The sequence below is a fragment of the Streptomyces sp. NPDC050264 genome (genome assembly GCF_040655895.1).
Lineage (GTDB): Bacteria > Actinomycetota > Actinomycetes > Streptomycetales > Streptomycetaceae > Streptomyces.
This window is the reverse complement of record NZ_JBFAKV010000002.1, coordinates 172,588-230,258: the sequence shown is the minus strand read 5'-3', so window position 1 is coordinate 230,258 and position 57,671 is coordinate 172,588. Positions and strand designations below refer to the sequence as shown.

The window sequence follows — 57,671 nt, the reverse complement described above, 5'->3', positions numbered from 1 at the left end:
TCTCTTTCGACGCTCTCCGCTTCTCTTCGGACCGCCACTGCCCGTGCGAGCAGGGCGGAACCGGAACCCTCGACCGGACGGAGCCCGCCAGTGAAAGTCGCAGTCCTCGGCGCCGGAGCGATCGGCGCCTATGTCGGAGCCGCCCTGCACCGCGCGGGCGCCGATGTCCATCTCGTCGCCCGTGGACCGCACCTGGCGGCCATGAGGCGCAGCGGTGTCCAGGTCATCAGCCCGCGCGGGGACTTCACCGCGCGGGCCCACGCCACCGACGACCCGGCCGAGATCGGGCCCGTCGACTATGTGTTCCTGGGCCTGAAGGCCAACTCGTACGCGGCGTGCGGGCCGCTGATCGAGCCGCTGCTGCACGACCGTACGGCGGTGGTCGCGGCGCAGAACGGCATTCCCTGGTGGTACTTCCACGGGCACGGCGGGCCACACGACGGCCGGCGGCTCGAAAGCGTCGACCCGGACGGCGCCGTGAGCGCGGTGCTCGCGCCCGAGCGGGCCGTCGGATGTGTCGTCTACGCCGCAACAGAGCTCGCCGCGCCGGGAGTTGTCCGTCATCTGGAGGGGACGCGGTTCTCCGTCGGGGAGCCGGACCGTTCGGTGTCGGCGCGCTGTGTCGCGTTCGGTGACGCCCTGCGGACCGGTGGCCTGAAGTGTCCCGTCGAGCCGGACCTGCGCTCCGACATCTGGATCAAGCTGCTCGGCAACATCTCCTTCAACCCGATCAGCGCCCTGGTGCGCGCCACGATGCGGCAGATGTGTCTGCACGGCGGCACGCGCCGGGTCATCGAGATCATGATGACCGAGACGCTCGCCGTCGCCGCCGCCCTCGGCTGCACCCCCGCCATCTCCGTGGAACGCCGCCTGGCCGGTGCCGAGCGGGTCGGCGACCACCGCACCTCCACGCTCCAGGACCTGGAACGCGGAAAGCCCCTTGAGCTGGACGTGCTACTTGCCGCGGTCGTGGAGCTGGCGGACATCACCGGCGTCGAGGTGCCCACGCTGCGCACCGTGCACGCCCTCTCGGACCTGCTCGCCCACGGCATGAGGAGGGACGCCGCATGAAGCAGAAGCGGCGCGACCGCACCCCGAAGACCTACACCCGGCTCACCCACCCGCTGGTGCGCGAGACACCGGGCGACCGTAACTCGCCGTTCCGGCAGACCACTTGGGACGAGGCCCTGACCCTCGCGGCCGACGGGTTCCGGCGCACCCGCGAGGAACACGGCCCGGACGCCTTCGCGATGCTGTCCTGCGCGCGTGCCACCAATGAAATGAACTTCGTGGCACAGAAGTTCACCCGTGTCGTCATGGGGACGAACAACGTCGACTCCTGCAACCGTACGTGTCATGCGCCGAGCGTCGCCGGGCTGTCGGCGGTGTTCGGCTCGGGCGGTGGCACCTCCTCGTACGAGGAGGTCGAGCACACGGACCTCATCGTGATGTGGGGCTCCAACGCCCGCTTCGCGCACCCCATCTTCTTCCAGCACGTCCTGAAGGGGATCCGCAACGGAGCCCGGATGTACGCCGTCGACCCACGCCGCACGTCGACCGCCGAGTGGGCGGAGAGCTGGCTCGGGCTCAACGTCGGCACCGACATCCCGCTGGCGCATGCCGTCGCCCGGGAGATCATCGCCGCCGACCTGTACAACAAGGCGTTCGTGGAGCGGGCGACGACCGGCTTCGCTGAGTTCAAGGCGCTCGTCGAGCCGTGGACACTCTCCCTGGCGGAGAAGGTGACCGGTGTCCCGGCGGCCGCCGTCCGGGATCTCGCGCACGCGCTGGCGCGGGCCGAACGCGCCCAGCTGTGCTGGACGTTGGGGATCACCGAGCACCACAACGGCACCGACAACGTCCGCGCGCTGATCAACCTGTCGCTGCTGACCGGTCACGTCGGGCGGTACGGCGCCGGGGTGCAGCCGCTGCGCGGGCAGAACAACGTGCAGGGCGGCGGCGACATGGGCGCCATCCCCAACCGGCTGCCCGGCTTCCAGGACCTCCTCGACGACAACCACCGCATGAAGTTCGAGCGGGCCTGGGACACGGTGATCCCGCCGCGTTACGGAATGACCCTGACGGACATGTTCGAGGCCATGGAGCACGGGCGGCTGCACGCCGTCTACTGCATCGGCGAGAACCCCGCGCAGTCGGAGGCCGACAGCGAGCAGGCCGCGCGCAGGCTGGCCGCCCTCGACCACTTGGTGGTGCAGGACATCTTCCTGACCAGGACCGCCGAGATGGCCGACGTGGTGCTGCCCGCGACGGCCGCGTGGGCGGAGACCGACGGCACGACGACCAACAGTGAGCGCCGGGTCCAGCGGGTGCGGGCCGCGCTCACCCCGCCCGGCGAGGCCCGCGAGGACATCGACATCATCTGTGACGTCGCCGCACGGCTGGGCCACGACTGGAAGTACGCGGACTCCGAAGCCGTCTGGAACGAGCTGCGGGCCCTGTCACCGGACCACTTCGGGATGACGTACGACCGCCTCGAAGAGCTTCAGGGCCTGCAGTGGCCCTGCCCCGACGTGGACGAGCTGCCCTCGTCGTATCTGCACGGGCGGTTGTGGGACGCGGATCCGGCGCGGCGCGGGCGGCTCGCTCCGTTCGGGCTCGTCGAGCACGATCCGCCGGTGGACCTGACCGACGAGGCGTACCCGATCCGGCTGACCACCGGGCGCCGGCTCGACTCGTACAACACCGGTGTGCAGAGCGGGGGTTTCGCGTCCCCGCTGCGCCGCGGCGAGTACGTCGAGCTGTGCCCGGAGGACGCCGAGCGGTACGGGGTCGTGGCCGGCGAGGAGGTGCGGGTGTCGTCGCGGCGCGGCGTCGTGACCGCGCCCGTCTGGGTCGATACGGGGCTCCGTCCCGGGCTCGCCTTCATGACCATGCACTTTCCCGACGAGGTGGACACCAACGCGCTGACGATCGAGGCGAACTGCCCGATCGCCGGGACGGCCGAGTTCAAGGCGTCGGCGATACGTATCGAGAAGCTGACCGCTCAAGCAGTGAGGGGTTGATCAACGGTGGATCTGCGCTTCGGTGACAGCAAGCCGACGGACGAGGAGCGGGAGGCGGTCGACGCGCTGCTCGGGCCGCCGGAGTCCGCGTGGGAGGGGGCCGACGACCGCTCCGACGCCGATCTCCGGTGGGCCCGGGGTGGGCGGGCCGCCCGTGAGCGGCGGGACTTGTTGTTGCCGGGGCTGCACGCGGTCAACGACCGGGTGGGGTGGATCAGTTCCGGTGCGCTGGACTATCTGTGCCGGCGGCTGACGGTGCCTCCGGCGGAGGCGTATGGGGTGGCCACGTTCTACTCCATGTTCTCGGTGCGGGCTCGTCCCGCGTCTGTGCTGCATGTTTGTACGGATCTGGCGTGTGCCCGGGCCGGGGGTGCCGAGTTGTGTGACTCTGCGCGGGGGCGGTCCGGGCCTGATGCGCATGTTTCGGAGTCGCCGTGTCTGGGGCTTTGTGAGCGGGCGCCTGCTGCTCTGCTTGTGCGGGCCGGGTCTCCTGTGTCGGCCGTGCCGGTCGCGCCGTTTCGGGGCTCTGCCCCGGACCCGGCTGCCTCTCGTCCCACAGCGGGGCTGGATCTGCCCCAGGCCGGTGACCCGAACCTCGTTCTCCTCAAGCGCGTCGGCGTCATAGACCCCGCCTCCCTCGACGGCTACCGGGCCGCGGGCGGCTACGTCGCTCTGCGGCGGGCCTTCGCCATCGGGGCCGCCGGTGTCATCCGGGAAGTCACGGACGCGGGGCTCGTGGGGCGCGGTGGGGCCGCGTTTCCTACGGGGCGGAAGTGGCAGGCGACCGCTGCGCAAGCCGACGGGCCGCATTACCTCGTCTGCAATGCCGACGAGTCCGAGCCCGGCACCTTCAAGGACCGGGTGGTGATGGAGGGCGACCCGTACGCGCTCGTCGAGGCGATGACGATCGCGGCGTACGCGACGGGTGCGCATCACGGGTATCTCTATCTGCGCGGCGAGTACCCGATCGCCCTCGCCCGGATGAGCCATGCCGTCGAACAGGCGCGGGCGCGCGGGCTGTTGGGCGAGGACATCCTCGGGCAGGGGTTCTCCTTCGACATCGAGATCCGGCGCGGCGCGGGTGCCTACATATGCGGCGAGGAGACCGCTCTCTTCAACTCCATCGAGGGGTACCGGGGCGAGCCGCGCTCCAAGCCGCCGTTCCCCGTCGAGAAGGGGCTGTTCGGCAAGCCGACCGCTGCCAACAACGTCGAGACCCTGGTCAACGTACTGCCGATCCTGACCATGGGGGCACAGGCGTACGCGGCCATCGGCACCGGGCAGTCGACCGGGCCGAAGCTGTTCTGCGTCTCCGGCGCCGTCGACCGGCCCGGCGTCTACGAGCTCCCCTTCGGGGCGACCCTGGGCGACCTGCTCGCCCTCGCCGGCACTCCGGACCCGCTGCGGGCGATCCTGCTCGGCGGCGCCGCGGGCGGTTTCGTACGCCCGGATGAACTGGACATCCCGCTCACCTTCGAGGGCACGCGCGCCGCGGGCACCACGCTCGGCTCCGGGGTGGTCATGGCCTTCGACGACGCGCTGCCGCTGCCGCGCGTCCTGCTGCGCATCGCCCAGTTCTTCCGCGAGGAGTCCTGTGGGCAGTGCGTGCCGTGCCGGGTCGGAACCGTGCGGCAGGAGGAGGCGCTGCACCGGATCGCCGAGAAGCAGGGCATCGAGGCCGATGACGACATCGCTCTGCTGCGCGAGGTGGGGCGCGCCATGAAGGACGCCTCGATCTGCGGTCTCGGCCAGACCGCCTGGAACGCCATCGAGTCCGCCATCGACCGCCTGGGGGCGTACGCGTCATGACCTCTGTCGAGCTGGGGATACCCCGTCGTCTGCTGGAGTTCACGATCGACGGGGAGCCGGTGCGCGCGCCGGAGGGGACGACGGTCCTCGACGCCTGTCGCGCGGCCGGGAAGGACGTCCCGACCTTGTGCCAGGGCGACACGCTCACCCCGAAGAACGCCTGCCGGGTGTGTGTCGTGGAGGTGGAGGGGGCACGGACGCTCGTGCCCGCGTGTTCGCGCAAGGCCGAGCCCGGCATGGAGGTGCGCACGGACACCGAGCGGGCCCGGCACAGCCGCAAGGTCGTCCTGGAACTGCTGGCGTCGTCGGTCGACATGTCGACCACCCCGCAGGTCGCTTCGTGGATCAAGGAGTACGAGGCGAAGCCGGACCGTTTCGGCCCGGACGCCGCCCGCCTTGCCGAGGAACCGAGGGTCGACAACGACCTCTACGTACGCGACTACGACAAGTGCATCCTCTGCTACAAGTGCGTCGACGCTTGCGGCGACCAGTGGCAGAACACCTTCGCGATCTCGGTCGCCGGGCGCGGTTTCGACGCCCGGATCGCGGTCGAGCAGGACGCGCCGCTGACCGACTCGGCGTGCGTGTACTGCGGCAACTGCATCGAGGTGTGTCCGACGGGCGCGCTGTCGTTCAAGTCGGAGTTCGACATGCGGGCCGCGGGTACCTGGGACGAGTCGGCGCAGTCGGAGACGACGACGGTGTGCGCGTACTGCGGAGTCGGCTGCAACCTCACGCTCCATGTGCAGGACAATGAGATCGTGAAGGTGACGTCACCGCACGACAACCCGGTGACCCACGGGAACCTCTGCATCAAGGGCCGCTTCGGCTACCAGCACGTACAGAACCGGGACTGATCAAGACATGGGACGAGTCACGGAACGACGCAAGGTGATCCGGATCAGGGACGGGCACGTCTCGACCCGGCCCGACACCCTGGTCGCCGAGGAACCCCTGGAGATCCGGCTGAACGGCAAGCCGCTCGCCATCACCATGCGCACTCCGGGCGACGACTTCGCGCTCGCGGCGGGCTTCCTGGTGAGCGAGGGCGTGCTCGGCGGCGCCGACGATCTGCAGACGATCGTGTACTGCGCGGGCGCGACCGCGGACGGCTCCAACACATACAACGTGGTCGACGTGCGCACCACGCCGGGCGTCGTCCTGCCCGACATCACGCTGGAGCGCAACGTCTACACGACCTCGTCCTGCGGGCTGTGCGGCAAGGCGAGCCTCGACGCGGTGCGCACCACGGCCCGGTTCCCGATCGCCGACGCTCCCCCGCTCCGGCTCACACCGGAGCTGCTCTCCTCGCTCCCCGACCGGCTCCGCGAGGACCAGCGCGTCTTCGACCGGACCGGCGGTCTGCACGCGGCGGCCCTCTTCGACGAGGAGGGGCACCTCGTCGACATACGGGAGGACGTCGGCCGGCACAACGCGGTCGACAAGCTCGTCGGCCGCGCCCTGCAGAGCGGGGACCTGCCGCTGTCGCGCTCGGTCCTCATGGTGTCCGGGCGGGCCTCGTTCGAACTGGCGCAGAAGGCCGTCATGGCGGGCATCCCGGTGCTCGCCGCGGTGTCGGCGCCGTCGTCGCTCGCCGTCGACCTGGCCGCCGAGACGGGCCTGACCCTGATCGGCTTCCTGCGGGGCGCCTCCATGAACGTGTACGCGGGTGAGCACCGGGTCGCCCTGCGGGCCACGACGGCTGTGACGCAAGCCGGCTGACCCGGTCGCCGCGGCACGGCGGCGGGGGCCCGGCCCGGCGGGGAGCGCCCCCTGCGCCGGCCGGGTCCCCGCGCCGCCGTCGGCCGCACAGCCGCCGCACGTCGGACCGGCCTCAGGCGGCGTCCGGGGTGTCGCCGGGGATGCCGGAGACGCGGCGGAGCAGGTCGAGGAAGAGAGCCCGCTCGGCCGCCGAGAGCGGGGCGAGGAGTGCCTCGTTGGCGTCGCGGGCGGCGCGTGCGCACGTCCGGACGAGGCGGGTGCCCTCGCCGGTGATGGTGACCGCGTTCTTGCGCCGGTCCTTGGGGTCGGGCGTCCGCTCGACGAGACCGGCGCCCTGGAGGTCGTTCAGGACGCCGACCATGTCCTTGGGGTCGAGCTGGACGCTGCGGACGAGGTCGGCCTGGGCGACAGGTTCCATGTCGGCGACAGCGCTGAGCACCACGTGGTGCCACATTCTGAGGCCCTGTTCGGCGAGGGCGTCCGCGACGAGGGAACGGCCGCGGGCGGCGGCCCGGCCGAGGAGCCAGCTGGGCAGGTCGCGGATGGTGCTCGGGGCGCTGTGTGGCGTGCTCATCGGGGCAGCGTACCGATAATTCATTGGACCTCCCAATGACCGACTGCTTATCGTTGGGACTCCCAACAGAGTTCGTCACGAAGAGGCGGTGACGCGTATGCGCCGTGTCCGGTACACGCGAAGCGGCGGCCCGGAGGCCCTGTTCCTGGAGGACGTAGCCGTCCCTGAGCCGGGCCCGGGCGAGCTGCTCGTCCGCGCCGAGGCCGTCGGCGTCACCCTGCCCGTCGTCCGCAAGGTCCGCGAGTCCGGCGAGGCGATCGCGCTCGGCGGGGAGATCGCGGGCGAGGTGGTCGCGCTCGGCGAGGGCGTGACGACGTACGCGCCGGGCGACCGCGTCACGGGCCTGGTCTTCGGCCACGGCTACGCCGACCACGCGCTGCTGCGCGTCGCGATGGCCTCCCCCGTACCCGACGCGGCGAGCGCGGTGGACGCCGTGGCACTCGTACGCAGCGGCCTCGTCGCCCACGGGGCCCTGCGGGCGGCGCGGCCGGAGCCGGGCGAGGCGGCACTGGTGACGGCGGCGGCGAGCGGCGTGGGCCATCTGGCCGTGCAGCCGGCCCGGTCGGAGGGCGCCTCGCGGGTCGTGGCCGCCGTCTCCGACCGGCGCAAGGCGGACTTCGTGCGTGGACTCGGGGCCGATGACGTGGTGACGTACGACGAGGCGTCCTGGGGCGAGCCCGTGGACTACGTGCTCGACGCGGTCGGCGGCGAGCTGCTGCGGCCCGCGGTCGGCGCGCTGGCGCCGCACGGCCGGCTCGTGGCGTACAGCTCGGGCGGCGGGTCCGTGGCGGCGTACGACCTGCTCGTCGGCGCGAAGTCGGTCATCGGGTTCCAGATGGCGCTCATCGCGCGCGGCCGGCCCGGGACGTACGAGAAGTGGCGCGAGGAGCTGTGGCGGATGTTCCTGACGGGGGGTCTGAGAGCGGCTGTGCACGCGGAGTTCCCCCTGGAGGACGCGGCGCGGGCACACGCCGTCATCGAGGAACGGGCCAATCTCGGCAAGGTGGTCCTGATCCCCTGACGCACGGTTCTTGTGGGGTGGCGAACGGCCCCAGTAGCGTCGTGGCGCATACGTTGGACGTGGGATGTCCGGTTGTCCTTACGACCTGAAGGGCGGGTCGCGCCATGCGCCGCAGCAGCATCCACGTACGTCTGAGATCGGTGGTGGCGGCGCTGACCGTCGCCGTAGCCCTGCCCGCCCCGGTGGCCGCACGCGCCGCCACCGCCGCGGAGACCCAACTCCCCTTTGAACAGCAGGTGTTGTTCAAAGCGTCCCAGGATCCCGGGTATGCCTGCTACCGCATTCCGGCCGTCGTGAAGACGGTCAGGGGCACGCTGCTCGCCTTCGCCGAGGGCCGCACGAACGACTGCTCCGACGCCGGTGACATAGACATCGTCGTCAAGCGCTCCGAGGACGGCGGCCGTACGTGGTCGCCGCTCCGGGTCGTCAACGAGGGGGCGGGCGACACGCACGGCAACCCGGCGCCGATCGTGGACCGGCGGACCGGTCGCATCGTGCTCGCGGAGACGTACAACACGGGGCGCACCGACGGCCAGAACTGCTCCACGCCGTGCGACCGCACGCCCCACCTCCAGTACAGCGACGACGACGGCCGCTCCTGGTCCGCGCCGCGCGACCTGAGCGACGAACTGCTGCCCGCCGACTTCAACTCCTGGTACGCGACAGGGCCCGTGCACGGCATCCAGCTCACCAAGGGGCGCCACCGCGGGCGCCTCGTCTTCACGGTCAACGCCGAGACGTGGAACGGCAGCCGGATCACCGCCAACCACGCCGCCCTGATGATCAGCGACGACCACGGCGAGCACTGGCGGATCGGCGCGAAGGACTCGTGGCCGGTCGCGGACGACGGCACGTTCCGCCAGAAGCCGTCCGAGATGACGCTCGCCGAGCGTTCCGACGGCACGGTCTACGTGAGCGGGCGCGAACAGGACGGCACCGATCCCGGACATCGCACGCACGCGGTGAGCCGGGACGGCGGGGACTCGTTCGCCCGCCCCTTCGCCGCGCTCCCGGACCTGTACACGCCGCAGGTGCAGGGCGCGGTGCTGCCCGTCGGCAAGGGCGGCAGGCAGCTGCTGCTCGCCTGCCCCGGCGACCCGGACCGGCGGCGCACCATGACCGTCCGGTCCTCCTACGACGGCGGGCGCACCTGGGACAGTTTCGACCGGAGCACCGTGGTGACCGCGGACTGGTCGGGCTACTCGGACCTGGCGCAGGCCGACGCGGACCACGTGGGCCTGCTGTACGAGGGCGGCGCGGTCGACGCGCGTGACGAGATCCGGTTCGCCCGGTTCACGCTCGACTGGCTGACGGAGCGGCGCGGCGCCGATCCGACGACGGACGACCGGGCGCCGCGTGCGCGTGGCGCCGCTGTCCTCGGTGGGGCGTCGGTGACGGGCGGCTCGGTCGGCCGGGCGCTGTCGTTCGACGGGGTCGACGACGCGGTCCGGCTGCCGTACCGGCCCGAACTCGCCCTGGGTGCCCGGGACTTCACGGCATCTCTGCGGTTCCGGTACACGGCGACCAGCGGTGAGCAGCCGTTCTTGTGGATGGGCGGGATCGGGACGACACAGCCGCAGGTGTGGTTGCGGGGCGAGCCCGCCTCCAACCGGATCATCGGGCTGATCACCGTGCGGGACGGGGCGAACGCTCCGCGGTCCGTTTCGGTGCGCAGTTCCTCCGCGTACAACGACGGAGCCTGGCACGAGGTTCAACTTCGGCGTGCGGCTGGTCAGTTGACGCTGGTCATTGACGGCGCCGCGGTCGGGAGCGCGGCGGACGTTCCCGGGTCGGTGAGCCGGAACTCGCCGTTCGGGGTGCACGTGGGGCAGCGGATGGACAGCCGGGCGTTCTTCGCGGGGTCCCTTGACGAGGTGCGGGTCACTTCCGGTGAGCGGTCGGTGTTGTCGTTGCCGTTGGACCGGGTGCACGCGCGGAGTTGACGTCGCGCTTCATGAGGGGTCGGGAAGGTGCGGTGGCGTCGCGCGGCGGAGCCGTGGATCGCCGCCGCACCGCGCCCCTGATGTGGCTGATCCTCGCTGCTGTCTGCGGGCTCGTGGTGTTCGTCGCCCTCGTACGCGCTGTTCACCATGGCCGCGGGCGCCGCGGGGCCGACGACGGTGACCTCGTACTGGGTGTGCTCCCCCACCGGGCCCTGGCACGGGCCCGCGCGAGGGTTCGCGCCCCAACTGCCGGCCGGGACCGTCGCCGCGCACGACCCGCAGGCGCCCCTCAGCCGGAACGTGTCGCTGTACCGGCCTCGGTTCGTGTCTCTGCGGCTGACGCGGCCGGGGTGAGCAGCGGCTCCTCCGGGTCCTTCGCGCGGCGCTTGGCGATGACCGCGCACACCATCAGCTGCATCTGGTGGAAGAGCATCAGGGGCAGCACCGCGAGCGAGGCGTGCGCGCCGAACAGGACGCTCGCCATGGGCAGTCCGGAGGCCAGCGACTTCTTCGAGCCGGCGAACTGGACCGCGATCCGGTCCGCGCGGTCGAAGCCGAGGGCCTTGGCTCCGTACCAGGTCGCGGCCAGCATCACCGCGAGGAGCACGGCCTCGACGGCGAGCAGGCCGGCCAGCCGGACGGCGCTGACCTGGTGCCAGATGCCCTGCACCATGCCTTCGCTGAACGCCGTGTAGACGACGAGCAGGATCGAGCCGCGGTCGACGTACCCGAGGATCTTCTTGTGGCGGGCGATGAAGCCGCCGACCCAGCGGCGCAGCAACTGGCCCGCGAGGAACGGCACGAGCAACTGCAGCACGATCTTGACGAGCGAGTCGGCGGAGAAGCCCCCGCCGCTGTTGCCGAGCAGCGCCGCCGCGAGCAGGGGGGTGAGGACGATGCCGGCCAGGGAGGAGAAGGAGCCCGCGCAGATCGCCGCCGGGACGTTGCCGCGCGCCATCGACGTGAACGCGATCGACGACTGGATGGTGGAGGGGACGAGGGTGAGGAAGAGCAGGCCCTCGTAGAGGTTCTGCGGCAGCAGCACGGGGACGAGGCCGCGGGCGGCGAGGCCGAGCAGCGGGAACGCCACGAAGGTGCAGGCGAGCACCGTGACATGGAGCCGCCAGTGCCGTACGCCGTCCATCGCCTCGCGGGTCGAGAGTCTGGCCCCGTAGAGGAAGAAGAGGAAGGCGACCGCCGCGGTCGAGGCGCCGGAGGCGACGTCGGCGGCGGCACCACGGGCCGGGAGGAGTGCGGCGAGGCCCACTGTCCCGATCAACGCCAGGATGTAGGGGTCGATCGGCATCCAGGTCGGCCAGGTCAGGCGTTTCATTGGTTCCTTGCTCTCGGTTCAGGTCGTGCCCTCTTCATGGTCCTCCTCATCACCGTGATCGGGAATCCCGCATACCACTCTGACTGTGATCGTGTTCCGTGATGAGCGGGGGTAGGGTCGCGGCATGTACGACCCCGTGCAGTTGAGGACGTTTCTCGCCGTCGCTCAGACGCTGAGCTTCACGCAGGCGGCGCGCCGGCTCGGGCTGCGGCAGTCGACGGTCAGCCAGCACGTGCGGCGGCTTGAGGACGCGGCCGGGCGGACGCTGTTCACGCGGGACACGCACTCCGTGGAGCTGACGGAGGACGGGGAGGCGATGCTCGGGTTCGCGCGGCGGATCCTGGAGGTGCACGAGCAGGCGGCGGCGTTCTTCACGGGGACGCGGTTGCGCGGGCGCGTGCGGTTCGGCGCCTCGGAGGATTTCGTGCTGAGCCGGCTCACCGAGATCCTGGAGTCGTTCCGGCACGAGCATCCCGAGGTGGACCTGGAGCTGACGGTCGAGCTGTCGGGGACGCTGCACGAGCAGTTGGCCGCGGGGAAGCTGGATCTCGTCCTGGCCAAGCGGCGGCCGACGGATCCGCGCGGGGAGTCCGTGTGGCACGACCGGATGGTGTGGATCGGCTCCGAGCGGCTGCGGATCGACCCTGACCGGCCGGTGCCGCTGATCGTGTTCCCGCCGCCGGGGATCTCGCGGGCGATGGCCCTCGAAGCGTTGGAGCGGCACGGGCGGGCGTGGCGGATCGCCTGTACGAGCGGGTCGCTGAACGGGCTGATCGCGGCGGCCCGGGCGGGCCTCGGTGTGATGGCGCACTCGCGCGGGCTGATCCCGCCGGGGCTCGTACGGGTCCCCGACCGGGCCGGGCTGCCGGAGCTGGGGAAGGTCGACTTCGTGTTGCTGCACGGTGCCGCGGGGCGGGACACGGACGGTCCGGGCAGGGCCCTGGCGCAGGCGATTCTGGCGGGCTGGGACCGCCTGCACCGGGCTGCCCGGTAAACACCCGCTCGCCCCGCCCGCTCACCGGATGGGCGGTCGGTACGTCAGCTGCTTCACCCGGCGCATGAACGGGGCGGTCTCCACGTGTTCGACGCCCTCCAGGTGGCCGAGCTTTCCGCTCACGTACGCGTAGAGGTCCGCGGTGTCGCGGGCGACCACGGAGGCCACCACGTTCGAGGGGCCCGCGGTCGCGGCGGCGTAGGCGATCTCCGCGTGGTCGGCCAGGGCGCGGCCCACGGCGTCGAGATGGCGCGGTGCCGCGGTGATCCAGAGGATGGCCGCCATCCCGAAGCCGACGCGCAGCTGGTCGTACTCGAGGTCGATGTAGAGCGCGCCGGAGGCGCGGAGCTGGGCGAGACGGCGTTTGACCGCGGACTCCGACGTGCCGGTGGCGCGCTGGAGTTCGGGGTAGGTGGCGCGGCCGTGCTCTTTGAGGACGGCGAGGAGAGGGGCGTCCTCCGGGGTCGGGAGGGCCGGTTCGGCGGTGGGGACCGGCGGGCGCAGCTCCGCTCGCTGGTCCGCGGTGAGCGGGCCGTGCTTGCGCAGCCACCCCTGGGGGCCGCCGAAGAACCGGTGCAGCATCTGCAGGGCCCGGATCTCCACGATGTGCGGCGTGCGCGGCAGTTTGCCGAGCAGCAGGTCGTCGTGGTCCCCGCGGGAGCGCGGCAGCGTCGCGCAGACGACCTCCGTGCCGCCGGAGGTCAGCCCGATCCAGGCGGTGTCGGGGCGGCGGGCCAGGGCGGCCGCGATCGTCTCGGCGCCTTCCGGTGTGCAGCGCAGGCGCAGCATCCAGTTGTCCTGGCCGAGCCGCTGGCTGTCCTGAAGGCCGACGACGCGCAGCCCGCCGCCGGCGACGAGCCTGCGGTAGCGCCGGGCCACGGTCTGGTCGGAGACGCCGATGACCTCGGCGATCCGGCTGAAGGGGAGCCGCCCGTCCACCTCCAGGGCCTGGAGAATCTTGAGGTCCAGTTCATCGAAGGGCGTGGAATCCATCCCCCGAACCGCCTTTTTCTGTCGGATTCTGTCGGCACAGCATTACTGGCCATGGCGTTCCGCCGCTTCCGGCCCATCGTACGGAGGAAGCCGAGAAGACGAATGACGAACGAACGACGAGAGGCTGGAAGAGACGATGCGTACATGGGGGCCCTTGACCGCGGTCTGCCTGGGCACGTTCATGCTGTTGCTGGACGTGTCCATCGCCGTGGTCGCGCTGCCGGACATGGCCGGCGCGCTGCACGCCTCACTCAGTGATCTGCAGTGGGTGATGGACGGGTACGCGCTGGCGCTCGCCGCGCTGCTGCTCGGGACCGGCGCGGCCGCGGACATTCTCGGGCGGCGCCGGGTGCATGTGGTGGGCGTGGTGGTGTTCGCGCTCGCCTCGCTGGTGTGCGGACTCGCGAACGGGCCGGGGATGCTCGTCACCGCGCGGGTCGTGCAGGGTGTCGGCGCCGCGGCGATGTTCGCGACCACGCTGCCCATCATCGGCTCCGTCTACCAGGGGCGGCAGCGGTCCGTGGCCCTTGGTGTGTTCGGCGCGGTGAGCGGCGGCGCGGCCGCGGTCGGCCCGGTGCTCGGCGGGCTGCTGACCGAGGGGCCCGGCTGGCGGTGGATCTTCTGGGTCAATCTGCCGGTGAGCGTCGCGGCGGTGTGGCTGACGCTGCGGGCCGTGCCGGAGTCGCGCGGGCCGCGGGACCGGCGGATCGACTGGGCCGGGACCGGGACGTTCGCGGCGTTCGCCGGAGCGGCGACGTACGGCGTCATCCGGGCCGGCGAACGGGGCTGGGGCGAGCGGGGCGCGCTGCTCGCGCTGGGCGTGGCCGCCCTGGCTCTGGTGGCCTTCGTGGTCGTGGAGCGGGTCTCCGCGCACCCGATGCTCGATCTGGGGCTGCTGCGCAAGCCCGCGTTCCTGGGCGTGATGGTGGGCGCGTTCGCCTTCAACGCGGCCGCGTTCGGTGTGCTCCCCTACACCTCGCTGTGGCTGCAGACGCTGCTCGGGATGAGCCCGGTCCACGGCGGCCTGGTGTTCCTGGCGCTGTCCGGGGCGTCGATGGTGGTGGCGATCGCGGGCGGGAAGCTGCTGCACGGGGTACCCGCGCGGATCACGGTCGGCGGCGGGCTCGTGCTCATCGGGGTCGGCATGTGCTGCCAGGCCGTGCTGGACGCCGGGTCGACGTGGTCGGCGCTCGTGCCGGGCCTGCTGCTGACCGGCGTCGGCGTCGGTTTCGTCTCGCCGGGGATCGCGGGTGCCGCGCTCGCCACGGTCGAGCCGGCCCGGGCGGGGATGGCGGGCGGTTCGCTCAACACGTTCCGCCAGCTCGGGTACGCGCTCGGCATCGCGGTCTTCGGCACCGTGGTGATCTCGCGGATGCAGGACACCCTGCCGCGCGACGCCGCGCATGCCCTCGCGGGCGGCGGGGCGGGCGGCCTGCGCGGGCGGGTGCCGGAGCAGGCGCTGCACACGGCCTTCGCACAGGGTCTCAACTCGGCATCCGTGCTGGCCGGTTGCGTGGCGCTCGTCGCGGGCTGCGCCGTGCTCGTCCTGGTACGGTCCCCCAGGACGCCCGTTGCGGAACCGACCACTCCGCCCAAAACAGCGGTCGGGGCGCCTCAGTAACCTCTCCGTACAGATTCCGTGGAGACCGGTGAAGAGCGCCGGGAGATTACGCCACCGAAACTTACTGAAGCGTAAGTATTCTGTCCCGCCCCTTCCCTTGTGGCCGCATTTACCCGGCTGACCTGTGCATATTCCGCGCGCTTCCGGCGACTTGGTACCCCTCCCGCCGGGGCGCGCGGTCGGGTACCGTCACCGACGCTGTGCGGAGCGCCACAAGGAGCAACTTTGCGCGAGTTCACCAATCCCGCTCTGGCGTCGGCGCCGCCGGTGGGCGGCCTGGCCGACGCCGTTTTCGATCACGCCCTGGAGGATCCCTCACATATCGCCTTCGGTCGCAAGGACAAGCAGGGCCAGTGGCACGACGTCACGACGGCCCGGTTCCGTGACGAGGTGCTGGCCCTGGCCAAGGGCCTGCTCGCGCAGGGCATCCGATTCGGCGACCGCGTCGCGATCATGTCCCCCACGCGCTACGAGTGGACGCTGTTCGACTTCGCGCTGTGGACCGTCGGCGCCCAGGTCGTGCCCGTCTACCCCACGTCCTCGGCCGAGCAGGTCTTCTGGATGCTGTACGACGCCCAGGTGACGGCCGCGGTCGTGGAGCACGAGGACCACGCGATGACCATCGCCACGGTCATCGACCGGCTGCCGCACCTGCGCCGCCTGTGGCAGCTGGACTCGGACGCGGTCGGCGAGGTGACGGCGTCCGGCACCCACCTCGACGACGAGACGGTGCACCGGCACCGCCGCGCGGTCACCCCGGACTCGACCGCCACGATCATCTACACGTCCGGCACGACGGGCCGCCCCAAGGGATGCGTGATCTCGCACGCGAACTTCATGTTCGAGGCGGACACGATGGTGAACCGCTGGGAGCCGGTCTTCGCCTCCAAGCGGGACAACGTGGCGTCCACGCTGCTCTTCCTGCCGCTGGCGCACGTCTTCGGGCGGATGGTGCAGATCGCCGCCGTGCGCGGTGGCGTGAAGATGGGCCACCAGCCGCAGCTGAACGCGGCGGCGCTGCTCCCCGACCTCCAGGCGTTCCGGCCCACCTTCATCCTCGCGGTGCCGTACATCTTCGAGAAGGTCTTCAACGCGGCCCGTCGCAAGGCGGAGAAGGACGGCAAGTCGGGGCCGTTCGACAAGGCCGTGGAGTGCGCCGTGAAGTACGCGGACGCGCAGGAGGCGAAGGCGTTCGGCACCGGCCCCGGCCCGTCGGCCTCACTGCGCATGCAGCACTCGGTCTTCGACAAGCTGGTGTACTCCAAGGTGCGCGAGGCGATGGGCGGCCGCGTGCGGCAGGCGATGTCCGGCGGCTCGGGCATGGACCGGCGGCTCGGCCTGTTCTTCGCCGGCGCCGGCGTCGCCATCTACGAGGGCTACGGGCTGACCGAGTCGACGGCCGCGGCGGCCGCCAACCCGCCCGAGCAGACCCGCTACGGCACGGTCGGCAAGGCCATCCCGGGCACGACGATCCACATCGCGGACGACGGTGAGATCTGGCTCTACGGAGACAACATCTTCCAGGGCTACCTCAACGACCCCAAGGCGACGGACGCCTCGCTGCACGACGGCTGGCTGGCCACCGGTGACCTGGGCTCCCTCGACGAGGACGGCTATCTCACCATCACCGGCCGCAAGAAGGAGATCCTCGTGACCTCCGGCGGCAAGAGCGTCTCGCCGCAGCAACTGGAGGAGCGGGTCAGGGACCATCCGCTGATCGCGCAGTGCATCGTCGTGGGCAACGACCGCCCGTACATCGCGGCGCTCGTCACGCTCGACTCGGAAGCCGTCGAGCACTGGCTCGGCATGCGCGGCAAGCAGCTGATGACCCCCACCGACCTGGTGCGCGACGGCGACCTGGAGATGGAGGTGCGGCGCGCGGTGGTGGCCGCCAACACGCTCGTCTCGCAGGCGGAGTCGATCCGTACGTTCCGCATCCTGGCGCACCAGTTCACCGAGGAGCACGGGCTGCTGACCCCGTCGCTGAAGCTGAAGCGCAAGTCGATCGAGTCGGCGTACGCGGCGGAGGTCGACGCCCTGTACCGGGGATGATCCGGCCCCGGACCACAGGAATGCGGGTACGTCTGTGATCGTTGACCATGGGAGTACCACCAACCGACGACGTAAGGATCGACACCTCGTGAGCAAGGTCCCCCCGATCATCCTGAACAACGGCGTCGAGATGCCGCAGCTCGGCTTCGGCGTGTGGCAGGTGCCGGACGACGAGGCCGAGAAGGCCGTGGCGACGGCCCTGGAGGCCGGGTACCGCAGCATCGACACGGCGGCCGTCTACCGCAACGAGGAGGGCACGGGCAAGGCGATCGCCGCGTCCGACGTGCCCCGCGAGGACCTCTTCGTCACGACGAAGCTGTGGAACGCCGACCAGGGACACGACGCGACCCTGCGCGCCTTCGACACCTCGCTCGACAAGCTGGGCCTCGACTACGTGGACCTGTACCTGATCCACTGGCCGCTGCCGTCCAAGGACCGGTACGTGGACACGTACAAGGCGTTCGAGAAGATCTACGCGGACGGCCGCGCCAAGGCGATCGGCGTCTCGAACTTCCTGCCCGAGCACCTCGACCGGCTGATCGGCGAGACGTCCGTCATTCCGGCCGTCAACCAGATCGAGCTCCACCCGCACCTGCAGCAGCACGTCTCCCGCGAGAAGCACGCGGAGCTGGGCATCGCGACCGAGGCCTGGTCGCCGCTCGGCCAGGGCAAGGGCCTCCTGGAGGTCCCGGCGATCGTCGCGATCGCGCAGAAGCACGGCCGTACGCCCGCGCAGGTCGTGCTGCGCTGGCACGTCCAGCTGGGCAACGTGGTGATCCCCAAGTCCGTGACGCCGTCGCGGATCAAGGAGAACATCGACGTGTTCGGCTTCGAGCTGGACACCGAGGACCTGGGCGCGATCAGCGCCCTCAACGAGGACCGCCGCCTCGGCGCCGATCCGGCGAAGTTCGACGTCGTCTGAGCCTCGACCGACCCCTTCGCGCGACCGGGCCACCGGCGCGGGCACCTGTGGTGTCCGCGCCGGTGGCCCTGTGCATGCCGTGGCGTCAGGCGCGTACGGGAACCGGTGGGAAAAATGGCGGGCGCCTGGACGTCGCGGCGGGCCACGATGGGGCGTATGGACGACGATGCGTGCGATGGCCCGGCCCTGGTGTCCCGCTTCCTGCGGGAGGGCTTCGTGAAGCTGGAGGGCGCCGTGGCGCCGCGGGTCGCCGCGGACTGCGCGCGGTTGCTGTGGCGCGAGACGGAGTGTGATCCGGACGATCCCGCGACCTGGACGCAGCCGGTGCACTGGGTGCCCGGGATGGCTCAGGGGCCGTTCGCCGCCGCCCCCAACTCCCCTGCCCTGCACCGCGCTTACGATCTGCTCGTCGGCGAGGGCCGCTGGGAGCCCCGGTATTCGCTGGGCACCTTTCCGCTGCGGTTCCCGCACGAGGAGGAGCCCGCCGACGCGGGCTGGCACATCGAGGGGAGCTACCTTCCCGAGGGCGAGAGCTGGTACTTCACGAACCTCTGGTCCCGTGACCGTGCGCTGCTGATGCTGTTCCTGTTCAGCGAGGTCGGGGAGGAGGACGCGCCGACCCGGATCCGCGTCGGGTCGCATCTCGACGTGCCCAAGGTGCTGGAGCCGTACGGGGAGGCGGGGGCGAGCGGGCTGACGCTCGCACCGGATCTTGTGGCGGCCTCCGCGCACCGGCCGCTGGCGTACGCGACGGGCTCCCCCGGCGATGTCTATCTGTGCCATCCGTTTCTGGTGCACTCGGCGCAGCCGCACCACGGGACGCGGCCGCGCTTCCTCGCCCAGCCTCCGCTGCTGCCCGCCGCCCCCTTCGAGCCGGACCGGGCCGACGGGGCGTACTCCCCCGTGGAGATCGCCATCCGCCGGGGCCTGGGGCGGGACACCCCCGGCCCCGACGGAGAGCGGCGCGCCTACAGCGCGGGGTAGGCGTTCTTCATGAGCTCCTGGAACTGGGCGGAGAACCAGTGCCCGGACAGCGGCGCGTTCGGCAGCGCCCCGGACAGGTGGTTGTTGTTGCGCGGGTTGCCCGTGTACGTCGGGTCGCACATGCGGTCGAAGCCCTTGCCCTCGTCGTTGTCGACGGCGGTGCTCGAACCGTCGGACTCGCCCGGCGGCTTCATCCACACGTACGCGTCGATACCGGTGGCCGGGTTGGCCCGCGGCCGCTCACCGAGGCCGGCGCCGGACTGGTTGCACCAGTTGCCGAGGTGGATGCGGCGGTCGTAGCGCCCGCCGTCCACGTACGTGTCGACGTCGGACTTGGCGCCGGGTCCCGCGGGCCGGGCGGTGCCGCCCCAGCCGTTGCGGGAGGTGTCGATCAGCATGCCGAGGTTCTGGTCGAAGCCGAGGGAGACCAGCTTGGTGCGCATGGCCTGGGCGTACGACAGCTCATCGGTGTAGCGGTTCCAGTCGACCCACTTCGACTGGCGGACCGAGACCCCGTTCACGGAGTCGTCGATGGTGAAGTTGTTCTCCTTGAGGGCGCTGTAGTTGGCCGTGTTCACGATGAAGCCGTGGACGTCGGACAGCTGCGCGCCGTTGCTGGTGGCGACTGTCTTGAACAGGTCGGCGGAGGCCCCGAAGTTGTCGTCCCAGCCGAGCCAGCCGTGGTGGCCCGCGTCGATGTAGTTGTAGACGTTCGGGATGTCACCGAGCTTGTCGAGGGCGTAACCGACGCCCTTCTGATAGTTGCCGTTCGCCTTCATCGTGTCGCAGTTGGGCGTGGCCGTCGCGCGCGGCGTGACGTTGGTGACGAGGTTGGGCAGCGAGTCGATCTCTATCGTCGTGACGATGCGCAGGCCCGCGTACTTGGGGTCGGCGAGGATCGCGGCGATCGGGTCGATGAAGTCGCTCTTGTACCTGTCGATGTCGTTCGGGCCGAGTTCGCCGTTGGAGGCGAGGGCGGCGCAGTCGCGGCCCGGCAGGTCGTAGACGACGAGCTGGACCACTTCTTCGCCGCTGCCCTTCTGGGTGAGGGCGTCGTCGAGGTGGTCGCGCAGGCCCATACCGCCGCTCACGCCGTTGATCGCGGCGATGCGGTCGAGCCAGACACCGGTGGGCTGGTTCGAGATCTTGGTCCCGCCGGGTTCGGCGGCGGCCTTCTCGGCCCACTCCGGGTTCACGTACACCTTGGCGCCCGCGTACGGGTTGTCGACGCGGTCGGACGGATCCGTCGGGTCGGTCGGGTCCGTGGGGTCGGTCGGGTCGGTCGGGTCCGTGGCCCCGTTGCAGGTGACGCCGTTCAGCTTGAACGTGGTGGGCAGGGCGTTGCCGCCGCTGTAGGAGCCGTTGAAGCCGAAGGAGGCGGAGGACCCGGTGGCGAGGGAGCCGTTGTAGGAGGCGTTCTTGGCGGTGACGGCGGTGCCGGACTGGGTGATGTCGGCGTTCCAGCCGTTGGTGACCTTCTGGTTGCCGGCGAAGGACCAGCTGAGGTTCCAACTGCTCACTGCGGCGCCGTTGTTGGTGACGGTAACGGCGGTGGTGAAGCCGCTGTCCCACTGGTTCTGCACCTTGTAGTCGACGCTGCAGCCGGCGGCCGCGGCTCCCACGGCGACGTCGGCGGGCAGTGCGGCGGCGGTGCCCACACAGGCGGCGCCGGTGAGGGCGAGGGCGGCGAACACGGCGGTGCCGGCTCGCGATCTGATACGGCTCATGGTGTGCGGTGTCCCTTTCCTGAGGTGAGGGGGGTCTTGTAGGGAGGGGTGGTCATCCGTTGAGGGCGCGCAGGTGATCCCGCAGGCCGATCCCGAAGGCGGTGGGCGTTCCGTCGTACGAGCTGATGAGGGACGGCCCGGAGGAGCAGTCCCAGGTGTTCCAGGTCCAGCCGAGATACGACAGCTTCCGGTCGTCGAACCACTTCATGACGCGGTCGACGAATCCGTGCGAGCAGGTGTTCTCGCCGATCTCTCCTGCCACCAGCGGGACTTGTGCCGCGACGGGCGCGAGCGTGGAGTCCCAGCAGCTCTCGGTGGCGCAGGTGTTGAAGTTGTAGACGTGCCAGGCCGCGGCGAGATTGCCGGCCGGGTCGTCGGGCCGGTGGGCGAGCCACTGTCCGAGGTCGTTGGAGTAGGCGAGGCCGCCCGCGAGGATCACGTTCTTGGCGCCCGCGGCACGTACCGCGTCGACGAGGTCCTGCATGCCGGCGACTTCGTAGCCGATGCCGGGGCAGGTGCCGCCGTCCTTCCAACAGGCCCACGCGTCCGAGAGGTTCGAGGTCGCGCGGTCCGGATACGGCTCGTTGAAGAGGTCGAAGGCGACCGTCGGATCGTCCTTGAAGGTGCTCGCCACCGAGGACCAGAAACCGGGCGCGTACTGGGCGTCCGGCATCGGCTTCTGGCAGGTCGCGTGGATGTCGGAGCAGCCTGCCGAGTTGCCGGTGTACTGGCCGTACGACCAGTGCATCTCCAGGATCGGTGTCATGCCGTGTGCTTTGACCTTGCTGACCAACTCCTTGATGGCGGACTGGTAGTTGACGCCCGCGTACTCGGGTTTGATGTTGTCGAGGCCGAGCCAGCACTCCTCGTTGAGCGGGATCCGGACGGCGTTCGCCTTCCAGTCGGCGATGGCCGCGACGGACGCGTCGTCGACCGGGCCGTCGAAGATCCCGTAACCCTGGACGCACATGAACTCGGCTCCGGAGCGGTTCACACCGAGGATGCGGCGCTGGGCGCCGGAGGCGTCGACGAGCTTGTTCCCGGACACCTTCAGGGCCGGGGCGGTGCCGTCGCCACCCGGATCCGTCGGGTCGGTCGGGTCGGTCGGATCCGTCGGGTCGGTGACGTCGGTGTTGCAGGCCGTGCCGTTCAGCTTGAAGGCCGTCGGCACCGTGTTGGCGCCGGACCACGACCCGATGAACCCGGCGGAGACGCTCCCGCCGGAGGCGAGCGCGCCGTTCCAGGACTCATTGTTCGCGGTCACGGCCGTGCCGGACTGGGACCACTTCGCGGCCCAGCCCTGCGTGACCTTCTGGCCGTCGGCGAAAGCGAAGGTCAGGCTCCAACTGTCCTTCGCGGCACCGTTGTTGGTGACCTTCACGGCGGCCTGGAAGCCGCTGTCCCACTGTCCGGTGACGGAGTACTCCACCGAGCAGGCGGGGGCGGCCGCGGACGCGGCGGTGGTCAGGGGGACGAGCGCGGCCGCCGAGACGGCACACGCGAGCAGCAGTGCGGGTAACGCATGACGCGGGGGGTGTCGCATGAGCGACTCCTTGCAGCTCGGGCGCGACCGGCACAGGCCGGCGCGTCGACTGATGGAATCGCTCCCACTGGTTGCTGGTGGACTGTAGAGAAGGAACTGCCGTCAAGCAACAGACGCGTTACGAATTCCCTCTGTCGAAATAATTCGACTCTTCAAGCCTCTTGACCCTCATTTCCCTCTTCCCCATCCTTGGGAGCGCTCCCACTGGTTCACAGGTTGTGACGCCCACGTCACAGCCGCACCCCCACGCCCCCCGCTCACTGAACCGCAAGGAGGAACCCCGGCATGCCCAAAAGACCGGCCCCGCGGTTGTGGACCGCTGTCGCGGCCGCCCTGGCACTACCGCTCGCCACCCTCGCCGCACTGCCGACTGCCGCTCAGGCGGCGGGAGTTCAGTGCAACGTCGACTACAAGACCAACGACTGGGGTTCCGGCTTCACAGCCGATCTGACGATCACCAACCGCGGCAGCGAGGCGATCGACGGCTGGACCCTCACCTACAGCTACGCCGGCGACCAGAAACTCACCAATGGCTGGAACGCCACCTGGTCGCAGTCCGGAAAAACGATCACCGCGAAAAGCCTCTCGTACAACGCGAAGATCGCGGCGGGCGCCGCCACCTCGACGGGTGCCCAATTCACTTACAGTGGCGCGAATTCGGCGCCCACCGATTTCGCGATCAACGGCACGACGTGCGTGGGCGCCCATCAGCCCCCGGTCACGGTGCTCACCAGCCCGAAGGCCGGCGCGGTCTACTCGGCGGGCGACGCCGTCCCGCTCGCCGCCACCGCCGCCGCGGCCGACGGAGCGAGCGTCACCAAGGTCGAGTTCTACGACGACACGACGCTGCTCGGCACGGACACGTCCGCGCCGTACGCGCTCTCCGCGGACAGCCTGGCGGCCGGAACGCACTCCCTGTACGCGAAGGCGTACGACAGCCAGGGCGCGTCCGGCGAGTCGACGCCGGCCGGCATCACGGTCGCGGCCGGCCCCGCCGTGGTCGCGACGCCCTCCCAACTCGGGGTACAGCAAGGCAAGTCGGGCACTTTTGACGTGAAGCTGTCGACACAGCCCGCGTCGAACGTCACGGTCTCGGTGGCCCGCACGAGCGGCAACACCGGCCTGTCCGTCGCCTCCGGCGCGAGCCTGGCCTTCACGCCCTCGAACTGGAACACCGCGCAGAAGGTGACGGTCGCGGCCGACTCCTCGGGCACGGGCGCGGCCACCTTCACGGTGACGGCCCCCGGTCATGCCAAGGCCGCGGTCACGGTCACCCAGCTCGCCGCCGCCAAGACGTACGACGCCCGCTTCCTCGATCTCTACGGGAAGATCACCAACCCGGCGAACGGCTACTTCTCGCCGGAGGGCGTCCCGTACCACTCGGTCGAGACACTGATCGTCGAGGCGCCGGACCAGGGACACGAGACGACGTCGGAGGCGTACAGCTACCTCCTGTGGCTGCAGGCCATGTACGGCAAGGTCAGCGGTGACTGGTCGAAGTTCAACGGGGCGTGGGCCCTCATGGAGAAGTACATGATCCCCACGCACGCGGACCAGCCGACGAACTCCTTCTACAACGCCTCGAAGCCCGCGACGTACGCGCCCGAGCACGACCTGCCGTCCCAGTACCCGGCGAAGCTCGACCCCTCGGTCTCCGTCGGCACCGATCCGATCGCGGCGGAGCTGAAGAGCGCGTACGGCACGGACGACGTCTACGGCATGCACTGGCTGCAGGACGTCGACAACGTCTACGGCTACGGGAACGAGCCGGGCCAGTGCGAGGCGGGCCCGGCCGCCACCGGCCCTTCGTACATCAACACGTTCCAGCGCGGCGCGCAGGAGTCGGTGTGGGAGACGGTGCCGCAGCCGACCTGCGACGCCTTCAAGTACGGCGGCAAGAACGGGTACTTGGACCTGTTCACCGGCGACTCGTCGTACGCCAGGCAGTGGAAGTTCACGAATGCGCCGGACGCCGACGCCCGCGCGGTGCAGGCCGCGTACTGGGCCGACGTGTGGGCCAAGCAGCAGGGCAAGGGCTCCGACGTCTCGGCGACCGTCGGCAAGGCCGCCAAGATGGGCGACTACCTGCGGTACTCGATGTACGACAAGTACTTCAAGAAGGTCGGGAACTGCGTCGGCACGAGCACGTGCCCGGCCGGCACCGGCAAGGACGCCTCGCACTACCTGATGTCCTGGTACTACGCATGGGGCGGCGCCACCGACACCTCGGCGGGCTGGGCCTGGCGCATCGGTTCCAGCCATACGCACGGCGGCTACCAGAACCCCCTCGCGGCGTACGCGCTCTCCTCGGTCGCCGACCTGAAGCCCAAGTCGGCCACAGGGCAGGCCGATTGGGCCAAATCGCTCGACCGGCAGCTGGAGTTCTACCGCTGGCTGCAGTCGGACGAGGGCGCCATCGCCGGCGGCGCGACGAACAGCTGGGGCGGCAGCTACGGCACCCCGCCGTCCGGCACTCCGACGTTCTACGGCATGTACTACGACGAGGCACCCGTCTACCACGACCCGCCGTCGAACCAGTGGTTCGGCTTCCAGGCGTGGTCGATGGAGCGCGTCGCCGAGTACTACCAGCAGACGGGCGACGCCGACGCGAAGGCGGTCCTGGACAAGTGGGTCGACTGGGCCCTGTCCAAGACGACCATCAACCCCGACGGCACGTACCGCATCCCGTCGACGCTCCAGTGGTCGGGCAAGCCCGACACCTGGAACGCCTCAACGCCCGGCGCCAACACGTCACTTCACGTCACCGTCGCCGACTACACGGACGACGTCGGGGTCGCGGCCGCCTACGCGAAGACCCTGACGTACTACGCCGCCAAGTCCGGTGACACGCAGGCGAAGACGACGGCGAAGGCGCTGCTCGACGGCATGTGGGACCACGACCAGGACGCGCTCGGTATCGCCACGCCCGAGACACGGTCCGACTACAGCCGGTTCGACGACCCGGTCTACGTGCCCGGCGGCTGGACGGGCACGATGCCGAACGGCGACAAGATCGACTCCTCGTCGACCTTCGCGTCGCTGCGCTCCTTCTACAAGGACGACCCCAACTGGTCGAAGATCGAAGCCTACTTGGCGGGCGGCGCGGCACCGACGTTCACGTACCACCGGTTCTGGGCCCAGGCGGACATCGCGCTCGCCATGGGTTCGTACGCGGAGCTGCTCGAATAACGCCCCGCTGACGGCGGCTCCGTGCACATCGGGCCGGGCGGCTCCTCCCCAGGGGCCGCCCGGCCCTCTCCCTGGCTCCACTCCTCCCCCCTCCCATGGAGAATCCCCATGCGCAGACCCCGCTTGCCCATGGCAGGCGTACTCGCCCTCGTGGCAGGCCTGTTGACGTCCGGCGCGGCGACGGCGGCCGAGCCGCCGACCGAACCGCACAGGTCCGTGGCCGCCGACACGTACACCTGGAAGAACGCCCGCATCGACGGCGGCGGCTTCGTCCCCGGCATCGTCTTCAACCGCACCGAGAAGAACCTCGCCTACGCCCGCACCGACATCGGCGGCGCCTACCGCTGGGAGCAGGACACCAGTTCCTGGACCCCGCTGCTCGACTCGGTCGGCTGGGACGACTGGGGCCACACGGGCGTCGCCTCCCTCGCCTCGGACTCCGTGGACCCGGACAAGGTGTACGCGGCCGTCGGCACGTACACGAACGACTGGGACCCCGGCAACGGCGCGGTCCTGCGCTCCGCCGACCGCGGCGCGACCTGGCAGAGGACGGACCTCCCCTTCAAGCTCGGCGGCAACATGCCGGGGCGCGGCATGGGCGAACGCCTCGCCGTCGATCCGCACGACAACAAGGTGCTGTACCTGGGCGCGCCCAGCGGCAAGGGACTGTGGCGCTCGACGGACGCGGGCGTGACCTGGTCGCAGGTCACTGCCTTCCCCAACCCCGGCACCTACCGCCAGGACCCGTCCGACACATCGGGTTACGCGTCCGACCTCCAGGGCGTGGTGTGGGTGACGTTCGACGAGTCGACGGGCTCGGGCACGTCCCGCACGCAGACGATCTACGCGGGTGTGGCGGACAAGGACAACGCGGTCTACCGCTCGACGGACGCGGGCGCGACCTGGCAGCGGGTCGCGGGCCAGCCCACCGGATACCTCGCCCACAAGGGAGTCCTGGACGCGGAGAACGGCTACCTCTACCTCGCGTACAGCGACACGGGCGGCCCGTACGACGGCGCGAAGGGCCAGGTGTGGCGGTACGCGACGAGGACCGGCGAGTGGAAGAACATCAGCCCGGCCGCGGAGGCGGACACGTACTACGGCTTCAGCGGACTGACTCTCGACCGGCAGCACCCGGGCACGGTCATGGTGTCCGGGTACAGCTCCTGGTGGCCCGACACCATGATCTTCCGCTCCACCGACAGCGGCGGTACGTGGACGAAGGCCTGGGACTACTCCTCGTACCCGGACCGCGCGAACCGCTACACGATGGACGTCTCGTCGGTCCCCTGGCTGACCTGGGGCGCGAACCCGACCCCGCCCGAGCAGACGCCGAAGCTGGGCTGGATGACAGAGGCGCTGGAGATCGACCCGTTCGACTCGGACCGGATGATGTACGGGACGGGCGCGACGGTCTACGGGACCGAGGACCTGGGGAAGTGGGACACCGGCGGCACCATCTCCATCACCCCGATGGTCAAGGGCCTGGAGGAGACAGCGGTCAACGACCTCGCCTCCCCGCCGTCCGGCGCGCCGCTGCTGAGCGCGCTCGGCGACATCGGCGGCTTCCGCCACACGGACCTGACGAAGGTCCCGTCGATGATGTTCACGAGCCCGAACTTCACGACCACGACCAGCCTGGACTTCGCCGAGTCGAAGCCGGCCACGGTGGTGCGCGTCGGCAACGTCGACGCGGGCGCGCACATCGCGTTCTCGACCGACAACGGCGCCAACTGGTATGCGGGCAGCGACCCTTCGGGCGTCACGGGCGGCGGCACGGTCGCGGTGTCGGCGGACGGCGGCCGGTATGTGTGGAGCCCGGAGGGCGCGGGCGTGCAGACGGGCTCGGGCTCGTCGTGGACGGCGTCGGGCGGGGTACCGGCGGGTGCGGTGGTCGAGTCGGACCGCTCCGACTCCCAGACCTTCTACGCCTTCAAGTCCGGTACGTTCTACGCGAGTTCGGACGGCGGGGCGACGTTCGCGGCGAAGGCCTCCAGCGGGCTGCCCACCGACGGGCCGGTGCGGTTCAAGGCGGTGCCGGGCGCGAAGGGTGACATCTGGCTGGCGGGCGGTTCGACGCAGGGCGCGTACGGCCTGTGGCACTCGACGGACGGCGGCGCCACGTTCACCAAGCTCCCGAACGTCACCGAGGCGGACACGGTCGGCTTCGGCAAGGCGGCGCCGGGCGCGAGCCATCAGACGCTCTTCACCAGCGCGAAGATCGGCGGCGTCCGCGGCATCTTCCGCTCCACGGACGCGGGCGCGACCTGGACGCGGATCAACGACGACGCCCATCGGTGGGGCTGGACGGGCGCGGCCATCACGGGTGACCCGCGTGTCTACGGCCGGGTCTACGTGTCGACGAACGGGCGGGGCGTCCTCTACGGCGACACGGCGGACACGCCCACGCAGCCGGGCGACGGGGACGGCGGCTCCGGCGACGCCGCCTGCAAGGTCACGTACAAGGTCACCAATGAGTGGCCGGGCGGTTTCCAGGCGGACGTGACGGTGACGAACACGGGCACGACGGCGTGGGACGCCTGGTCCCTGTCCTGGACCTTCCCGGACGGCCAGCGGCTGACGCAGGCGTGGAACGCGGAGGCGAGCCAGTCGGGTGCGTCGGTGACGGCGAGAAATGTCGCCTGGAACAGCAAAGTCGCGGCAGGCGGCTCGGTGGCCTTCGGGTTCACCGGGAGCCGGTCGTCGGCGAACGGGGCGCCGTCGGCGTTCAGCGCAGGCGGTAAGGAGTGTGCGAAGGGCTGACAGGCGAGCCCGACCGCGCGGCGCGGCCGGGCGCCGGGAGGCGCCCGGCTGGTCACAAAAACATCACCTGTTCTTCATGCCACTTACACACTTTGCACACATGGCCCTAGGCTCACTCCCTCACCACCGGCCCAGGGGGGACACCATGGCCAATCCGTACACACCCGCACCACCGCCCGGACCTGGCGTCCGCGCCACACCGCGATGGGCACGCAAGCGCATCGTGCTTCCCGCCATCGGCGTCGCGTTGCTGCTGGGTGCGGGCATCGGCGCCGCCGGTGACGGCGGCACGGGAGACGGCAGCAGCACGGTGGCGACGGACCGGGCCCGGCCGACGACCACCATCACGGCGACAACCACGGCGACGGCGACAGCAACCGAGACGGCGACTCCCGAGCCCGCGCCGACGGTGACCACCACGGAGACCGTGAAGGTCAAGGTCACCGTCACCACGAAGCCCGCCGCGGGCTCCGGGTCGACGGGCGGCGGCGGTGGCAGCAGCGGTGGCGGTGGCGGGACCGGGTCCGGCACGTGCTCGATCGTGTCGAACGCCGGCAACTGCTACGCGGCCGGTCAGTTCTGCCGCAACGTCGACCACGGCGCCTCCACCACCACGGCGAGCGGCACGGCGATCACCTGCCGGTACAGCGGGAGCGCCTGGCGCTGGACCAGCGGCTGACGGACGTCTCGTCCCTCACGCGGTATGCCGATCGACTGCTGCGCGATCTCGGCGCCGCTGCCGCCCATTCCCCGTGATCCCCCGTGGTGTCGGTGGTGGCGGACCGGTCAACAGCGGTGATCGACTGGCCACCTTGCACCCACGGGGCATCACCGGGAACAGCGATCTCAGTACATAGCTGAGACAACTCGACGCTGTCGCTTCAGGGAGTGGTGATCGCGGGTCGCGGCGCCGTCGGCATGCCCGACCCGATGAAGAAGCTCGGGTGCGGGGGCTGGTTGTAGGCCGTGTTCTGCCAGGCCAGGGCTGTGCGGTACTGCGTGTCGTGGAGGAGCGTGGTGATGCGGGTGGAGGTTTCCAGCGGGGTCGAGTAGATGCGTAGGGCCGTGTTGTTGGTGGTCGGCCACACCACCTCTTCGCGCCAGTCGCCGAGGATGTCGCCCGACAGGGCCGGGGTCGCCTTCGTGCCGTTGTCGGAGTGGACGTCCGAGCCCGTCAGGAGGCGGGTGTCGGACGATGTGCCGTACTTGTCGATGTGGGTGCCGTCGAGGAGTTCGCGGGTGGTGTCGCCGTCCCACCAGGACAGGAAGTTCGTGGAGGACGGCTTGCGGGAGGAGACGACCGTGCCCTTGGGGCCGCGGATACCGGACTCGGCCGACGACCAGGACTCGGCGCCCGCGCTGCCGGACCAGATGTCGCCGGAGACGCCGCGCCCGTTGTCCCCGTTGGCGCCGGTCGACCAGAGGACGGCGCCGGTCTTCGCGTCGGCCATCCAGGACGACGGCTTGGAGCTGTCCTCGTCGACCTTGAACTCCTCCAGGCCCGCGCGGGACGGGTCGAGGTCGCCGACGTGCATGGCGTCGCCGTGGCCGTTCTTCGTGGTCCACAGGGCGGAGCCGTTGTCGTCGACGGCCATCGCGCCGTAGACGATCTCGTCCTTGCCGTCGCCGTCGACGTCCGCGACCGACAGCTGGTGGTTGCCCTGGCCGTCGTACCCCTTGCCGCTGTTCGTCGAGGAGTTGGTGTCGAACGTCCAGCGGCGCGTGAACGTGCCGCCGCGCCAGTCCCATGCCGCTATCACGGACCGCGTGTAGTAGCCGCGCGCCATGATCAGGGAGGGGCGGGAACCGTCCAGGTAGGCCGTGCCCGCGAGGAAGCGGTCGACGCGGTTGCCGTACGAGTCGCCCCACGAGGAGACCGTGCCGCGCGCGGGGACGTAGTCGACGGAGCCCATCGCGGCGCCCGTCTGCCCGTTGAACATCGTCAGGTACTCGGGGCCGGACAGGACGTAGCCGCTGGAGTTGCGGTAGTCCGCCGAGGAGCTGCCGATGACCTTGCCCTGGCCGTCGGTCGTGCCGTCGGCCGTCTTCATGGCGACCTCGGCCTTGCCGTCGCCGTCGTAGTCGTACACCTGGAACTGCGTGTAATGCGCGCCCGAGCGGATGTTCCTGCCCAGGTCGGCGCGCCACAGCCGGGTGCCGTCCAGCTTCACGGCGTCGACGATCGTGTTGCCGGTGTAGCCGGACTGGGAGTTGTCCTTGGCGTTGGTGGGCTGCCACTTGAGGACGAATTCGAGGACGCCGTCGCCGTCGAGGTCGCCGACGGACGCGTCGTTGGCCTCGTAGGTGTAGGCGACGCCGTCGGGGGTGGTGCCGCCCGCGGGCGGGGAGATCGGTACGTCCTTGTAGCCGGTGCGGAACTGGATCGCGTGCGCGGAGTCGGCCTGCTCGGTGCCGTTGACGATGGCGCGGACCGTGTAGTCGGCGGAGTTCGGGGCGCCGGAGTGGAAGAAGTTCGTGGAGCCGGTCACGGGGGTCGCGTTGACCTTCGTACCGGCGCGGTAGACGTTGAAGGAGACGGTGTCCGGGTCCGTGCCGAGCCAGCGCCAGGTGATGAGGTTGCCGGCGTCGGTGTGCACGCTGACCAGGCCTCGGTCGAGTCTCTCGGCCTGCCGTGCGGTGGCCGCGGACGCGTGGTCGGTGGGCAGCAGGGTCAGCCCGGCGACCGCGAGGGCGGCTGCCGTGGTGGTGGCGAGCAGCAGGCGGCGAGGTCTGCGGTGAGAGCGGGGACGGGGCATACGGAAGCTCCTGGGGGTCGGAACGCGCGGGTGGGTCACACACCGTCAGTTGCCGCTGTCGCTCCAACAGTTGCCGCTCGCGTGCGACGTCGCCGCCCGAGCGCTCCGATCCGGAATTCCCGCCTTACGTGGTTGACTTCGCGTGCGCTTCAACACGTTGACTCCCTCCCACAGCCCGGCCCGCACCCGGCGGCCGGGCCCCGCGAGGGGGATTTCCGCATGAAGTACCGCACCATCGGCACGGATCCGGCCACACGCCGCGAGGTCAGTGTGCTCAGCCTGGGCGCCATGCTGTTCGGCACGGTCACCGAGGAGAAGACGGCGTTCGCGATCCTCGACCGGTACGTCGAGGCGGGTGGCACGTTCGTCGACACCTCGGACAACTACGCGTTCTGGCAGACCGGCGGTGTCGGCGGCGACAGCGAGACGGTGCTCGGCAACTGGCGGCGCAGCCGCGGCATCGGCGACGAGATCGTCATCGCCACCAAGCTGGGCGCGGCGCCGCTCACCCCGGGGACCCACTACGTCGACAACGCGGAAGGGCTCTCGGCGGCGGCGATCCGCTCGGCGGTGGCGGGCAGCACGGCGCGGCTCGGTCTGGAGCGGCTGGATCTCCTGTACGCCCACATTCCCGACCCGAAGGTCGAACTGGCCGAGACAGTACGGGAGTTCGGGGCGCTCGTGAACGAGGGCACGGTCGGGCTGCTCGGCGTGTCCAACCACTGGGCGTGGCAGGTGGAGCGGGCCCGGTCCCTCGCGCGGTCCGAGGGCCTGCCCGGGTACGAGGTGCTCCAGTACCAGCACAGCTATCTGCGGCACCGCATCGATATGCCCAGCGAGCTGTCGCCGGACGGGGTGCCCAGTACGGCCGACGGCAATCTGCTCAGCATGGTGCGGGCCGAGCGGGATCTCACGCTGGTCGCGTACTCGCCGCTGCTCGGCGGCGCCTACGTCCGGGACGACAAGCCGCTCGCCGCGGGGCATCAGCACGGCAGTACGCAGCCGCGGCTCGCGGCGCTGCGGGAGGTGGCGAAGTCGGCGGGGGCCACGGTCAACCAGGTGGTGCTGGCCTGGATGATCGGAGCACAGGTGCCGGCGATCCCGCTCGTCGGGGCGTCTTCCGTGGCGCAGATCGAGGAGAGTCTGGCGGCGGTCGACCTGGAGCTGACGGAGGACGAGCGGGTCCGGCTGAACGCCGTGTGACCGGGTCCGCCACGGTGGACAACAGAATCATCGGCCGAAGGCCAGCACCGTGTACGCGGGATCGGGGCGCGGGGTGTCCTGGTCCGGCAACGCCTCCAGCCGCCTGGCCAACCCCTCGCCGCCCGCCGCGTAGATCCGCCCGGCCCGCACGTCCCGGGCCAGCCGGGCCGGGGTGCGGCCCTGGCCGTGTCCCACGAACGTCACCCGGCCACGGGGGCGCAGGCCGTGTCCGGTCGCGTACGAGGTGATGAGCTCGGCCGCGTCGGCGGGACGGCGGGTGCGGTACGGCTCGGCCGGCGCGCAGAGGTCGCTGCCGACGAGATGGGCCGCGCCCTTGTCGACCGTCGTGAGGTAGACGCCGCCGGGGCCGAGCACCCGGGCCGCCTCGGCGACGACGGGGGCCGCGTCGTCGATGAGGTGCAGCAGCCAGATCGAGGTGACCGCGTCGAATGCGCGGTCACGGAATGGGAGTTGGCGACAGTCGGCGCGCGCCACCGCTCCGTCCAGGCGGGGCGCGGCAGCGCGCAGCATGCCGTCGGCCAGGTCCACGCCGAACGGAAGCAGTCCCGGCCGGGCCAGGCAGCGGGTCACGATCCCGGTGCCGCGGGCCAGGTCGAGGAGGGTGCGCGCGGAGCCGGGGACGAGGGCGAGGAGCGCCTCGGCCGCGGCCCGCGCGCGGGGTTCGCCGCCGCGGGTCGCGTCGTACCGGGTGGCTTCCTCGTCGTAGTCGAGCATGGACAGGACCTTGACGAAGAGGACGGGGCCCGGGCCGGGTCGGGCGGCTCAGGTCGCGCCGTGCCCGGGGGCCAACGTCTCGACCCTGCGGGCGAGTTCGAAGTCCTTCGCGGTCACCGCGCCGCCCGCGTCGTGCGTGTGCACCGCGAGGGCGACCGTGTTGTAGCCGAGGGTGAGGTCGGAGTGATGGTTCAGCTCCTCCTGGGTCTGGGCGATGTGCACGACGAGGGCGGTCGCCGCGAAGTGCGTGCCCAGGCGGTAGGTACGGGTGATGCGGTCGCCGTCGAGTGACCAGCCGGGAAGCTCGGCGAGGCGGTCCTCGATCTCCTTCTGGGAGAGCGGTTCAGTAGGCATGCCCCCAGCGTGCCACCCGCACCGCGTTACGGTCTCCCCATGACAACTGCGGCGCGCAAGAACACTTCCGAGGTGGGCCGGCTGCTGCGCGGTTGGCGGGAGCAGCGGCGGGTCAGCCAGCTGGAGCTCGCGCTGCGCGCGGACTCGTCGGCGCGGCACATCAGCTTTGTGGAGACGGGCCGCTCGCGGCCGAGCGAGGAGCTGGTCCTGCGCCTGGCCGAGCATCTGGACGTACCGATGCGGGAGCGCAACTCCCTGCTCCTCGCGGCGGGTTACGCCCCGCGGTTCTCGGAGACCCCGCTCGACGATCCCTCGCTGGGCTCGCTGCGCGAGGGTCTGGAGCGGCTGCTGCGCGGCTACGAACCGTATCCGGCGCTGATCGTCGACGCGACGTACAACGTGATCGCGGCCAACCGCGGCCTCGCCGCGCTGATGGCCTCGCTGCCCGAGGAACTGCTGGGGCGGCAGCCGCTGAACGCGATGCGGCTCACCCTGCACCCGCAGGGGCTGGCGCCGCGCATCCGGAATCTGCGCGAGTGGCGGGGGCATCTGCTGGCGCAGATGGAGCGGCAGATCGCGCTGGCCCGCTCGGAGGCGCTGCGGGAGCTGTACGAGGAGGTCGCCGCGTATCCGGTGCCGGAGGAGACGCCGGGCTCCGCGCCGGCCGAGCCGGTGCCGTACTTCGCACTGCCGATGGTGATCGAGCACGACGGGCACGTGCTGTCGTTCGTGTCGTCGATCTCGACGTTCAACACGCCGATGGACGTGACCGTCGCCGAGCTGGCCGTCGAGACGCTGCTCCCGGCCGACGCGGCGACGGTCAAATACCTCCAGTCCGAGGTGGGGTGAGATACGCACCGCTCCGACCGTGCGGAGTTCGATTCGGTGTTCGATGCACTGGCGGACATACGGTGCGCCCTCCGCCGGCTCAGTGGCCCCTGTACCGCCCTGCCCGTGACCGCGCGGCCGGTCGCTCACCTGCCGGGCGAGGGGCGCGGCGCTCCGCCGGACGTGGACCCGGCAACCCGTACGGCCCCGGCCGACAGGTGCCCGGCGGCGGACGCCCCTAGCGTGCCAAGGACGGCACAGCGAGGGAGCACTCACGGTGACAGACACGACGCACCCCCCGACCGAGCCGGACGCCGCGCTGCTGCGGGCCGGGCGGTTCTTCCGGCGGGGGGCGGCCTCCGCCGACCTGCACAGCGTGCGGATCGAGGGGGGCAGGGACGGCGACGTCTTCTACCGGGACCGGTGGAGCCACGACAAGGTCGTGAACTCGACGCACGGCGTGAACTGCACGGGGTCGTGCCGGTGGAAGGTGTACGTCAAGGACGGCATCATCACGTGGGAGACCCAGCAGACGGACTATCCGAGCGTGGGCCCCGACCGGCCGGAGTACGAGCCGCGCGGCTGCCCCCGAGGGGCGGCCTTCTCCTGGTACACGTACTCCCCCACCCGCGTCCGCTACCCGTACATCCGGGGCGTGCTCCTGGAGATGTACCGGGAGGCGAAGGCGCGGCTGAAGGACCCGGTGCTCGCGTGGGCCGACATCCAGCAGGACCCCGAGCGCCGCAGGCGATACCAACTGGCCCGCGGCAAGGGCGGGTTGGTGCGAGGCACGTGGGACGAGGCCGTGGAGATCGTCGCGGCCGCGCACGTCCACACCATCAAAACGTACGGGCCCGACCGCGTCGCCGGTTTCTCGCCGATCCCCGCGATGTCGATGGTGTCGCACGCGGCCGGGGCCCGGTTCATGTCGCTGATCGGCGCGCCGATGCTGTCGTTCTACGACTGGTACGCGGATCTGCCGGTGGCGTCGCCGCAGGTGTTCGGCGACCAGACGGACGTGCCGGAGTCGGGTGACTGGTGGGACGCCGCGTACCTGATGATGTGGGGCTCGAACGTTCCCGTGACGCGGACGCCCGACGCGCACTGGATGGCCGAGGCGCGTTACCGGGGCCAGAAGGTCGTGGTCGTCGCGCCCGACTACGCGGACAACGCCAAGTTCGCCGACGAGTGGCTGCACCCGCACCCCGGCACGGACGGGGCGCTGGCCCTCGCCATGGGGCACGTCATCCTCAAGGAGTTCTTCGTCGACCGGCAGACGCCGTTCTTCACGGACTACGTCAAGAAGTACACGGATCTGCCGTTCCTGGTGACGCTCGACGAGAAGGACGGCGGCTACGTCCCTTCGAAGTTCCTGCGCGCCTCCGACCTCGGGCAGGGCGGCGAGGGGGCCGAGTGGAAGACGGCCGTGCTCGACGAGGCGACCGGGCAGCCCGCCGTGCCGAACGGCTCTCTCGGCTTCCGCTGGGCCGAGTCGGGCAAGGGCAAGTGGAACCTCGAACTGGGTTCGATCAAGCCGCAGTTGACCCTGCACGGCAGTGACATCGCGAGCGGCGTGGAAGTGCTGTTGCCGCGCTTCGACACCGACGGCGGCACGCACGGGCAGGGCCGCGGCGAGATCGTCCGGCGCGGGGTCCCGGCGACCCGGCTCGGCGGCCAGGACGGTCCGCTGGTCACCACCGTCTTCGATCTGCTGCTCGCGCAGTACGGCGTGGGCCGCGAGGGGCTGCCGGGCGAGTGGGCGGCCTCGTACGACGACGCGGACGCGCCCGGGACGCCCGCCTGGCAGGAGATCCACACCTCCGTGCCGGCCGCCAAGGCCGTCAAGATCGCCCGCGAGTTCGCGCAGACGGCGGAGAAGTCGCAGGGCCGCTGCATGATCCTGATGGGGGCCGGCACCAACCACTGGTTCCACTCCGAGACCATTTACCGCAGTTTCCTCTCTCTGCTGCAGCTCACCGGCTGCCAGGGCAGGAACGGCGGCGGCTGGGCGCACTACGTGGGTCAGGAGAAGTGCCGCCCGGTGACCGGCTGGGCCTCGCTCGCCTCCGCGAACGACTGGTCGCGGCCGCCGCGGCAGATGATCGGCGCGGCGTACTGGTTCACCAACACCGACCAGTGGCGCTACGACAAGTTCGGCGCGGACGTCCTCGCCTCCCCGCTCGGCAAGGGCGCCTTCGAGGGCATGACGGGCGCCGACTGCCTCGCCCTGTCGGCGCGTTCGGGCTGGATGCCGTCGTACCCGACGTTCGACCGCAACCCGCTCGATCTCGGCGAGCAGGAGGTGGACTCGACCGTCGCCGAACTCAAGGCGGGCACCCTGAAGTTCGCCTGCGAGGACCCGGACGCGCCCGAGAACTGGCCGCGGGTCCTCACCCTGTGGCGGGCGAACCTGCTCGGCTCGTCCGCGAAGGGCGCCGAGTACTTCACCAAGCACCTCCTCGGCACGCACTCGTCGCTGCGGGCGGAGGAGGCGGCGCCCGACGAGCGGCCCACGACGGTGACGTGGCGCGAGGAGGCGCCCGAGGGCAAGCTCGACCTGCTCCTCTCGCTCGACTTCCGCCAGACGTCGTCCACGCTCCTGTCGGACGTCGTGCTGCCCGCCGCGACCTGGTACGAGAAGCACGACCTGTCCTCCACGGACATGCACCCCTACGTGCACTCGTTCACGCCGGCCGTGGACCCGCCGTGGCAGGCGCGCACCGACTTCGACACGTTCAAGGCGCTCGCGCACAAGCTCAGCGAACTGGCCGCCGGCCATCTCGGCGTGCGCAAGGACCTGGTGGCGGCGCCGCTCCAGCACGACACCCCGGGCGAGATCGCGCAGCCCGGCGGAGTCGTCCTGGACTGGCGCAAGGGCGAGTGCGAGCCGGTGCCCGGCAGGACGATGCCGAACCTCGTCGTCGTCGAGCGGGACTACACCGCGATCGGCGCGAAGTTCGCCTCGCTCGGCCCGCTGGTCGAGCAACTGGGCCTGCCCGCCAAGGGCATCACCCTCCACCCCGACCAGGAGGTCGAGGAGCTGCGTGCGCGCAACGGCGTCGTGCGCGGCGGTCCCGCGGACGGCCGGCCCTCGCTCGACACGGCGGTCAAGGCGGCGAACACGATCCTCGCCCTGTCCGGGACGACCAACGGCCGCCTCGCCACGCAGGGCTTCCACACGCTGGAGGCCCGTACGGGCCAGGAAATGGCGCATCTCGCCGCCGAGCACGAGGGCAAGCGCGTCACGTACGCGGACACGCAGGCCGCGCCCGTCCCGGTGATCACCTCGCCGGAGTGGTCCGGCAGCGAGGCGGGCGGCCGCCGGTACACGGCCTTCACGCTCAACACCGAACACCTCAAGCCCTGGCACACACTGACGGGGCGTCAGCACTTCTTCATCGATCACGACTGGATGCACGAACTCGGCGAGGCGCTGCCCATCTACCGGCCACCGCTCGACATGAACCGGCTGTTCGGCGAGCCGGTCCTCGGCCCGGACGGGGAACACGAGGTGACGGTCCGTTACCTCACGCCGCACAACAAGTGGTCCATCCACTCCGAGTACCAGGACAACCTGTTCATGCTCGCGCTCTCCCGCGGCGGGCAGTCGATCTGGATGGCGCCGCAGGACGCCGGGGCCATCGGCGTCAAGGACAACGACTGGATCGAGGCGGTGAACCGCAACGGTGTCGTCGTCGCCCGCGCGATCGTCTCCCACCGCATGCCGGCCGGCACGGTCTACATGCACCACGCGCAGGAACGCACCGTCAACGTCCCGAAGGCGGAGACCACCGGAAAGCGCGGCGGCATCCACAACTCGCTCACCCGGCTCATCCTCAAGCCGTCCCATCTCATCGGCGGCTACGCCCAGTTGTCGTGGGCGTTCAACTACCTCGGCCCGACGGGCAACCAGCGCGACGAGGTGACGGTCATCCGGCGCCGAAGCCAGAAGGTGGAGTACTGACTCATGCGCATCATGGCTCAGATCGCGATGGTCATGAACCTCGACAAGTGCATCGGCTGCCACACCTGCTCGGTCACCTGCAAGCAGGCGTGGACCAACCGCAACGGCATGGAGTACGTCTGGTTCAACAACGTCGAGACCCGTCCCGGGCAGGGCTACCCCCGCCGCTACGAGGACCAGGAGAAGTGGCGCGGCGGCTGGGAGTTGAACAAGAGGGGCGCCCTGAAGCTGAAGGGCGGCGGCCGCTTCAAGAAGCTCGCGGGCATCTTCTCCAACCCCAAGCTGCCGGAGATCAAGGACTACTACGAGCCCTGGACGTACGACTACAAGAACCTGACCGAGGCGCCGCTCGGCGACGACTACCCGGTGGCGGAGCCCCGCTCGCAGATCACCGGCAAGCCGATGAAGATCGAGTGGTCGTCGAACTGGGACGACAACCTGGGCGGCGCGACCGAGTACGGCGATCTCGACCCGATGGTGGAGAAGACCCGCCAACAGGCCGCCGACAAGGTCAAGTTCGCGTTCGAGCAGACCTTCATGTTCTACCTGCCGCGGATCTGCGAGCACTGCCTGAACCCGTCCTGCGTGGCGTCCTGCCCGTCCGGCGCGATGTACAAGCGCGAGGAGGACGGCATCGTCCTGGTCGACCAGGACCAGTGCCGCGGCTGGCGGATGTGCGTGACGGGATGCCCGTACAAGAAGGTCTACTTCAACCACCGCACCGGCAAGGCCGAGAAGTGCACGATGTGCTATCCGCGCATCGAGGTGGGGCTGCCGACCGTCTGCTCGGAGACGTGCGTGGGGCGCCTGCGCTATCTCGGGGTGATCCTCTACGACGCCGACAAGGTGACGGAGGCGGCGCAGACCACGGACGAAACAGGGCTGTACGAAGCCCAGTTGGGTGTGTTCCTCGATCCGGACGACCCCGCCGTGCAGCGGGCCGCCGAGGAGGCCGACATCCCGTACGACTGGATGGAGGCGGCGCGCCGCTCCCCGGTCCACGCGCTCATCAGCAAGTACAAGGTGGCACTCCCGCTGCACCCGGAGTACCGGACGATGCCGATGGTCTGGTACATCCCGCCGCTCTCCCCCGTCGTCGACGCGCTCAGCGAGACGGGCCACGACGGCGAGGACCACCACAACCTCTTCGGCGCGATCGACACGCTGCGCATCCCGCTGGAGTACCTCGCCGAGATCTTCACGGCGGGCGATGTGGCGCCCGTGCGCTCCTCCCTGGAGAAGCTCGCCGCGATGCGCTCGCACATGAGGGCCATCAACCTCGGTGACCTGCCCGACAGTTCGATCGCCGAGTCGGTCGGCATGGGGGCCGCCGAGATCGAGGAGATGTACCGGCTGCTCGCGATCGCCAAGTACGAGGACCGGTACGTGATCCCGACCGCGGCGGTGGGCGACGCGCAGCGCCTGGAGGAGTCGGCGCTGCCGGACTCCTGCAGCCTCGACTACGAGGACGGGCCCGGCATGGGCGGCGAGGGCCCCTTCGGCGGCGACTCCGGCAACACCACGACCGGCGGCCGCAAGCTGCTGCCCGTCGTCTCCGTCGAGAACTTCCACCTCACCAAGCGCCGCCAGACCGCCGACGACCCGAAGGAGAGCCCGTGACCGGCCCCTCAGCCCTTCTCCACCAGGCGGCTGCGCTCTGTCTCACCTACCCAGACGAGGAGTTGTACGAGCGGCTGCCGCTGGTGCGGGCCGCGGCGCCGCGCCTCGCCCCCTTCGTCGACCACGCCGAGGCCACGCCCCTGGAGGACCTCGCGGCGCACTACGTCCAGGTCTTCGACTTCAAGAACCGGCACAGTCTGTACCTGACGTGGTGGCGCGACGGCGACACCCGGCGGCGCGGCATGTCGCTGGTCCGCATGAAGGAGGTCTACCGGGAGCACGGCATGGAGTTCACCGGCGAGGAGCTTCCCGACTTCCTGCCCGCGGTCCTGGAGTTCTCGGCCCAGGCGGGCCCGTTCCTCCTGGAGGACCACCGCAGCGGCCTCGAACTGCTGCGCCTGGCCCTCACCGAGCACGGCACGCCGTACGCCACCGTGCTCACCGCCGTCTGCGCCTCGCTGCCCGGCCCCTCCCCCAAGGACCGGGCCGAGGCGCTCGCGCTGGCCCGCTCGGGCCCGCCGCGCGAAGAGGTCGGCCTGGAACCCTTCAGCGCTCATGACTCCCTGCCACTGTTCGTGAAGGAGCACGCCCCGTGACCACGCTGATCTGGGGCGCCCTGCCCTACATCGCCTTCGTGCTGCTGGTCGCGGGCACGATCTGGCGGTTCCGCTACGACAAGTTCGGCTGGACGACGCGCTCCTCGCAGATCTACGAGTCGAAGCTGCTGAACATCGCCTCGCCGGTCTTCCACTACGGCATCCTGTTCGTCCTCGTCGGCCATCTGGTCGGCCTCTTCATCCCGATGTCGTGGACCGACACATGGCACATCAGCGAGCACACGTACCATCTCTTCTCCCTCTACGGCGGCACGTTCGCCGGCGTGCTGGCCGTCTGCGGCATCGTCCTGCTGGTGTACCGGCGCCGCACCAAGGCACCCGTCTTCCGCGCGACGACCCGCAACGACAAGCTCATGTACGTGGTGCTGGTCGGGTCCCTCCTGCTCGGCATGACGGCGAAGCTCAGCCATTCCTCGGGCGACGGCTACAACTACCGGGAGACCATCGGCCCGTGGTCCCGCAGCCTGTTCACGCTCAGTCCGGACATCTGGCGGATGGAGGGCGTGCCCGTGCTCTACCAGATTCATGCGGTAGTGGGCATGTCACTCATCGCGCTGGTACCGTTCACCCGGCTCGTGCATATGTTCAGCGCGCCGGTGCAGTACCTGTTCCGTCCGTACGTGGTCTATCGCAGCCGTGACCAGCGGCGGCTGACCTCGCGGCCGGAGCGACGGGGGTGGGAGCGCACCGGCTCATAGCCGCTGCTTGTCGTAACCGTCACGTGGGGAGACGTGAGACGTGAGTGAACGACGGCCCGCACCCACCGTGGGCCAGGTCGTCCTCGGCCGACGCCTGCGAGATCTGCGGGAGGCCGCGGGACTCAAGCGTGACGAGGCCGCCCGCGCACTGCGGGTGACCGGGGCGACGATCCGCAGGATGGAGACCGCCGAGGTCTCGCTCAAGATCCCGTACGTCCAGATGCTCCTGGAGCTGTACGAGGTCCCCGAGCGGGAGATAGAGGCGTTCGTCGCGCTCGCCGAGGAGGCGAACCTGCCCGGCTGGTGGCAGCGGTTCCACGACGTACTGCCGGACTGGTTCAGCCTGTACGTCAGCCTGGAGGGCGCGGCCGAGATGATCCGCGCCTACGAACCGCACTTCGTGCCGGGCCTGCTGCAGACCGAGGAGTACGCGCGGGCGGTCTTCGACGCCGGCACCGTGGGCCGCTCGAAGCCCGACGAGATAGACCGGCACGTGTCGCTGCGCCTGGCCCGCCAGTCGCTGCTCACGCGGGAGGACGCGCCGCACCTGTGGGTCGTCATGGACGAGACGGTGCTGCGCCGTCCGCCCGGCGGTCCCGCGGTGCTGCGCGGGCAGCTGGACCACCTCATCGACGTGGCCCGGCTCCCCCATGTGACGCTCCAGATAGCCGAGTTCGCCAGCGGCCCGCACCCCGGCACGTTCGGCCCGTTCACCCTGTTCCGCTTCCCTGTACGGGAGTTGCCGGACATGGTGTACAGCGAGTACGTCACCGGGGCGCTGTACCTCGACTCGCGCGACGAGGTGGGCGCACACCTGGAGGTCCTGGACCATCTGGTGGCCCAGGCGGCGGGCGCGGAGCGGACGCTGGAGATCCTGGAGAAGTGGCGGGCCCACTTGAGCCCCGCGGACGACTGAGGCCCCGGACGAGGCCTACGAGGCCGTGCCCTTCTCGTCGCCCTTGTCGTCGTCCACGATCTCCGCGTCGACCACGTCGTCCCTGGACTCGTCGTCGGAGGGCCCGGCACGGTCCGCACCCTGATACATGGCCTGTCCCACCTTCTGACTGACGGTGGCCAGTTTCCGCACCCCGTCCCGGAGAGCGTTCGTGTCCGGCGGGTCGGCGGCCAGCGTGGTCCTCAACTCCGCCACGGCGTCCTCGACTTCACCGCGGATGTCCTTCGGCACCCGCTCCTCGTTGTCCCGCAGGAACCGCTCCGTCCGGTAGACGAGCTGCTCCGCCTCGTTGCGGGCCTCGGCGGCCTCCCGGCGCCTGCGGTCCTCCTCGGCGTGCGTCTCGGCCTCCCGTACCATCCGGTCGATGTCGTCCTTCGGCAGGGCCGAGCCGCCGGTCACCGTCATCTTCTGCTCGCGCCCGGTGGCGAGGTCCTTCGCCGAGACGTGCATGATCCCGTTGGCGTCGATGTCGAACGTGACCTCGATCTGCGGGACGCCGCGCGGGGCGGGCGGCAGCCCCGTCAGGTCGAAGACGCCGAGCTTCTTGTTGTAGGCGGCGATGTCCCGCTCGCCCTGGAAGACCTGGATGCCGACGGACGGCTGGTTGTCGGTGGCCGTGGTGAAGGTCTCCGAACGCCGGGTGGGAATGGTCGTGTTGCGCTCGATGAGCTTCGTCATGACCCCGCCCTTGGTCTCGATGCCGAGGGACAGCGGCGTCACGTCGAGCAGCAGGACGTCCTTGACGTCGCCGCGGATGACACCGGCCTGGAGGGCGGCGCCCACGGCGACCACCTCGTCCGGGTTGACACCTTTGTGCGGGTCCTTGCCGGTCAACTCCCGTACCAGGCCGGTGACCGCGGGCATCCGCGTCGATCCGCCGACGAGGATGACGTGGTCGACGGCCGACAGTTCGACGCCCGCGTCTTTCACGGCCTGGTGGAACGGCTTCTTGCAGCGGTCGAGCAAGTCCGCTGTCAGCTCCTGGAACTGAGCGCGGGTCAGCTTCTCGTCGAGGTGCAGCGGCCCCTGTGCCGTCGCCGTGATGTACGGCAGGTTCACACTCGTCTCGCTCGACGACGACAGCTCGATCTTCGCCTTCTCGGCGCCCTCGCGCAGCCGCTGCACCGCCATCTTGTCGTTGCCGAGGTCGATGCCGTGCGCGTTCTTGAACTGCCGGATCAGATGGTCGACGAGGCGCTGGTCCCAGTCGTCGCCGCCCAACTGGGTGTCCCCGTTGGTGGCCTTGACCTCGATGACGCCGTCGCCCATCTCCAGGAGCGAGACGTCGAACGTGCCGCCGCCCAGGTCGAAGACGAGGACCGTCTGTTCGTCGCCCTTGTCCAGGCCGTACGCGAGGGCGGCCGCCGTCGGCTCGTTGATGATGCGCAGCACCTTCAGGCCCGCGATCTCGCCGGCCTCCTTGGTGGCCTGACGCTGCGCGTCGTCGAAGTAGGCGGGCACGGTGACCACGGCGTCGGTCACGTCCTCGCCGAGGTACGCCTCCGCGTCGCGCTTGAGCTTCTGCAGCACGCGCGCGGCGAGTTCCTGCGCGTTGTAGCGGACGCCGTCGATGGTGCCGCTGTCGGGGAAGTGCCAACTCCCGTCGCCCATGTGCCGTTTGACGGAGCGCGCGGTGCGCTCCACGTTCGTGACGGCCTGCCGCTTGGCGACCTCGCCGACCAGGACTTCCTTGTTCTTGGCGAAGGCCACGACGGAGGGGGTGGTGCGCGCGCCCTCCGCGTTGGCGACGACGGTGGGCTCACCCCCCTCCAGCACGGCCACCACCGAGTTCGTCGTACCGAGATCGATTCCGACCGCACGCGCCATGACGCGTCCCCTCTCACAGAAACAGGCCCGCTCACGTCGTTCTGGACACCGGGTTGTCCCGGTATCCAGCACAAAACTTGAGCGGGCCCGTGTCAAGGGGGCAAAGAGCCGTCAGGCCAGCTTGGCCGTCAGGGTGATGTCCGTGCCCGAGAGCGCCTGGCTCACCGGGCAGTTCTTCTTGGCGTCCTCGGCGGCCGCGGTGAAGCCCTGCTCGTCGAGGCCCGGCACGGTGCCCTCGACGGTGAGGTGGATGCCCTTGATGCCCTCTCCCGGCTGGAACGTCACGTCCGCGGAGGTGACCAGCTTGGTGGGCGGCGTGCCCGCGCCGGCCAGGCCGTGCGAGAGCGCCATGGAGAAGCAGGACGAGTGCGCCGCCGCGATCAGCTCCTCGGGGCTCGTCTTGCCGTTCGCCTGCTCGGCGCGGGACGGCCACGACACCGGCTGCTCGCCGATCCCGGAGGAGTCGAAGGTGACGACTCCGTTGCCCTCGAGCAGGTTGCCTTCCCACACGGTGTGTGCGGAGCGCGTGGTTGCCACGATGGTTCCCTTCCGTACGGCCCCCTGCGGCGGGACCGTTTCCGATTGCCTCTGACCTCCATCCGACCACATGTGGCACCGGCGCACCCGGAAGACCGGGCCACAGGCCGTGCCGCGGTCACCATGGCCGGAATGCGCGCTGGGCAAGACCGCACGGCGGTGACACTTTGAGGCCCCCGGCCAAGGGGATCCGCCCGGGGCTTCGCAGGGGGTGTGGCCATGCGCATGATCTATTCCGACCGCGGTCCGTCACCACTGGAGACCGGGAAGCCCGGCGCGGCCGACCGCGATTCGACGTCCGGCTGGTGGGGCGCGTTCAGCATCCAGAAGTTCGTGAACCAGATTCCTCTGTCGCACACGCACGAGGACGCGACCGGCTGGCTGGCCTATCTTCAGCAGTTCCACGACCGCAACTTCTGGTTCGCGGACAGCGGCGCGCAGGTGTGGGCGTACGAGGAGAGTTACGACAACTGGCAGGACCGGTACGGTCTGGACGCCGTGGTCGCCGTGTACCACTCGGGCCATGGCGGCATGGACGACAACGGCGTGTTCTTCGCCCCGCTGGGCGCCAAGTGGGACAACCGCTCGGACGCGGTCTCCAACCGGATGGCGTTCGGCGACGAGCGGGTCAACTACGTGTTCTGGTCGACGTGCAGCTCGCTGCGCGTCCTCGACGGGCACTCCCCCGTACGCACCTGGGCCGGCCCCAACCTGGGCTCCCGGATGATCTTCGGGTTCGAGACGACGAGTATCGACAGCCCGGACTACGGCAGGAAGTTCTGGGAGAAGTGGCGGGCCGGCCAGACCTACTGCGACGCCTGGCTCAACGCGAGCTGGGACATCTACAACGGGCAGGCCCCGTCGGTCGCGGCCACGGGCGCCGGTCGGGCGGAGGCGGTCAGCCGTCTCGACGCCGAGCGGAACTTCTTCCGCGAGCACGTCACCGACTCCTGGTACGCCTGGCGCTGGTACTACGCCCGCGAGGGGCTGCGCGATCCGCTGACGCGGGCCCCGTCGGAGCCGCAGATCGTAGAGCTGACACCGCGCGACCCCGGGCAGGAGCTCACGCGGCTCGGACAGCTCGCGCACTTCCCGCAGGCCGCGCTCCAGGAGGTGCAGGTCGAGCGGCAGGGCGTGCTGAGCGCGAGCTCGGGCGACCGGTTCGTGTCGACGGGGCCGGGGGCGGTGCGCTGGGTGAAACTGGCCGAGGCCAACCACCGCAACACCCGGCAGCTGCCGACCGGGCGCGCGGTCGAGCTGGCCCGGCAGTTCGTCGGGCAGCACGGGGAGGCGACGGGCGGCGCCGAGCTGGTCGTCGACGGCGTCCACGACCTGATGCAGAACAGCGGCGAGAAGGACGGTTCGGGGATCGGCGAGCCGGTGTCGCTGCAGACGCACGTCACGTTCCGGCAGACCTTCGGCGGCATACCGGTGATCACGCCCGGCCGGGGCGAGTTCCGGGTGGCGCTCGACAACGACGGCACCGTGGTGCAGGCGACGCTGTCGACGCGGCAGCCCACCGGCGAGGTACGCACTCCGAGTTCGGCGGTCGCGCCGCCGTCCGGCAAGGGCAGGCAGGCCCTGAAGTCGCCCGGCTCGCGTGACCCGCGCCAGGCCCTCGACGAGGCGCAGCAGCGGCGCATCGCGCACCTGACGGCGATGGCCGCGGACAGCGACCGTCCGGCGGCCGACATCGAGGCGCAGCTGGAGATCCGGGATGTACCGGGCACGCTCGAGGTCGGCTACGAGATCGAGGGCAACGAGGCCTATGTGGCCGCCCGCAAGCTGATCGAACTCGGCTCGCGGGACAGCACGTTCAAGAAACTGCGCTGGGTGGTCGCGCCCATCGCCAGGTGACCGACGGGGGTCGGGTCAGTGGGTGGCGGTTCGCTTCTTGCGGGCCGCCATCCACGCGTAGACCAGCACCCCGGCGAAGAGGAAGAGCACGCCCTGGTAGACGGCCGCGTACCCGGCGCCGCCGACCAGCCACATGGAGAACCCGAACGCGGCGACGGCGAGGACCATGTCCCGCGCCAGCCGCGACCGCCGCACCCGGTGCCCCTGCCCGGACAGCAGGAAGTAGATCTGCGCGGCGGTGGCCAGCAGGTACGGCACGGTCGCGGTGAACGTGGTGACGAGCACGAGCGTCTCGAAGACCCCGGTCGACCCCGCGGTGTAGTTGTAGACCGTCAGGAGGCTGGCGAGGGTCACCGCGACGAGTACGCCGAAGGTGGGGATGCCGCGCCGCTTGCGCTCGAACGCCGTGGGGAACAGGCCGTCCCTGGCCGCCGCGTACGGCGTCTGGGCGCTGAGCAGCGTCCAGCCGTTGAGCGCGCCGACCATGGAGACCAGGGCGGCGATCGCGACGGCGGTGCCGCCCCAGGTGCCGCCGAACATCGCGTTGACGGCGTCGGAGAACGGCGCGGTCGAGTCCACCAGCTTGTCGTGCGCGACCGTGCCGAACACCGCCACCGTGCACAGCAGGTAGAGCAGTGCGGCGAGCCCGGTGCCGAGGACGGTCGCGCGGCCGACGTTGCGCTGCGGGTCGCGGACCTCGCCCGCGCTCACGGACGCGGACTCGACGCCCAGATAGCTGAAGAGCAGGATCGCGGCGGACGCGGAGACGGCGCCGAGCGCGGAGTCGCCGGTCGCCTGGAACGGGCCCAGGTTGTCCGCCTTGAAGAAGAAGAGGCCGCCGACCGCGACCAGCAGCAGCGGCGCGAACTTCAGGACGGTGGAGACGAGTTGGACCGCGCCGACGTAGCGGGTGCCGGCGAGGTTGGCGAGCGCGGGTAGCCACTGGCAGGCCAGCGCGGCGACGATCGTCCAGAACGTCGAGCCGCGGATCGGCAGCAGGACGTCGAGGTAGCCGACGGCGGCGACGGCGAGCGCCGCGTTCGAGACCCAGGTGGTGATCCAGTAGCTCCACGCGGCCAGGAAGCCGGCGAAGTCGCCGAAGGCCTCACGGGCGTAGACGTACGGGCCGCCGGTCTGCGGATGCCGGTGCGCGAGGCGGCCGAAGACGAGGGCGAGCGCGATGGCGCCGACCGTCAGGACGCCGAAGGCGACGAGGCTGACCGTGCCGTACGGGGCCACGGAGGCGGGGAGCAGGAAGATGCCGCCGCCGATGATGTTGCCCATGACGAGGGCCGTGGCGATGGGGAGACCGAACCTGCGGGCGTGCCTGCTGTCCTGCCCGTCGTCCCCGGCCGGAGCCGTCTGTACCGCGGGCCCGGTGTCGTGCATGGGGTGGTGCGCCTCTCGGTCGTACTGAAGAGCCGTCACGGGATCGCCGGGCGGCGCTCCATGGTCGGGCGAGAGACGATCCCCCACCAAATCAGGCCGATTCGTCCCGCACATCGGGGGGTGCGGCCACAAATGATGCGCCGTGCGGGGTCTGTGGGAGGGAATTCTCCAGCGGGACCTGCGGGCCGAACCCTTCGCGGAGCCAGCGGCGCAGTACCTGGTGGACCTGTTCGGCTCCGACGAGTTCGCCGCCGTCCGGGACCGGATCGGACAGCGACGACGGCGAGAGCAGGAAGGGGCGGCTCTGCGCGCCGCCGAGCCCGCCGTGCGAGCCGATCTGCTCCTCGAAGGCGAGGACCTCGCCGTCGACGGGGTCGTACCAGGAGTTGACCATGATGTCGGCGGTGTGCGGAAAGGTATCGGTGCGGCGCACGGCGTCGGCGGCGCCGGGACCGAAGTCGGCGAGCGGGCCCTGCCCGTCGGCCAGGTCGCCGATCGGGACCTCCGCTCCGCGCGCCCCGAGCACGACGGCCCCGTGCTCTTCGCTCCGTACGAGAAGGAAGCCGATGCCGGGATGGTTGGCGAGGGTCGGCAGCAGCGCCGGGTGGCGGGCGTCGACCTCCTCCTTGCTCATCCGGTGCGGCACGTCGGGGAAGGAGACGAGGCCGAGGTTCCCGGAGGCCAGCACGACCGGTTCATGGTGCTTGCCCTTGCGGGCGGCGGGCTCCTCGACGGGACGGCGCAGCGCGGCACGGACGGCGGCGCGGGCCTCGGCGCCGCTGTGGGTGCTCCGCGCCTTGCGCGGCACGGGCAGTCCGCAGCCCGCGCGCACCAGGTCCTGGAGGGTGAGTCCGTAGCGGGCGTGGAAGGTCTCGCCGGGGCTCTGCCCGTGGTCGGACAGGACGACGATGCGGTACGGGCGCGGGGCGTGCTCGACGACCTTCGCGATCAGCGCGAGCGAGCGGTCGAGCCGTTGGAGGACCTTGTCGGTGTCGCGGCCGTGCGGTCCCGAGTGGTGCGCCACTTCGTCGTAGGCGACGAGGTCGGCGTAGACGGCGCTGCGGCCCGCCAGCAGGTCGCCGATGACCGCCGCGACGACGACGTCCCGTTCGACGACGGTCGCGAAGGCGCGGACGAAGGGGTAGAGGCCGCCCCGGCCGATCCGCGGCCGCTGTCTGCGCAGGCGGGCGCGGGTGGACTGGCCGATCTCGCGGCCGGCGTCGGCGAAGAAGGAGAGGGCGGTGCGCACCGCGTTCGCGGGGTCGGAGAAGTAGGCGAAGTAGCCGGCCCTGGACCGGTTCTCCTTGCCGCGCCGGGCGGCGACGGAGAGCACGAGGGCGACCTCTTCGGCGCCGCCGCTGAAGAGGTTGCCGCGGCTCGCGCCGTCGACGGTGAGCAGGCCTCCGTCGCCGGTGTGCTCGACGGCGCGGCGCTGGAGTTCGGCGGCGCTGGTGGGGCGGTTGGAGACCTGGATCTCGCCGGTGTCCTTCTCGTACCAGCGGAAGGCGGGGATGTCGTGGTTCGAGCCGTGCAGGATGCCGAGCTGGCTGGCGCCGGTCTGGCTCGACCAGTCGGTGCGCCACGGGGTGAGTCGGTGCCCTCCGTCGCGCAGCCAGGCGCCGACGGTGGGCATCACGTCGCCGCGGGCGGCCCGCAGCAGGACTTCGTGGCCGACGCCGTCGAGCTGGAGGAAGACGGTGCCGGGGGCGGGCGGTCCCGCTTCGGGCCGGACGTCCTCGACGGCCCTGCGGCGTCGCCGGTCGGCGAGCCGGTACAGCCGCCGCCGGTACGCGTCGTCGTCGCGGACGGCGAGCGCGCCGCCGGTCGCCGATGCCACGGCCGACATCACCGCGGCGACGACGACCGCGGTCTCCGGGCTGACCTCGCCGCGGCCGTCCGGGATGAGGTACAGGGCGAACAGGAGCACCGCGCCGTTCAGGAAGAAGACGGCGAATCCGAGGACGAGGGCCGGGACGAGGAGGAGGGCGCGGACGAGGAGGGGCCAGACCAGGGCCGAGAGGAGGGCGAAGGCGCCGGCGCCGAGGGCCGCCGTGGTGGCGACGCGGGTGGCGCTGTCGCCGGTGTCGGACTGGAGCTGGAAGTCCGGCAGGAGGCCGGCCAGGATCAGCATGGTCAGCGTGCCCGCCGCCCAGACCGTGAGCGAGCGCCACACCGTGCTCGCCACCCGTCTCCATCGGCCTGCGGCCACTTTCCCGCTCCCCTCGCCCCTGTGCTGCCTCGCCCTGATTGTCGTAGGTCAGGGTTTCATACGGTTTGAGCGAGCCTGTCCATGAGGAGCGGGGTCCGGGGCGGCGGGGCGCATCTCACGCCACGGTCAGCACCCGTCGTATCCCGCTGTGGGCATCGACAGCCGGCGGTGCACGCGAGCCTTCATCTCCGCGCTGTACGACGGCTCCGCGAGGCCCGCCGTCTCCAGCCGGACCCCGCGCCGCGCGCACTCCGCCGAGAACGCGTCGACCGAGCGGAGCGCCGCACGCAGGACGCGGTCGCAGGGGGCGACGAAGACGTCGACCAGGCCCGCGTCGACGTCCGCCCAGAGGATCTCGTGGTCGGGGCGCACCCCGTGCACGAAGAGTTCGCGGGTGACCACGTAGCCGCGCTCGGCGGCCCAGCGGGCGCACATCGCGTGCTGGCTGCGCGAGTCCACCAGAAACGGGTCGGCGTCCAGCTGCTCCAGCGGCGTCAGGCTGGCGATCGCCGCGACCCGCACGGCAGCGCCGGCCCCGTCCGGTGCCCCCATGGTGTCCCCCTCACCTCAGCCGTTCGGCGTCGACCCTACTCCTGCACGTACTCTCGGGGCAGTCGCAATGTGAGGAGGCAACGGGTGCCGGTGGAGATCACCTGGTGGGGGCACGCCACCTGCACGGTCGAGGACTCGGGCACCAGGGTGCTCACCGATCCGCTCTTCGCCCGGCGCCTCGCCCACCTTCGACGCCGTCGCGGGGCCCCGCCGCCGCCGAGTGCCGCGCACGCCGATGTGGTCCTTGTCTCACATCTGCACGCCGATCATCTGCATCTGCCGTCGCTGGCCAGGCTCGCGCCGGGCACCCGGGTGCTGGTGCCGCGCGGCGCCGCCCGCGCCGTGCCGGGCCTGCGCCGGCTGCGGGCCCTGGAGTTCACCGAGGTCGAGCCGGGGGCCGTCGTCGAGGTCGGCGACCTCGCGATAAGAGTGGTGCCCGCCGCGCACGACGGGCGGCGGCTGCCGGTCGGCCCGCACCGGGCGCCCGCGCTCGGCTTCGTGGTGAGCGGTGAGGCCCGTACGTACTTCGCGGGCGACACCGGGCTGTTCGACGGCATGGCCGACGCCGTCGGGGAGGTGGACGTCGCGCTGCTGCCGGTCGGCGGGTGGGGGCCGCACCTCGGGCCGCACCACCTCGACCCGGCGCGCGCCGCCGAGGCGCTGACCAGGATCGCGCCGCGCAGCGCCGTGCCCGTCCACTACGGGACGTACTGGCCCATCGGGATGGACGCCGTGCGCCCGCACGAGTTCCACACGCCGGGCGAGGAGTTCGTCCGGCAGGCCGCGCAGCGCGCGCCGGACGTCACGGTGCACTGTCTCGCGCACGGCGAGAGCGTCCGGCCGGAGGTGGCCCGATGATGCTCGACGCCGTCGCCCAGGTGGTACCGACCGAGTCGACCCAACAGGCCGCCGGTTACCCGACGTTGTTCCTGCTCGTCGCGGTCGGCGCGCTGGTGCCGGTGATTCCGACGGGCGCGCTCGTCAGCTCCGCCGCCGTCGTCGCGTTCCACCAGACCGCGCCGTTCTCGCTGCTGCTCGTGTTCGTCGTGTCCTCGCTCGCCGCGTTCCTCGGGGACATCGCCCTGTACTGGCTCGGGCGGCGCGGCATGCACTCGAAGAACGGTTCGCGGTGGCTGGAGGCCCTCCGCTCCCGGGCCCCCCAGGAGCGTCTGGAGCAGGCGCAGGAGAAGCTCGCCGACCACGGCGTGCTGGTCCTCGTGCTGTCGCGGCTCGTGCCCGCCGGGCGCATCCCGGTGATGCTGGCGTGCCTGATGGCGAAGATGCCGCTGCGCCGGTTCGCCCGCGGCGACATCCCGGCGTGCCTCGCCTGGGCGGCGACGTACCAGATCATCGGGATCCTCGGCGGCTCCCTGTTCAAGGAGCCGTGGCAGGGCGTTCTCGCGGCGATCGTGCTGACCGTGGTGGTCAGCACGGCCCCGATGCTGTGGCGGAAGGTGCGCCGGCTGTCAGGCAGTCAGCACGCGTGACGCGCCGACCGGCAGGTCCCACAGCGCGGCGCGCGGCAGGCCCGCCCGCTCCCAGGCGGCCCGCAGCCGGGTGAGCGGCTCCATGACCGGCTCGGCCGACAGCAGGAACGTGGCCCAGTGCATGGGCGCCATGAGGCGTGCGCCGACGTCGTGCGCGGCCCGCACCGCGTCCTCCGGGTCGCAGTGCACGTCCCGCAGCCACCAGCGCGGTTCGTAGGCGCCGATGGGCAGCAGCGCCAGGTCGATGCCGGGGTAGCGGCGGCCGATCTCCGAGAACCAGCGGCCGTATCCGGTGTCGCCCGCGAAGTAGATCCGCTGCTGGTCCCTGTCGGTGAGGATCCAGCCGCCCCACAGGGTGCGGCAGGTGTCCGTGAGCGAGCGCTTCGACCAGTGGTGCGCCGGTACGAAGTCGAAGCGGACGCCGTCGAGTTCGGCCGCCTCCCACCAGTCCAGTTCCGTGACGCGCGTGAAGCGGCGCCGGCTGAACCAGCGGCCGAGGCCCGCCGGGACGAACACCGGGGTGGAGCGCGGAAGTCTTCTGAGGGTGGGCCAGTCCAGATGGTCGTAGTGGTTGTGGCTGATGACGACCGCGTCGACGGGCGGCAGCGCGCTCCAGGCGACGCCGACCGGGGTGATCCTGGCCGGGGTGCCGAGGATCTTGCGGGACCAGACGGGGTCCGTGAGGACGGTCAGACCGCCGATCCGGACGACCCAACTGGCGTGTCCCGCCCAGGTGACGGCGGCCGTGCGGGCGTCGACGTCGGGCAGCGGGCCCGGTTCGAACGGCAGGTCCGGGATGTCCTTCAGGCCTTCGGGGCGCGGCCGCAGCGCGCCCTCGCGGGCGAACCGGGCGAAGGCCCGCAGGCCGGGCAGGGGTGCGGACAGGCGGTCCGCGAAGGACCGGGGCCAGCGGCGCGGCGGTGCCTCGACGGGGCTGCCTCCGCCGAGCGGCCGCGGCTCGACGAGGGGGCGCGGCTCGACGAGGGGGCGGACGGACGCGGTGGCAGCCCCGTCGAGGCACCGCCGCGCCGTCGTCGATTCGGACGCCTGGGTCATCGCTCGGACTCCCATCCTTCGCCTGCCGGTCCGTTGCCTTCCGAACTCACCGGTTCCACCGGGCCCGGGTCGCCCCGGAGCTCGTCAAACACGGACCTCACCTTCCCCAACAGGCTTGTCACATGCGGCAGTTCGAGGGGATCCGGTGATTTGAGGGACGCGCCGCGCTCGTCCGGGGTTGAGCCGAGCAGCGGTCCCGTCGACAGGCGCACCCGCAGCGCCGCGGGGTCGTCGCCGAACCGGTGGCCGCCGGGGGCCGGCATGTCCAGGCGCGCGGTGAGGAAGTCCTCCAGGTCCTGGGCGTCGGTGACCCCGCGGGCCGCGAGCGGCGGCCGCAGCGGGTCCAGGTCGACGTAGAGGTGCCGGCCCGCCCGCGGGGGCAGCGCCAGGCCGCCGCCGGCCAGCACGATGCGGTACGCGGCAGCGGCCGGCCCGGCGTGCAGCGCGACGACAGCCGTGCGGCGGGCGGTGACCTCCTCGGGCTCGTTCAGTACGTACGTCGCCGCGGCCGCGACCGGCGCCGCGAGCACGGCGCTCGTCGCGGTGAGGCAGTCCAGGACACGGTCGGCGAGGCGGTCCCCCTGCGCGGTCCGCGGGAACCGCGCGCAGGCCGCGGGCAGTGACGGCGGCAGGAACGCGCCGGTCAGCTCGGTCAGAACGGTCACCTGCGCGGGAAACATCTCGGCCGGGCTGAACAGCACGGTGTCCGTGCCCGGGTGCAGGGTGTCCCGCCAGGTCTCGTCGCTGACCACGTGCAGGCCCTCCCCCACGGCGGCCTCCACCGCCTCGTGCAGCACCTCGGGCGGCGGCACGGTCGCCGTCGGGTCGTCGGCGACGGACAGGACCAGCAGCCGGGGGTCGCCGCCCTCGGCCCTGACCCGGCGGACCGTCTCCAGGAGGGCGTACGGGTCGGGGACCCCGCCGCACTCGGCGGGCGTCGGCACGTGGAACACCTCCCTGCCGAGGAGGCGGGCCTGCGGCACCCACCACGCCGGGCAGGGCCGCGGCACGAGAACGTCGCCGCCGAGCGCCGCGGTCAGGGCGAGGAGCAGCGGGGCGCCGCCCGGAGCGGCGACGATCCGGCCGCGGTCGGCCGCAAGGCCCCGGCGCTGCCAGTAGCCGCGGGCGGCTTCGAGCAGCGCGGGCGCCCCGCCGGGCGGCTCGGCGTGCGGACGCCCGGCGGCTCCGGCGACGACGCCCGCCAGCTCGGGCGGCACGGGCAGGCCCGGCGCGGGCAGCGGCGGTCCGTAGCGCACCGGCCCGCGACTCTCGCGGGCCGTGGGGTCCGATGGCCGCATGCTGCCTCCGTGCCGTGGGTCGTCGCCATGTCATCGCGCTGCACTGCCCCCAGCGTCACATCCCTGCGGGCATCCGCGCGCGCCGTACTGCTGCCCTGTGCGTACCCAGGGGGACGAGTGAACAGGCGAGCGCCCCGGCGCGGCCGTTGCGCCGGGCGGGTGACGGGGCGGGGCGATGTCGTGGGGGTGACGGCGCTGCGTGGACGTCACGGGGAGGCGGGCGCCACCGCTCGACAGCGGCGGGCGGAAGCCGTGAACCCCGGGGTCACTGCGTCAGCGCCGAGAATTCTCGTTCCAGGCCGCGGCCCCGGCGGTCGACCACCGCTGAGGCCACGTCTGCCAGTTTGCGGTTGGTGGTCTGGGAGATCCGGCGCAGGACGGTGAATGCCTCGTCCGCGTCGCAGCCCAGTACGTGCATGACGATTCCGCAGGCCTGGTCGATGACGGGCCGGGTGCGCAGGGCCGTGCCCAGTTGGTCGAGTTCGGTCAAGGCCGCCTGGTAGGAGCGGTCGCGTACGAGAGAGGTGGCGGCCAGGTCGCCGAGGACGCGGAGCGGGCCGTGCGGGGCGTCCCGCAGCGTGCCGGCCCGGAAGCTGTAGAGGCTGAGGGTGACGGTGAGGTCGGCGCTGCGGAACGGGAGGGTGACGCTGGAGCGCACCCCGGCGTCGAGTGCCAGGGCCCGGTACTGCGGCCACCGTCGGTCCTTGAGCAGGTCGGCGGCGGCCACGGGCCGGCCGGCTTCCTCGGCCGCCGGGATCGGGCCCTCTCCGGAGCGCAGCTGCACGGAGGCCAGTGCGGCGAGGTCGGGGTGGGTCGCCGCGGACGGGCGTCCGTCGCCGCCGTCCGACGCGGTGGCCACGGCGCCGCAGCAGTCGGGCACGCAGAGGGCCGCGCCCTCGGCGAGTTCGGAGAGCCGGCGGACGGGCGGCTCCGGGTCGTGGTCACCGAACCGTACGTTCGTGCCGGGCGCGAAGGGCTGTCGCATCGGTGAACGCCTCCTCTGTTCAGCGGCTTCCCCGGGGCTCGCCCCGGGAAACGAAGGCGCGGGACGGGTTCTCGGCATGCCGCACACGGGCGAATTCGGTGAGGAACACTCGGACTTCGCGCGCCGTGTGGCCGAGTTGAGGGCGGCCAGGGCGGTCCCCGCGGACGAGTCGCCCGCCGTCCTCGACGCGGCACTTCTCGAACTCGGCCACGTGGTGCGGGAACTGTGGCCGCATCAGCAGGACCCGCGGCCCCCCGAGCCCGGCGCGCGGCCGAGCCGCTCGGCGACGGCCGACCGGCGGGAACAGCAGTTGCTGCGCGCTGTCTTCCAGGGGCCGCCGCTACCGGTGGCGCTCGCCGACCGGGAGTCGATGGTGCGCCGTCTGAACGTCGCAGCGACGACGTTCACCGGGGTGCGTGAGGAGTACGCGACGGGTCACCCGCTGACCGCGCTCCTGGCCCACGCCGATCGGGCGGCCTTCCGCTCGCAGGTCGCGGCGGTGGCCCGCGACGAGGGCGACCGGGGCCTGTCGGTGCGTTTGCAGCAGAGCCCGCGGGCAGCGATCCGTACGACCGTGCTCGGCGCCGACGACGAGGGTGTCCGGGCCATCGCCGGACAGAACCCGGCCGCCGGCCCCCTCGTGGTCGAGGCGGCGCGCGGCGGTTCACCGGCGCTGCTGGTGCGCCCGCAGGATCCGGGGGCGCTGGGCGTCGACGCGTCCGGTGCCCCGGTCCTGGTCCTGCGGACGTCACGTCCCTGTTGTGCGTGCCGCTGATCGCGGCGCCCGGCGGACCGGTTCAGGGTGTGCTCATCCTGTTCCGGTCCGCGGGCCGGGCGGCCTTCTCCCTGGCGGAGGCGCGGGCGCTGGACGTGATGTCCCGCCACACCGCCCTGGCGATACGCAGATGGCGGGGCGCTCTCCTGTCACGCGGCGGCGTCGGCGAGCACCTCGTCCCGCAGCCGGTGGCAGCACCGGGTGATGAGCCGTGAGACGTGCATCTGCGAGATGCCCAGCTGTTCGGCGATGCGGCTCTGCGTCATGTCGCCGAAGAAGCGCATGTAGAGGATCTGCCGCTCGCGTTCCGGCAGCGCCGCGATGCGCGGCTTGACCGATTCCCGGTCGATGACCACGTCGAGCGCGGGGTCGACGGAGCCGAGCGCGTCGGACAGCGAGTAGCCGTCGTCGCTGCCGGGCAGTTCGGCGTCGAGGGAGAGAGCCGTGAAGCTCTCCAGGGCTTCGAGTCCGGTCCGTACCTCGTCCTCCGTGAGGTTCGCGTGCTCGGCGATCTCGGTGAGGGTCGGAGCGCGACCGGGGATGCTCGCGGCCAGTTCGTGCTGGGCGAACCGGACCCGGTTGCGCAGGTCCTGGACGCGGCGCGGCACGTGCAGGGTCCACATGTGGTCACGGAAGTGCCGCTTGATCTCGCCGGTGACCGTGGGCACGGCGTAACTCTCGAAGGCGTTGCCGCGCGCCGGGTCGTAGCGGTCGACGGCCTTGACGAGGCCCATGGCGGCGACCTGCCGCAGGTCGTCGTAGGACTCGCCGCGGTTGCGGAAGCGGCCGGCGAGCCGGTCGGCCATCGGGAGCCATGCCTCGACGACGTCGTGCCGCAGATCGTCTCGGTCCGGCCCTTCGGGCATGTCGGACAGTTTGGCGAATGCCTCGGCGGTATCGGGTGCGTCGTCGTGCGGGTGACGTCGGCTGGGCTTCACCGGGTTCACGGGTGCGCTGGTAGGCGACATGAATCGCAACTCCCCTGGAGGTGCTCTGGGTTCGGTGGTCACCGTGGGAGTCGCGCCTCGATTCGGCGTAGGACACACCCGGGGCGGATACCGGGCGGCATCTATCCCACGGACGTGCCTCCAGTCCGAAGCACTCACCTACGCCTGCCCTCCAACCGCCAGGGCAAACGCATAGTTCTTCGGCTGTGGGGTACTGCGCCGTCGAGGTCTGTTCGGCGGGTGCGCCCGGGACACAAAAACGCCTGCGGCCGTGGCCGATTCGGCGATGTGGAGGGCGGCCGACGGGCCCGGTGCAGTGTTTCCGGGGGGAGCCCGGACCCGAAGGCTGGTGCCGGCCCGGCGGGGTAGTGCCGGGCCGGACGTCACCGGAATCCGTCACGGTCGCAGGCCCCGAGGACGGCAAGTACCCGGAGCCATGAACCGGCCCCCGGCGACAGTCCGATCGTAGAACTCACGGCCGGTCGGTCACGATCCGCCGAGCGAGGCGGCTGTCCGGATAGCGCGGTGCGTCGCCGGTCCGTGTCAGGCGCCGGGGTCGCGCAGCGTGAGGGACGGTACGCAGCCGTATTTGGCGCGGTACTGCTCGGCGAACCGGCCCAGGTGACCGAAGCCCCAGCGGAAGGCGATCTCGCTGACGGTGCTGATGCGCGGGTCGGCCGCGAGGAGTTCGGCGTGCGCCCGCTCCAGACGGACGGTGCGCAGATACGCCATCGGCGGCATGCCCACGTAGCGGGCGAAGGCCTCTTGGAGCCAGCGGACGCCGACCCGGGCCTCGGCCGCCAGTTCGG

44 protein-coding genes and 1 pseudogene (1 of these 45 running past the window's edge) are annotated in these 57,671 nt (G+C 71.1%); 27 read left to right on the top strand and 18 right to left on the bottom strand.

The window, feature by feature from the left end; all coding sequences use genetic code 11:
* Nucleotides 1-90: 90 nt before the first annotated feature.
* Genes AB0J02_RS03835 through fdhD form a run of 5 tightly spaced genes read left to right on the top strand, consistent with a single transcriptional unit; the run spans nt 91 to nt 6,554 of the window.
* The gene (locus AB0J02_RS03835; RefSeq protein ID WP_363191942.1) at nt 91-1,071 is read left to right on the top strand and encodes a 2-dehydropantoate 2-reductase; all 981 of its coding nucleotides are present in this window, start codon (nt 91-93) and stop codon (nt 1,069-1,071) included.
* Nucleotides 1,068-3,023: a molybdopterin-dependent oxidoreductase gene (locus AB0J02_RS03830; RefSeq protein WP_363191941.1), complete on the top strand. Its 1,956-nt coding sequence runs from the start codon at nt 1,068-1,070 to the stop codon at nt 3,021-3,023. The genes AB0J02_RS03835 and AB0J02_RS03830 overlap by 4 nt, the downstream gene beginning before the upstream one ends.
* A 6-nt stretch (nt 3,024-3,029) precedes the next feature.
* Nucleotides 3,030-4,832, top strand: coding sequence for an NADH-ubiquinone oxidoreductase-F iron-sulfur binding region domain-containing protein (locus AB0J02_RS03825; RefSeq protein WP_363191940.1), 1,803 nt, complete (start codon nt 3,030-3,032; stop codon nt 4,830-4,832).
* Nucleotides 4,829-5,689 (top strand): 2Fe-2S iron-sulfur cluster-binding protein, encoded by an 861-nt coding sequence (locus AB0J02_RS03820; RefSeq protein WP_363191939.1) that lies wholly within the window; start codon nt 4,829-4,831, stop codon nt 5,687-5,689. The genes AB0J02_RS03825 and AB0J02_RS03820 overlap by 4 nt, the downstream gene beginning before the upstream one ends.
* A gap of 7 nt (nt 5,690-5,696) precedes the next feature.
* Nucleotides 5,697-6,554, top strand: coding sequence for a formate dehydrogenase accessory sulfurtransferase FdhD (fdhD, locus tag AB0J02_RS03815; RefSeq protein WP_363191938.1), 858 nt, complete (start codon nt 5,697-5,699; stop codon nt 6,552-6,554).
* A gap of 112 nt (nt 6,555-6,666) precedes the next feature.
* Here fdhD and AB0J02_RS03810 read toward each other — a convergent pair whose 3' ends face one another.
* Nucleotides 6,667-7,128: a MarR family winged helix-turn-helix transcriptional regulator gene (locus AB0J02_RS03810; RefSeq protein WP_363191937.1), complete on the bottom strand. Its 462-nt coding sequence runs from the start codon at nt 7,126-7,128 to the stop codon at nt 6,667-6,669.
* Nucleotides 7,129-7,225: 97 nt separating this feature from the next.
* On the opposite strand from AB0J02_RS03810, the gene AB0J02_RS03805 reads away from it, so the two are divergent.
* From AB0J02_RS03805 to AB0J02_RS03795, 3 genes and pseudogenes are all read left to right on the top strand, one after another.
* Nucleotides 7,226-8,149, top strand: coding sequence for a zinc-binding dehydrogenase (locus AB0J02_RS03805; RefSeq protein ID WP_363191936.1), 924 nt, complete (start codon nt 7,226-7,228; stop codon nt 8,147-8,149).
* A 104-nt stretch (nt 8,150-8,253) separates the two neighbouring features.
* Nucleotides 8,254-10,092, top strand: coding sequence for an exo-alpha-sialidase (locus AB0J02_RS03800; protein ID WP_363191935.1), 1,839 nt, complete (start codon nt 8,254-8,256; stop codon nt 10,090-10,092).
* A 129-nt stretch (nt 10,093-10,221) separates the two neighbouring features.
* Nucleotides 10,222-10,446 (top strand): annotated as a pseudogene (locus AB0J02_RS03795) (hypothetical protein); the annotation flags it as partial.
* Here AB0J02_RS03795 and AB0J02_RS03790 read toward each other — a convergent pair.
* Nucleotides 10,382-11,425, bottom strand: coding sequence for a bile acid:sodium symporter family protein (locus AB0J02_RS03790; RefSeq protein ID WP_363191934.1), 1,044 nt, complete (start codon nt 11,423-11,425; stop codon nt 10,382-10,384). The pseudogene AB0J02_RS03795 and the gene AB0J02_RS03790 overlap by 65 nt on opposite strands.
* Before the next feature lie 124 nt (nt 11,426-11,549).
* Here AB0J02_RS03790 and AB0J02_RS03785 point away from each other — a divergent pair, with 124 nt between their 5' ends.
* Nucleotides 11,550-12,419, top strand: a complete 870-nt coding sequence (locus tag AB0J02_RS03785) for a LysR substrate-binding domain-containing protein (RefSeq protein ID WP_363191933.1) — start codon at nt 11,550-11,552, stop codon at nt 12,417-12,419.
* A 21-nt stretch (nt 12,420-12,440) separates the two neighbouring features.
* Here AB0J02_RS03785 and AB0J02_RS03780 read toward each other — a convergent pair whose 3' ends face one another.
* Nucleotides 12,441-13,412, bottom strand: coding sequence for an AsnC family transcriptional regulator (locus AB0J02_RS03780; RefSeq protein WP_363191931.1), 972 nt, complete (start codon nt 13,410-13,412; stop codon nt 12,441-12,443).
* A gap of 136 nt (nt 13,413-13,548) precedes the next feature.
* Here AB0J02_RS03780 and AB0J02_RS03775 point away from each other — a divergent pair, with 136 nt between their 5' ends.
* The 4 genes from AB0J02_RS03775 to AB0J02_RS03760 all read left to right on the top strand — a co-directional run bounded on the left by AB0J02_RS03775 (nt 13,549) and on the right by AB0J02_RS03760 (nt 18,991).
* Nucleotides 13,549-15,033: an MFS transporter gene (locus tag AB0J02_RS03775; protein ID WP_363191930.1), complete on the top strand. Its 1,485-nt coding sequence runs from the start codon at nt 13,549-13,551 to the stop codon at nt 15,031-15,033.
* A gap of 225 nt (nt 15,034-15,258) precedes the next feature.
* Nucleotides 15,259-17,085: an AMP-dependent synthetase/ligase gene (locus tag AB0J02_RS03770; RefSeq protein ID WP_363191929.1), complete on the top strand. Its 1,827-nt coding sequence runs from the start codon at nt 15,259-15,261 to the stop codon at nt 17,083-17,085.
* 130 nt (nt 17,086-17,215) lie between these two features.
* Complete coding sequence (locus AB0J02_RS03765) at nt 17,216-18,007, top strand: aldo/keto reductase (protein ID WP_363192193.1); 792 nt, start codon at nt 17,216-17,218, stop codon at nt 18,005-18,007.
* A 156-nt stretch (nt 18,008-18,163) separates the two neighbouring features.
* On the top strand, nt 18,164-18,991 hold the full coding sequence (locus tag AB0J02_RS03760) for a phytanoyl-CoA dioxygenase family protein (protein ID WP_363191928.1): 828 nt from the start codon (nt 18,164-18,166) through the stop codon (nt 18,989-18,991).
* Here the strand turns inward: AB0J02_RS03760 and AB0J02_RS03755 are convergent.
* On the bottom strand, nt 18,976-20,718 hold the full coding sequence (locus tag AB0J02_RS03755; RefSeq protein ID WP_363191927.1) for a glycoside hydrolase family 6 protein: 1,743 nt from the start codon (nt 20,716-20,718) through the stop codon (nt 18,976-18,978). The two genes, AB0J02_RS03760 and AB0J02_RS03755, sit on opposite strands and share 16 nt — an antisense overlap.
* Before the next feature lie 52 nt (nt 20,719-20,770).
* Nucleotides 20,771-22,261 (bottom strand): cellulose binding domain-containing protein, encoded by a 1,491-nt coding sequence (locus AB0J02_RS03750; RefSeq protein ID WP_363191926.1) that lies wholly within the window; start codon nt 22,259-22,261, stop codon nt 20,771-20,773.
* A 285-nt stretch (nt 22,262-22,546) separates the two neighbouring features.
* Between AB0J02_RS03750 and AB0J02_RS03745 the strand changes: the two genes are divergently transcribed.
* The 3 genes from AB0J02_RS03745 to AB0J02_RS03735 all read left to right on the top strand — a co-directional run bounded on the left by AB0J02_RS03745 (nt 22,547) and on the right by AB0J02_RS03735 (nt 28,892).
* A complete protein-coding gene (locus AB0J02_RS03745; protein ID WP_363191925.1) occupies nt 22,547-25,450 on the top strand; it encodes a glycoside hydrolase family 48 protein in 2,904 nt (967 codons plus the stop codon).
* 108 nt (nt 25,451-25,558) lie between these two features.
* Complete coding sequence (locus AB0J02_RS03740; protein WP_363191924.1) at nt 25,559-28,213, top strand: cellulose binding domain-containing protein; 2,655 nt, start codon at nt 25,559-25,561, stop codon at nt 28,211-28,213.
* A gap of 145 nt (nt 28,214-28,358) precedes the next feature.
* The gene (locus AB0J02_RS03735) at nt 28,359-28,892 is read left to right on the top strand and encodes a hypothetical protein (RefSeq protein WP_363191923.1); all 534 of its coding nucleotides are present in this window, start codon (nt 28,359-28,361) and stop codon (nt 28,890-28,892) included.
* Between the two features lie 202 nt (nt 28,893-29,094).
* On the opposite strand, the gene AB0J02_RS03730 is transcribed toward AB0J02_RS03735, so the two are convergent.
* Complete coding sequence (locus AB0J02_RS03730) at nt 29,095-30,969, bottom strand: rhamnogalacturonan lyase (RefSeq protein ID WP_363191922.1); 1,875 nt, start codon at nt 30,967-30,969, stop codon at nt 29,095-29,097.
* Nucleotides 30,970-31,188: 219 nt separating this feature from the next.
* Here AB0J02_RS03730 and AB0J02_RS03725 point away from each other — a divergent pair, with 219 nt between their 5' ends.
* Entirely contained in the window at nt 31,189-32,172 is a 984-nt protein-coding gene (locus AB0J02_RS03725; RefSeq protein WP_363191921.1) for an aldo/keto reductase, read from the top strand.
* Between the two features lie 27 nt (nt 32,173-32,199).
* Here the strand turns inward: AB0J02_RS03725 and AB0J02_RS03720 are convergent, their stop codons facing one another.
* Together AB0J02_RS03720 and AB0J02_RS03715 are read right to left on the bottom strand one after the other, a co-directional pair.
* Entirely contained in the window at nt 32,200-32,907 is a 708-nt protein-coding gene (locus AB0J02_RS03720; protein WP_363191920.1) for a class I SAM-dependent methyltransferase, read from the bottom strand.
* Between the two features lie 48 nt (nt 32,908-32,955).
* The gene (locus AB0J02_RS03715) at nt 32,956-33,261 is read right to left on the bottom strand and encodes a 4a-hydroxytetrahydrobiopterin dehydratase (protein ID WP_363191919.1); all 306 of its coding nucleotides are present in this window, start codon (nt 33,259-33,261) and stop codon (nt 32,956-32,958) included.
* Nucleotides 33,262-33,300: 39 nt separating this feature from the next.
* On the opposite strand from AB0J02_RS03715, the gene AB0J02_RS03710 reads away from it, so the two are divergent.
* The 6 genes from AB0J02_RS03710 (at nt 33,301) to AB0J02_RS03685 (ending at nt 41,904) form a co-directional block, all read left to right on the top strand.
* Complete coding sequence (locus AB0J02_RS03710; protein ID WP_363191918.1) at nt 33,301-34,110, top strand: helix-turn-helix transcriptional regulator; 810 nt, start codon at nt 33,301-33,303, stop codon at nt 34,108-34,110.
* A gap of 256 nt (nt 34,111-34,366) precedes the next feature.
* The gene (locus AB0J02_RS03705; protein WP_363191917.1) at nt 34,367-38,053 is read left to right on the top strand and encodes a nitrate reductase subunit alpha; all 3,687 of its coding nucleotides are present in this window, start codon (nt 34,367-34,369) and stop codon (nt 38,051-38,053) included.
* Nucleotides 38,054-38,056: 3 nt separating this feature from the next.
* Nucleotides 38,057-39,673 (top strand): nitrate reductase subunit beta, encoded by a 1,617-nt coding sequence (narH, locus tag AB0J02_RS03700; protein ID WP_363191916.1) that lies wholly within the window; start codon nt 38,057-38,059, stop codon nt 39,671-39,673.
* Nucleotides 39,670-40,269, top strand: coding sequence for a nitrate reductase molybdenum cofactor assembly chaperone (gene narJ / locus AB0J02_RS03695; RefSeq protein ID WP_363191915.1), 600 nt, complete (start codon nt 39,670-39,672; stop codon nt 40,267-40,269). Before narH ends, narJ begins: the two co-directional genes overlap by 4 nt.
* Nucleotides 40,266-40,988: a respiratory nitrate reductase subunit gamma gene (gene narI, locus AB0J02_RS03690; RefSeq protein ID WP_363191914.1), complete on the top strand. Its 723-nt coding sequence runs from the start codon at nt 40,266-40,268 to the stop codon at nt 40,986-40,988. Before narJ ends, narI begins: the two co-directional genes overlap by 4 nt.
* 40 nt (nt 40,989-41,028) lie before the next feature.
* Nucleotides 41,029-41,904 carry a helix-turn-helix transcriptional regulator gene (locus tag AB0J02_RS03685; protein WP_363191913.1) on the top strand — a complete coding sequence of 292 codons (876 nt, stop codon included), beginning with the start codon at nt 41,029-41,031 and terminating at the stop codon, nt 41,902-41,904.
* 15 nt (nt 41,905-41,919) lie between these two features.
* Here AB0J02_RS03685 and dnaK read toward each other — a convergent pair whose 3' ends face one another.
* Complete coding sequence (gene dnaK / locus AB0J02_RS03680; RefSeq protein WP_363191912.1) at nt 41,920-43,770, bottom strand: molecular chaperone DnaK; 1,851 nt, start codon at nt 43,768-43,770, stop codon at nt 41,920-41,922.
* 111 nt (nt 43,771-43,881) lie between these two features.
* A complete protein-coding gene (locus AB0J02_RS03675; protein WP_363191911.1) occupies nt 43,882-44,307 on the bottom strand; it encodes an OsmC family protein in 426 nt (141 codons plus the stop codon).
* A 219-nt stretch (nt 44,308-44,526) separates the two neighbouring features.
* Between AB0J02_RS03675 and AB0J02_RS03670 the strand changes: the two genes are divergently transcribed.
* A complete protein-coding gene (locus AB0J02_RS03670) occupies nt 44,527-46,164 on the top strand; it encodes a DUF6345 domain-containing protein (RefSeq protein ID WP_363191910.1) in 1,638 nt (545 codons plus the stop codon).
* Between the two features lie 15 nt (nt 46,165-46,179).
* Here AB0J02_RS03670 and AB0J02_RS03665 read toward each other — a convergent pair whose 3' ends face one another.
* From AB0J02_RS03665 to AB0J02_RS03655, 3 genes are all read right to left on the bottom strand, one after another.
* Nucleotides 46,180-47,553, bottom strand: coding sequence for an amino acid permease (locus tag AB0J02_RS03665; protein ID WP_363191909.1), 1,374 nt, complete (start codon nt 47,551-47,553; stop codon nt 46,180-46,182).
* Between the two features lie 91 nt (nt 47,554-47,644).
* Nucleotides 47,645-49,762, bottom strand: coding sequence for an alkaline phosphatase family protein (locus AB0J02_RS03660; RefSeq protein WP_363191908.1), 2,118 nt, complete (start codon nt 49,760-49,762; stop codon nt 47,645-47,647).
* 126 nt (nt 49,763-49,888) lie between these two features.
* Nucleotides 49,889-50,314 (bottom strand): hypothetical protein, encoded by a 426-nt coding sequence (locus AB0J02_RS03655; protein ID WP_363191907.1) that lies wholly within the window; start codon nt 50,312-50,314, stop codon nt 49,889-49,891.
* A gap of 84 nt (nt 50,315-50,398) precedes the next feature.
* Here AB0J02_RS03655 and AB0J02_RS03650 point away from each other — a divergent pair, with 84 nt between their 5' ends.
* A complete protein-coding gene (locus AB0J02_RS03650; protein ID WP_363191906.1) occupies nt 50,399-51,172 on the top strand; it encodes an MBL fold metallo-hydrolase in 774 nt (257 codons plus the stop codon).
* Nucleotides 51,169-51,801, top strand: a complete 633-nt coding sequence (locus tag AB0J02_RS03645) for a VTT domain-containing protein (protein WP_363191905.1) — start codon at nt 51,169-51,171, stop codon at nt 51,799-51,801. Before AB0J02_RS03650 ends, AB0J02_RS03645 begins: the two co-directional genes overlap by 4 nt.
* On the opposite strand, the gene AB0J02_RS03640 is transcribed toward AB0J02_RS03645, so the two are convergent.
* The 3 genes from AB0J02_RS03640 to AB0J02_RS03630 form a co-directional block, all read right to left on the bottom strand.
* Nucleotides 51,781-52,857, bottom strand: coding sequence for an MBL fold metallo-hydrolase (locus AB0J02_RS03640; protein ID WP_363191904.1), 1,077 nt, complete (start codon nt 52,855-52,857; stop codon nt 51,781-51,783). The two genes, AB0J02_RS03645 and AB0J02_RS03640, sit on opposite strands and share 21 nt — an antisense overlap.
* Entirely contained in the window at nt 52,854-54,155 is a 1,302-nt protein-coding gene (locus AB0J02_RS03635; protein ID WP_363191903.1) for an aminotransferase class I/II-fold pyridoxal phosphate-dependent enzyme, read from the bottom strand. The genes AB0J02_RS03640 and AB0J02_RS03635 overlap by 4 nt, the downstream gene beginning before the upstream one ends.
* A 265-nt stretch (nt 54,156-54,420) precedes the next feature.
* Nucleotides 54,421-55,140 (bottom strand): ANTAR domain-containing protein, encoded by a 720-nt coding sequence (locus AB0J02_RS03630; RefSeq protein WP_363191902.1) that lies wholly within the window; start codon nt 55,138-55,140, stop codon nt 54,421-54,423.
* Nucleotides 55,141-55,216: 76 nt separating this feature from the next.
* Between AB0J02_RS03630 and AB0J02_RS03625 the strand changes: the two genes are divergently transcribed.
* The gene (locus AB0J02_RS03625; RefSeq protein ID WP_363191901.1) at nt 55,217-55,915 is read left to right on the top strand and encodes a PAS domain-containing protein; all 699 of its coding nucleotides are present in this window, start codon (nt 55,217-55,219) and stop codon (nt 55,913-55,915) included.
* A 149-nt stretch (nt 55,916-56,064) separates the two neighbouring features.
* On the opposite strand, the gene AB0J02_RS03620 is transcribed toward AB0J02_RS03625, so the two are convergent.
* Together AB0J02_RS03620 and AB0J02_RS03615 are read right to left on the bottom strand one after the other, a co-directional pair.
* Entirely contained in the window at nt 56,065-56,883 is an 819-nt protein-coding gene (locus AB0J02_RS03620) for an RNA polymerase sigma factor SigF (RefSeq protein ID WP_363191900.1), read from the bottom strand.
* A 522-nt stretch (nt 56,884-57,405) separates the two neighbouring features.
* Nucleotides 57,406-57,671, bottom strand: partial view of an AraC family transcriptional regulator gene (locus AB0J02_RS03615; RefSeq protein WP_363191899.1) — the end only. Its footprint extends 697 nt past the window's final position; only the last 266 of its 963 coding nucleotides appear in the window; its start codon lies beyond the right edge, outside the window — the gene reads right to left on this strand; the stop codon is at nt 57,406-57,408.

Excerpts from the sequence above, each read along its gene's own strand:
- AB0J02_RS03830 (WP_363191941.1), top strand. The coding sequence starts at position 1,068 with ATGAAGCAGAAGCGGCGCGACCGCACCCCGAAGACCTACACCCGGCTC.
- AB0J02_RS03820 (WP_363191939.1), top strand. The coding sequence starts at position 4,829 with ATGACCTCTGTCGAGCTGGGGATACCCCGTCGTCTGCTGGAGTTCACG.
- fdhD (WP_363191938.1), top strand. The coding sequence starts at position 5,697 with ATGGGACGAGTCACGGAACGACGCAAGGTGATCCGGATCAGGGACGGG.
- AB0J02_RS03810 (WP_363191937.1), bottom strand. The coding sequence starts at position 7,128 with ATGAGCACGCCACACAGCGCCCCGAGCACCATCCGCGACCTGCCCAGC.
- AB0J02_RS03805 (WP_363191936.1), top strand. The coding sequence starts at position 7,226 with ATGCGCCGTGTCCGGTACACGCGAAGCGGCGGCCCGGAGGCCCTGTTC.
- AB0J02_RS03800 (WP_363191935.1), top strand. The coding sequence starts at position 8,254 with ATGCGCCGCAGCAGCATCCACGTACGTCTGAGATCGGTGGTGGCGGCG.
- AB0J02_RS03790 (WP_363191934.1), bottom strand. The coding sequence starts at position 11,425 with ATGAAACGCCTGACCTGGCCGACCTGGATGCCGATCGACCCCTACATC.
- AB0J02_RS03785 (WP_363191933.1), top strand. The coding sequence starts at position 11,550 with ATGTACGACCCCGTGCAGTTGAGGACGTTTCTCGCCGTCGCTCAGACG.
- AB0J02_RS03780 (WP_363191931.1), bottom strand. The coding sequence starts at position 13,412 with ATGGATTCCACGCCCTTCGATGAACTGGACCTCAAGATTCTCCAGGCC.
- AB0J02_RS03775 (WP_363191930.1), top strand. The coding sequence starts at position 13,549 with ATGCGTACATGGGGGCCCTTGACCGCGGTCTGCCTGGGCACGTTCATG.
- AB0J02_RS03765 (WP_363192193.1), top strand. The coding sequence starts at position 17,216 with ATGCCGCAGCTCGGCTTCGGCGTGTGGCAGGTGCCGGACGACGAGGCC.
- AB0J02_RS03760 (WP_363191928.1), top strand. The coding sequence starts at position 18,164 with ATGGACGACGATGCGTGCGATGGCCCGGCCCTGGTGTCCCGCTTCCTG.
- AB0J02_RS03755 (WP_363191927.1), bottom strand. The coding sequence starts at position 20,718 with ATGAGCCGTATCAGATCGCGAGCCGGCACCGCCGTGTTCGCCGCCCTC.
- AB0J02_RS03750 (WP_363191926.1), bottom strand. The coding sequence starts at position 22,261 with ATGCGACACCCCCCGCGTCATGCGTTACCCGCACTGCTGCTCGCGTGT.
- AB0J02_RS03745 (WP_363191925.1), top strand. The coding sequence starts at position 22,547 with ATGCCCAAAAGACCGGCCCCGCGGTTGTGGACCGCTGTCGCGGCCGCC.
- AB0J02_RS03740 (WP_363191924.1), top strand. The coding sequence starts at position 25,559 with ATGCGCAGACCCCGCTTGCCCATGGCAGGCGTACTCGCCCTCGTGGCA.
- AB0J02_RS03735 (WP_363191923.1), top strand. The coding sequence starts at position 28,359 with ATGGCCAATCCGTACACACCCGCACCACCGCCCGGACCTGGCGTCCGC.
- AB0J02_RS03730 (WP_363191922.1), bottom strand. The coding sequence starts at position 30,969 with ATGCCCCGTCCCCGCTCTCACCGCAGACCTCGCCGCCTGCTGCTCGCC.
- AB0J02_RS03725 (WP_363191921.1), top strand. The coding sequence starts at position 31,189 with ATGAAGTACCGCACCATCGGCACGGATCCGGCCACACGCCGCGAGGTC.
- AB0J02_RS03720 (WP_363191920.1), bottom strand. The coding sequence starts at position 32,907 with ATGCTCGACTACGACGAGGAAGCCACCCGGTACGACGCGACCCGCGGC.
- AB0J02_RS03715 (WP_363191919.1), bottom strand. The coding sequence starts at position 33,261 with ATGCCTACTGAACCGCTCTCCCAGAAGGAGATCGAGGACCGCCTCGCC.
- AB0J02_RS03710 (WP_363191918.1), top strand. The coding sequence starts at position 33,301 with ATGACAACTGCGGCGCGCAAGAACACTTCCGAGGTGGGCCGGCTGCTG.
- narH (WP_363191916.1), top strand. The coding sequence starts at position 38,057 with ATGCGCATCATGGCTCAGATCGCGATGGTCATGAACCTCGACAAGTGC.
- dnaK (WP_363191912.1), bottom strand. The coding sequence starts at position 43,770 with ATGGCGCGTGCGGTCGGAATCGATCTCGGTACGACGAACTCGGTGGTG.
- AB0J02_RS03670 (WP_363191910.1), top strand. The coding sequence starts at position 44,527 with ATGCGCATGATCTATTCCGACCGCGGTCCGTCACCACTGGAGACCGGG.
- AB0J02_RS03665 (WP_363191909.1), bottom strand. The coding sequence starts at position 47,553 with ATGCACGACACCGGGCCCGCGGTACAGACGGCTCCGGCCGGGGACGAC.
- AB0J02_RS03655 (WP_363191907.1), bottom strand. The coding sequence starts at position 50,314 with ATGGGGGCACCGGACGGGGCCGGCGCTGCCGTGCGGGTCGCGGCGATC.
- AB0J02_RS03645 (WP_363191905.1), top strand. The coding sequence starts at position 51,169 with ATGATGCTCGACGCCGTCGCCCAGGTGGTACCGACCGAGTCGACCCAA.
- AB0J02_RS03640 (WP_363191904.1), bottom strand. The coding sequence starts at position 52,857 with ATGACCCAGGCGTCCGAATCGACGACGGCGCGGCGGTGCCTCGACGGG.
- AB0J02_RS03635 (WP_363191903.1), bottom strand. The coding sequence starts at position 54,155 with ATGCGGCCATCGGACCCCACGGCCCGCGAGAGTCGCGGGCCGGTGCGC.
- AB0J02_RS03630 (WP_363191902.1), bottom strand. The coding sequence starts at position 55,140 with ATGCGACAGCCCTTCGCGCCCGGCACGAACGTACGGTTCGGTGACCAC.
- AB0J02_RS03625 (WP_363191901.1), top strand. The coding sequence starts at position 55,217 with ATGCCGCACACGGGCGAATTCGGTGAGGAACACTCGGACTTCGCGCGC.
- AB0J02_RS03620 (WP_363191900.1), bottom strand. The coding sequence starts at position 56,883 with ATGTCGCCTACCAGCGCACCCGTGAACCCGGTGAAGCCCAGCCGACGT.